Consider the following 56,986-nt stretch of genomic DNA (forward strand, 5'->3'; position numbering starts at 1 on the left):
AATGCGGTGGGGGCACCTCCCAGCGGTAGCTGGGGGATATTGGCGACCGACGACAACGCGGCAAGGCGCGGTGCCAGGCGGCCCGGGCCCGGCCAGGATCCGCCGGACACCCCCTAACGGTGGAGCGGAGGGTGCGGTGGCGGTGGCGGGATGGTGGCCGTGCCGGGTGCGGCCTCCGGCCAGACGAGCAGCACGGGGCAGGGGGCGTGGTCGACGATGAACCGGCTGGCGGGGCCGAGGCTGCGGGGGCCGAGGTGGGTGCGGTCGCCGTCACGGGCGAGGATGAGCAGGTCGGCTCCTTCTGCGGCGGCCACGACTTCGCGTTCGACGCGGCCCGAGCGTTCTCGCCGGGTGCACGGGCGCCCCAGCCGCTCGGCCGCGCCGGCCAGGAGCTGTTCGCCCGCCGCGGCGGCCAGGTGCTCCACCCGCGTGCCGGGGTCGCGGTCGGGGCGTGCGCGGCCCAGCAGCCCGGCGTAGGCGCCGTGCGCGGCGCCCGGCACCTCGGGCCCGGTGACGTGCAGCAGCACCAGTTCGGCGTCCGCAGGTGTGTGGGTGCGCGCGGCGTCGACGCAGGCGGGCCAGGTGCCCTCCACGATCCAGACGATGACGGTCACCGTGTTCAGCCTCCGATCGTTTGGAGTGACGCCCACAGTGCCACCACCGAGAGCAGGAGTGCGGTGGGCACGGCGAACAGACCGAGCCGGGTGAACTCGCCCAGCTTCACGTCGGTGTCGTGTTCGTGCACGATGCGCCGCCACAGCAGGGTGGCCAGGGAGCCGGCGTAGGTGAGGTTCGGGCCGATGTTCACACCGAGGAGCACGGCCAGGACGGCGCCGGGGCCGGTGGGGGCGGCCAGCGGCAGCAGCACCAGGACGGCGGGCAGGTTGTTGATGACGTTCGCCAGTACGGCCGCCAGTGCCGCGACGGCGAGGAGGGCCGCCAGACCGGTGCCGGCAGGAACCACGCGGTCCAGGGCGTCCGCGAGGCCGTTGTCGACCACCGCCCGGACCACGATGCCCAGCGCCAGCACGAAGGCGCAGAACGGCAGGGCCGCGGCCCGCACGATCGTCGTGGGGGTGGTGCGGCGCTGGGCCAGGGCGCGGGCCGCCAAGGCGGCCGCGCCCGCAGCCGCCGCCCAGGCCGGGTTGATGCCGAGCGCCGAGGTCAGCACGAAGCCCGCCAGGGTGCCGGCCACCGTGAGCAGTGCGAACAGCGGCAGTTCGCGCTGCTCGGAGGCGGGCGGGGCCTCGGCGCCCGCGTCCAGGTCGGTGGCGAAGAAGCGGCGGATCACCACGTACTCGGCCCCGATCGCGGCCAGCCAGGGCAGCGCCATCAACGCGGCGAAGCGGGTGAAGGTCAGGCCGCTGGCGGTGAACGCCAGCAGGTTGGTCAGGTTGGAGACCGGCAGCAGCAGCGAGGCGGTGTTCGACAGGTGGGTGCAGGCGTAGACGTGCGGCTTGGCGCGAGCGCCCAGCCGTGCGGCGGTGGCGAACACCACCGGCGTCAGCAGCACCACCGTGGCGTCCAGACTGAGCACCGCGGTGATCAGCGAGGCCGTCACGAAGACGAGGACCAGCAGGCGGCGGGGGCGGCCGGCCGCCCGGCCTGCCATCCAGGCGCCGCAGGCATGGAACAGGCCCTCGTCGTCGCACAGCTGGGCCAGGACCAGGACGGCCGCGAGGAAGCCGATCACCGGGCCCAGCCGGGCGGCCTCGGCCGCCGCGTGGTCGAGCGAGATCGCGCCGGTGGCGATGACCACCCCGGCGGCCGGAACGGCCACGACCGCCTCCGGCCAGCCCCACGGCCGGATCACCGCGCAGGCCAGCACCGCCAGGAGCAGGACGACGGACAGTACTTCTGCGAGTGAGGCGTTCAGGGTCGGAGCCTTTCCGGACGGAGTCCTGGCACGAGAGGAGTTCGTTGTACACCTTCGCGCACCCCTGCGCGCGTACGGTCGCGACGTCATCCACGGGGGTGCCTGTGGTGTTCGGGTGGGGCCGGAGCCCAGCCGTTGCCACAGGCCGATCTCTTCGGGCTGAGCGGGCCCTCGGGCCGGTGGATGCGGACGGGCTCGGGCCGGAGCAGCAGGTCGTCGTCCACGGCCGACTGCCCGGTCTCGCCGAGGGCCCGGCGTTTCGGGCGCGGCCTCCTTGGACTCGTGGGCCGGCGCGAGCCCCTTCCCCGGCTCGGGCCGGACCGCGATGCGCGTGCTCTCCGCTCACGGGTGATCTTGTGGCTCTCCGCCTGGAGGAGGGCGAGGCCTTGAGCCGGCTCGCCGGCTCCTGGCGGCCCCTCGACGTCCTGGCGTAACCGATTCTCACCGGCGGCTCGGTGCGCGGTGCGGGCACGACGGCGAGCGAGGAACTCCGCTTTCACGCGACCGGGTTTCCGACCGGCGGGCAGCGGCACTTCGGGTTCCTCGCGCAGCGCGGACACGAAGACGAGGCGGGGGTACGAGGACGCGGCGCGGCGTGTGGCGGCGTGTGGCACTACGCGGCGGTCCTCCCACCGCGCGTGCGGCAGGCGCTGCAGCCAGAGGTGAACGGATCGTGGAGATCGTATGAATACGGCCAACCTGACGTCCGTCGGCACGCGCGTAGACCTCACGTGAGCCGGGGCTTCCGGTGCGTCCGACCGCCAGGCGTAATGGCTGAAAGTTAAACTAATGAGCGGCGGGCGCACTACGTTTGCGGCGGTTGCTGTTCCACCGAGAGGAAACCCCTCATGACCGCCGCCGACAGCGCGCCCAGGACGGCCTGCATCCTCACCGGCTACCGCCCCGAGGACGGCTTCATGGCCGTTGAACTGAATCCGCCCCCCGCCGAGTACGTCTGGCACGACGAGGACGCCGAGCAGCAGGAGGAGCGGTACGGCCCGGGAGTGGGATACCACCAGTGGCTGGCGGTCGACGCAGGCAGCGGCGCGGTCTGGTTCGGCGACGTCGACTGGCGGGCTTCGCGCGAGCACCTCGACAGCCGGCTCCCCGGCATCCCGCGCAGGACGCTCGGCGACCGGACGCTCCCGGCCCCCGGAGTTCTGGTGCAGCTGCTGACCCACCTGGCCCACGACGAACAGAGCGGCTACTCCTGGCGCTTCTTCACCGCCAAAGAGTTGTATGCGCTCGCGCTGAACATACTGCCCGCCGTGCAGCGGCTCGTGGACTCGATGCACCGGACCGGGCCGGAGGGCGAACTGGAGTGGTCGGCCGAGGCCGCCACCGCCTGGGACGACATCGAGCAGGCCACCACCCCCGCCTTCGCCCCCTCCGGAGCGGTCGTCTGGCCCAGGCTTGGGATGACCCCGGCCCCCGCCTGGCGCGTCGAGGTCAGCGCGTTCCTCGCGGCGAACCCCGACCTGTGCGACCCGTCCTGGGGCGTGGCCACCAACGCGGAACTGGACGCTTACGCCGACTACCGGCCCGTCTCGGGCTACGGCGGTGTACCGGGGCGGTTGTGCCGCGCCGCCGACCGGCAGATCGAGGACGGTTACACCTTCTACGGCCACCGCGCCGCCCTCTACGCCTACCGCGCGCAGGCGTGCGGCGACCGTACTCCGACGGAGGCCCGCATCTGGCTGGAGACCACAGAGGCCGGCAGGAGCACGTGGGAGGCGGCCAAACCCCTCGGAGCCACTCTCGCCGATGCGCCGGACTGCGTGCTGGCGGCCGTGGCCGAAGGTTTCCAGAACGCCGCACACGAGGAGGCGCTGGTCCTGACGGGCCTGTCCGCCTACCTGCGGCAGTTGCGCGCCGATGAGCGGGCCGCCGTCGACCGACAACTCGTCCGCGAAGGCGAGGAGGTCGAACGGCTTGAAACCATGCTCAAGGACTTCCGCGCCGCGCGGAACCGCACGGTGACGCGGATCCTGGCCTGGGGCGACGGGCGCGACGACGTGGAGATCGCCCGCTTGGCCTCCATGCCCCACGACTACGTCAGCGGCTGGCGGGCCCGCCTGACCGACGAACAGACCACGGCGACGCCCGGACCGTGATGCCGCGTGCCGCGAGGCTGCCAGCAGGAGGAGGGCACGCAGCCACGTGACGATGTCGTGCAGGCGACGGCCTGCAGCGCACCCCGCCCCAACGCTTCGTCATACGCGGCCGGAGCCTGCTCGGCGGCCTCTCCCTCCCGCGTGAGTTCGTAGATGAAGCGCTTGCGGTAGAAGCCCTCGACGGCCGTGACCCGCCCGGTGTCCGGGTCGGCCGGGTTCCCCCACTCGACCAGTTCGGCCTGACGGGAAGTTGGGGGCATTGCTGTAACTCGTCCGAGCGGTCTCGGTGTTGGTGGTGGTCCTGCAGGTCTCCTGCAGTGTCCTTCGAGGATCTGCCGGTGACGCTGTCCTGCCACTTTGGCTCGCCGCGGGACTCTGTTGCTCAATTCGTGCGGGCCCGGGCCGACCGAGGCGCTTGAGACCCGTTGCCGCATTGCAGGCCGTTAGCCTGTCGGTATGTCAGAGCATGTCACTCCCGGTTGCACGGACGGCCTGATCACCCTGGTGGCCGCGGACGCTCTGTGGGCCGATTTGACGGCCGACAGCGCTGTGCCGACGGCTTCTGGGGCGTTCACCTGCTCTCCTGCCCGTGCCCAGGTGACGTACGTCCTGCTCGGCGGCCATGTGGTGGCGACGGTAAGGGCGAGCGGCGGTCAGTGGAGTGTTCCGGAGGTTGAGGTGCGCCGGGCGGCCGCGGAACTGAACGCGGTGGGGATGGATCGGCAGGACCTGGTCCGCATCGGTCCGTTTCGTGGGGCGCCGAGGCAGGAGTGCAACGAGGAAGCGCCGCTGCGTTGGCGCCAGCGCATCGCGGGGGAACTGCAGGAGCTGGGCGGCCCCGAGCGGGCAGCACGACGTGAAGTCGGCCGGCCGTACCATCTGGCGGGGATCGACTGGCAACAGATACTCGTGGAGCAGACCCGCGACGGGACGCAGCGGACGTGGTGGCTGCCGCGCGCTGTGGTCAGGCTGCTGGACGCGGCCGAGCACGCCGAAACGCAGTGGGTGCAAGCCGCGCGGACCCGCCAGGCAAGCGCAGCCGTCACCGAGCCGCCCTCCCACCCCCGGCAGGCCCGAGACGCCGGCGGCCGGCAGACGCCGAGCCCCGAGGGCCCCACCGCCTCACTGCGTCCGTACAACAAAGAGCTGGAAGGCCAGCTGTATTCGGTGCTCAGCAGGAAGCCCGGTACCTCCCGCAGGGTGGCTGGGTGGGCGTGCGCCGTCTGCCGCACTGCGCCCGCCACCGTGCTCGATCACTGCCACGAACACGGCTACGTCCGCGCGCCCGTCTGCCAGTCCTGCAACACACAGGAACGCCCCGACCACCTGTACAGCAACGACATCCGCGTGGCGAACCGCTACACACGCCTCTTCCACACCGACACCGACGACTGGCTCCGCCACTGGCACCGCTGCCCCGGCTGCCGCGCACGCACCACTCTGCCTCTGCCGCACCTCGCCGCATGGACCGCCCACATAGCCTGCCGATCGCTGCGCCCGACCCACCGCGCCCCTCGCGGACGCAAGCCCTGCGGTGTCCTGCGCGTGTCCTGGACGGGCAGTCAGAACGCGCCCCGTTCCTGCCTGCTCACTGTCGCCGTCGACTTCTGCCCCTCCGGCGAGCACCGTGTCCTGGCGCGAGTCCCCTACCGCGAAGCCGCCGATCGGTTTCGTGCCTGGTTGGCAGAGACGGCCCCTGCCGTGGCCGCCGCGGCCGGTCCTGACCGCCTGGACGGCCTCCCTGCCCAGTTCCGGCCGGTCATCGCGGACACCAGCGGCGAGGACCTAGAACTGTTTTGAGCGGGCACCGGGAGACCTGACACCCCACCGTCACCTCGCAGCTGCCAGCTCCCGACACGTTCACCCCCGCACGCCCGGCGAAATGCGCGGCAGAGCCCCGCGGCGCAGTCTGCGTCACAAGATCGGCGCGCTGGTGGTGCGCTGCTGGTTGCTGAATCTGCCGAGGACGCCTACCGGCTGGGCGCCCTTGATCGCTTCCTCAAGCCATGGGTCCGGGGCAGACTGCACTCACTGGCCGGTCTGCTCGACAGTTGCGACACCTGACATCAGCTGGCCGAGGACACAAGAGCCTTGGCTCAGACGGCCGCTGAGTACTCGGAGCTGCGGGACCAACTCTTTTCCCTTCACCACACGCGCCCGGAGCCACCATGGCGGATCGCGGGACAGAAGACGATGGCGATCCGGGCGCAGTCCGGAGTACTGCTGCGACAGCCGACGTTCGTCCTGCGGCGCCTGGATGCCGGCTCGGACGTCCCCGGCGCAGCAACCTGGGACTTTACGGTGATCGCTCATCCGTCCGACTCGGCAGACGAGGGCACGTCGTTCGTCGTCATGGTGTCGACCGGCGACCACACCGGTGGAGTACCCGTTCAGGTGTCCAAGGAGCTTGAGAGCGAACGAGCGTGGTACCAGCAACTGGAGTACGGCTTCCATGCCCTGGGAATCACGCCGTTTCTCACCGCGATCTACGACCCTGATCGTCACCGGAAGCGGGCGACCGATGACGGCTACGGCGGCTGACCTGTCAGGCGTCGCAAATGCGCGGAGTCTGCCATGTTGTCCGGCCCGAGACCACGGCATCCCCGTGGTCATCGGGCCGGACGTAGCGGCCCGCGGTCTTCTGACGCCGGGCCGCCAGGGCCGCGGCCGTGCGCGGGTCGGGGATGGTGGCGGTGTTCATGCGCCGTCCTGTTCGGGGTCGGCTGTACTCGCACTCCTCGTCAGTGCCCGCGTCAGCGAGGTCGGCGGCGCGGAAGGCGCTGGACCACACACGGTGGAAGCAGTCCCGAGGTTTGCGCAGGTCCCAGGGCGAGGGCGTCGTCGAGGAGGCCGAGGCCGGCCAGGGCGTGTCACTCGTCCTCCGTACCGATTCCAGAACATGACAGACGCGCCGGACATGGTCGGTAAACAAGCCTGGGACGTGCTGGTCACAGTCCCAGACGGACATCACGGGCCAGTGCTGTACTCGCTCACCCAGAACCTCCTGCCGAGCATCTCCTCCATGTGTGGCTCGACGAGGCTGTACCTCGGCCTCTGCACCGGCCAGCCACGGCATGACTTCGGTCACGCCGCCCTTCGTGCTGAACAGTGGGCAACAGCTCGGCCGGGGAGGGGGCTTTCTGTGCATGCCAGACCGTCAGGAAATGCGCCCGGGGTGCGTCAAACGTGCGTCACGTACGTCAGATTTGCGTCAAGATATCGCCCATAACGCACCTGCCGCACATAACGCACACCCGCCAAAACTGCAGGTCAGTGGCCCTTTTCGGCAGGCTCAAGGATCGCCACGCACTCCATGTGGTGCGTCCCTGGGAACAGGTGAAGGAATACAAAAGAAGTGCGCCCACCCCGCCAGGTCCGACGGATCCCCGGGCAACGGGTAGTAATACGCAGACCGCGCCTTCGCCCGCAGGATGACCGGCGGCTCGGACAACGGCGTACGCCGCGCACGGTCATCCGGCATCGCCCGCACATCCTCCGCGCCGAGCACGAACGCCAGCGTCACTGTTGCCTCGCCGCGGCGTCGGCGCGAACTCGGGTCGCCTGTAGCGGCCAGGCGGCGGGAGGCTCTGCTGACCTGGGGCCATTCCGGTTGCGTTTGATAGTTTGAGGTCGGCTCCTGGGGTCTCACGGCTTGCAGGTGCTGACCCCATGCATGTGCTTGGAGTGGCTGCATGCTCTATGTTGCACAGGCAAAACACGGGGGAGATGACGGACGACGGATGGCACGTGACTATGACAGTCAGCTGCTGGAGTCGGTGGCGGTACGCCGCCGCAGGATGAGGGATGCGCTGCTGTTCGGTGCGCAGCGGGCGCGGCGCACGGCGGACGAGCGGCTCGGGAAGATGTTCGCGGGCATCGCCATCGCGGCCGTTCTGTGTGCGGGTTGTGTCGGGTGGTCCTTCATCCACACGACGCTGGCGAAGCAGAAGGCTGATCAGCAGAAACAGCAACAACAGCAGGGCCAGGTGCAGCCCTACCCGCAGCCGCCGAAGCCGTCCGATCCGGCCAAGGCGCCGGGCCCGTCCGCGTCGGCGCAGTCCGAGAAGCCGTCGAAATCGACGTCGCAGCCCTCGCACGTGACGAAGTCGCCCAAGCCGACCAAGTCGTAGAAGCACGGCCCGAAACGTCATAACGCCGCGATGATAGGTTCCCGCAAGTGGTGAGCACAGCAACGACTTCCCGGGCGCAACTGAGCCGGGTGACTCTGGTCGGCGAGCGTCGCCGGGCCGACATGGTCCTCCCCTCGGACACGCCGATCGGGCAACTACTTCCGGACATCCTGCTGTTGCTCGACGACCGGGCCGCCTCGCGCCCGATGACGCGTCAGCTGATGACGTCCGACGGTTCCGCGCTGCCGCACGACAGCACGCTGGACTCGGCCGGGATAGCAGACGGAGCCGTCCTGCGGCTCGTCAGGACCCACGCGGCGCCGCCCGCACCCGTCGTCCACGACGTCACCGACCTGGTGGCCGACGACCTCGATCTCCAGACCTGGCGCTGGCGTCCCGCCGCCCGCAGGGGCAGCGCCGGCGTCGCGACCGTCTCCTTCGCCGTGACCGCCGCGCTGCTCGCCCGGCGCGAGTTCTCCCTCGAGGCCCTGGCCGGGGCCCTGCTGCCCGTCACGCTCGTACTGCTCGCTGTCGGTGCGCTCGTCGCCCGGATCGGACGGGGCAACCGGGGCCTGGCCACCGCGCTGCTGCTGGCCTCCGGCGGGCTGGGCATCCTCACCGCGTGGACAGCCGCCGACGCCCATCAGTGGTCGGGGATCGTGCGGCTCGCCGCCGTCGCGGGCTCCCTGGTCCTGACGCTGGTCATGCTCGGCTACTTCTCTCCCCTCGGCCGCGGCGGGCTCATCGGCGCCGTGGCCGTCGCCGCCGTCACCGCCGTGTGGGAGGCCGTCGCCGCGCTCCAGGGTGAACCGGCGCGGCTAGGCGCCGTCATGGCCCTGGTCTCCGTGGTGCTGCTCGGAGTGCTGCCGCGGCTGGCCCTGATGGCCTCGGGGCTCACCGCGCTCGACGACCGCCGCTCGGGCGGAGCCTCGGTCAGCCGTCACGAGGTCGCCAACGCCCTCGCCGCCACGCACCGTGGCCTCGCTCTCGCGACCATCGCGACCGCGATCTCAGCCGCCGCCGCGGGCTGGTTGCTCACCCTGACCGGGGAGCCCAGCGTGTGGACCGTTGCACTGCCATCGCTCGTCGCCGTCGTCATGCTGTCGCGTGCGCGGGCCTTCCCGCTGGTCGCCGAGGTCGTCGCGCTGCTCGCCGCGGCGGGCGTCCTCGTCGTACGTCTCGTCGTCCTGTGGATCCAGCACGACGGGGGCGCTGCCGCGCTGGCCGTGCTGTGCGGGGCCGCCCTGCTGCCGCTGCTCGCGCTCGCGGTGCAGCCGCCCGAGCACGTGCAGGTCCGGCTGCGGCGTACGGCGGACCTCGTCGAGTCTGTCGGCATGGTGGGGCTCTTCCCGCTGGCGGTCGGGGTGTTCGGCGTGTACGGGCAGCTGCTCAACAAGTTCTGAGTCAAGGCGCAGGCCGGGCGCTCCGGGCGGGGCAGCAGGTCGGAAGAAGAGGGGCAATGGCAGAGACGCCGAACGCGGACAACTGGCAGGGCGATGTCCTGCGGGACCTGAGGGCTACCGCCCACCCCCCGGCGCAGCCTGCCGAGGGGCCCGGCCAGGAGGAGGGCCTCGCCCGGGGCGCGTCGGCGCCCGGCGGCCGGGACACCGCCGCCCGGGCCTCCGGCCCCGGGAACCCGTACGCACCGCAACCCGGCCCAGGGGGACAGCAGGCCCCCGCTTCCGGCCCGCCCCCGGGGTACCCGCAGCCCGGCGTCGGCGGGGCCCATGCCGGTGCCGGTGCCGGTGCCGGTGGTCACGGCTACCCGTCCCCGGCGCAGCAGGGCCATGCCCCTGGCCAGAGCGGTCCGCATCCCGGTCCCGGGCAGCAGACGCAGGCTCCCGGCCAGGGTGACCCCGGCGCCGAGGCGTACGGCTACCCGTCCCCCGGTCAGCAGGCGGCGGCCCCGCAGCCCGGCCCCGGGCACCAGGCCCCCCAGGCCCCGCATCCCCGGGCCCAGAAGCCGCACCCCCAGACCCCGCACCTCGAGCCCCACTCCACCCGGACCCCCGATTCCCGTCCCGCGGTGGACCACAAGGTCGCCGCCGCCGCCCGCAAGGGCCTCCGCCGCGGCGAACCCTTCACGGCCCGTGCCGCCCGCACGCTCTGGCGAACCGTTTCCTCATCCGCGTCCCGCGAGGTCGCCGAGGCCACCCGCACCGCGGAACTGCTCCAGCAGCCCGTCACGACCGGCCGCCAGATAGCCGTCACCTCCATCCGTGGCGGCGCGGGCAAGTCCACCGTCGCGGCCCTGCTCGGCACCACGTACGCCCACTACCGCCAGGACCCCGTCCTCTTCGTGGAGGCCGACCCGGCCCTCGGCTCGCTGCCGATCCGGCTCGGTGCCGAGATGCTGCGCTGGACCACCGGCGACGTCGCCGACATCGTCGAGCCGCATATGTCGCTCCTCGACGTCACCGGCTACCTCGTCCAGCTCCGTGACAACGCCTGGCTGCTGCCCGGCAGTCAGGGCCAGATCGGCGCCATGCTCGACACCCGCTCCTACGAGCGGGCCATGGTCGCGTTGCGCCGCTACTTCGGCGTGACTGTCGTCGACTGCGAGACTCTGCCCGCTGAAGTCGCCCGCGTCGCGCTCTCCGCCTCCCAGGCCCGCGTCCTGGCCACCCCCGCCACCCTCGACGGCGTCGCCAGCACCCATGCGGTGCTCCAGTGGATGCAGGGCCTGCCCCCGCACCTGATCGCCGGCACGGTCGTCGTCCTCACCGAGCAGTCGCCCCACCCGGGCCTCGACCTCGAGGAGGCGGCCACCGCCCTGCGGTCCACCGGCACGAGCGTGCACGTGCTCCCGTATGACCGCCACCTGGCGGGCGGCGGCGTCATCCGCACCGACCTGCTCGCCCACTCCACGAGGACGACGGCCGCCCGGCTCGCCGCGGACGTCTTCCAGCTCTCCCAGAAGCGCCATTGACGATGAGTACCCGACTGATCCACCGTCCTGCCCGGACGGTCATGCCCCCGGCCGCCACCGAAGCACGGACCATCGAGGCCCCGCCCAACCTCCCCGAGGGGAAGGCGGGCAACATCGCCATGTCGCTGCTGCCCGTGGCCGGTGTCATGTCGTCCGTCGTGATGATGACCGTGGTCCGCAACAGCCAGTTCGCAGCCCTCGGCGCGCTCATCCTCGTCGTCACCGTCATCGGCTCCCTCACGCTCGTCTTCTCCCAGCGCGGCAAAGCCCAGCGCACCCGCCGCACCCAGCGCGAGGCCTACCTCGCCTACTTGGAGGATCTGCGCGAGGAACTCGCCGCCGAGGAACGCGAACGGGGCGAGCGCGCCGGTGTGCTCAACCCGCCGCCGTACGCCCTGTACGACATCGTGCGCGACCCGGCCCGGCTGTGGGAGCGGCGTCGGGCCGACGGCGACTTCCTGCGGGTGCGCGTCGGCACCGGCGAGATGCCCGTACGCGATCTGAAGATCGGTCAGCAGGGCTCCTCCGTGCTGACCCCGCCGGACCGCTTCATGCTCAACGAGGCGTCGGCGCTGACCGCCCGCTTCCGTACCGGCACCGAGCTCCCGCTGACCGTGCCGCTCGACCGTGTCGGCAACATCAGCGTCGTCGGCCCCCGCGAGGACTGCCTGCGCGTCGCCCGCGCCCTGCTCGTGCAGACCGCCGCCCTCCACGCCCCCGACGACGTGGCCATCGCGCTGGCCGTGCCCGGCGAGCGGCTCGCCGACTGGGACTGGGCCAAGTGGATGCCGCACCTGCTCGATACCGAGCAGCTCGACGGGCCCGTCGCCGCCCGCCGGATCGCCCCCTCCGCGGCCCAGCTCGCTCGCAGGCTCGGGCCCGAACTGCGCCGCCGCGCCTCCTACGCGGCCGAGGTGCGCCGCGGACTGTCCGGCAAGGACGCCCTGTCCATGACGTCCCGGCTGCTCGTCGTCTCCGACGGGCACGGCGAGGACGCCGTCGAACTGCCCCGCCCCGACGAGGCAGTGGGCCTGCGCGACATGGGCGTCACCGTCCTGCACCTGCTCGAACAGCGCGTCCAGGAGCCCGGCCACGTCGGCGTACGGATCACCGTCGACAGCGACCAGGTGCTCATCGAGGACCTGCGCGAGCCCGACCCGATCAGCGCCCACGGCACGGTCGACGAGGTCGGCATCCCCTTCGCCGAGGGCCTCGCCCGGATGCTCGCCCCGCTGCGGCTGTCCACCGAGTCCCTCATCGACGCCCCGCTGTCCGGGCCCGTCGACTTCGCCGACCTGCTGGGCATCGACGACGTGGCCCGCCTCGACCTGCCGAGCCTGTGGGCGCCACGGGGTGAACGTGCCTTCCTGCGCGTCCCAATCGGCATCAGCGACTCCCGCGAGCCGGTCCTGCTCGACCTGAAGGAGTCCTCCGAGCTCGGCATGGGCCCGCACGGCCTGTGCGTCGGCGCCACCGGTTCCGGTAAGTCCGAGCTGCTGCGCACCCTCGTGCTCGCTCTGGTGGCGACGCACCCGCCGGAGGACCTCTCGCTGGTCCTCGTCGACTACAAGGGCGGTGCGACCTTCGCTCCGTTCGCGGCCCTGCCGCACGTCGCCGGAGTCATCACCAACCTGGAGAATCAGGCCGGTCTCGTCGAGCGCGTCCACGCCTCCCTCGCGGGCGAGGTCAAGCGCCGCCAACAGGTCCTCAAGGACGCCGGCAACATCGCCGACATCGGCGACTACGCGGCGCTGCGCGCCGACCGGCGGCCCGACCTGGAGCCGCTGCCCCACCTGTTCGTCGTCATCGACGAGTTCGGCGAGCTCCTCACCGCCAAGCCCGACTTCATCGACCTGTTCCTGTCGATCGGGCGAATCGGCCGCTCCATCGGCGTGCACCTGCTGCTGTCCAGCCAGCGCATCGAGGGCGGCAAGCTGAAGGGCCTGGACACCTACCTCTCCTACCGGCTGGGCCTGCGCACCTTCTCCGCCGACGAGTCCCGCACCGTCCTCGACACCACGGACGCCTTCCACCTCCCGCCGCTGCCCGGCTTCGGCTACCTCAAGGTCGACACCAGCCACTACGAGCGCTTCAAGGCGAGTTACGTCTCCGGCGCGTACCGGGGCCCGGTCCAGCGCGCCGAGGACGAGGTCAGCGGACCGCTCGCCCTGGAGTACGAGGCCTTCAACACCCTGTCCAAGCCTGACGGTCAGACCCCTCAGGAGATGACCGCACGGCGCCGCGAGACCGGGCCGACCGAGCTGGGCGTCATCGTCGGGCAGCTGGAGCACGCCGCGGCGCCGGTTCGCCGGATCTGGCTGCCGCCGCTGCCCGATGCGATCCCACTCGACACCGTCGCCGGCCCGCTCGACGTCGGCCCGCGCGGAATGCAGCTGTCCGGGCGGCGCGGGCGGCTGATGGTGCCGCTGGGCCTGCTCGACGACCCGACGAAGCAGTGGCAGGGCGAGTGGTACCTCGACCTCACCGTGGCAGGCGGCCACGTCGCCGTCATCGGCGGACCACAGTCGGGCAAGACGACCCTGCTCCGCACCCTCGTTCTCTCGCTCGCGCTGACCCACACCCCGCAGGAAGTGGGCGTCTACGGTCTCGACCTGGTCGGCGGCGGCCTCCAGGCCCTGGCCGGGCTGCCGCACGTCGGCGGAATCGCCGGCCGTGCGGACCGCGAGCGCGCAGCCCGCACGGTGGAAGAAGTACGGAACACGCTCGCCGCCCGCGAAGCGCTCTTCCGCGACCACGGCATCGACTCCGTCGAGCAGCTGCGCACCCTGCACGCGGCGGGCAGGCTGCCCCAGCTCGCCTCCGCCGAGATCCTCCTCGTGATCGACGGCTTCGGCGCGCTGCGTGACGACTTCGAGGAACTCGACGACGCCATCGTCGACATCGTCAAGCGCGGCAGCGGATACGGCATCCACGTGGTCGCGGCCATGCTCCGCTGGAACGACGTCCGCATCGCCACCCAGTCGAACTTCGGCACCCGGGTGGAACTGCGCCTCAACGACCCCGGTGAGTCCAGCATCGAGCGCAAGCTCGCCGAGACCCTGTCGGCCGACGAGCCGGGGCGTGTCCTGACCGACGGCAAACTGTTCGCGCAGGTCGCCCTGCCCCGAACGGACGGGCTGGCCGACACCTCCGAGCTCGGCGCAGTTCTGAAACATACGGCCCGGACGGTGCGCGCCACGTGGAGCGGGGAGAGCGCCCAGCCGGTCCGCGTGCTGCCGCACGTCCTGGAGCCGCACCTGCTGGCCGGGCCGGCCACCGAGCCCAAGCGGGTGCCGATCGGCCTGGACCAGGCGGCGCTGGCGCCCGTACTGCTCGACCTGTTCGAACATGACCAGCACCTGCTGGTCATGGGCGACAGCGAGTGCGGAAAGACGAATCTGCTGAAGACGATCGCCGGCGGACTCATCGAGCGGTACGGCGAGGACGAGCTGGTCTTCGCCATCATGGACCCGCGGCGCAGCCTGCGCGGCGCGATCCCGGAGGAGTTCAACGGCGGCTACGCCTACAACGCCAGGATGTGCGCGGGACTGGCCGCGGGCATCGCCACCGAGCTGGAGCGGCGGCTGCCCGACGACAGCGCCGCCCTGGAGGACCTGGAGCCCGGAAGCTGGGGAGGCGGACCGCGGATCGTGGTCCTCGTCGACGACTACGACGTGCTCACCACCGCCGGGCAGTCGCCGCTCGCGCCGTTCGTCCCGTACATCCCGTCGGCGGTCGACATCGGCCTGCACTTCGTCCTGACCCGCCGCGTCGCCGGCGCCTCGCGCGGTATGTACGAGCCCCTGGTGCAGGGGTTGCGGGAGTCCGGGGCATCGGCCGTGCTGATGGCGGGCGACCGCAGCGAAGGACAGCTGTTCCCCGGCGTGTACGCCTCCCAACAGCCGGCCGGGCGTGGCGTGTTCATCCGAAGGGGCCAGCCGAACCGCCTGATCCAGACCGTCTACACCCCTGAGTAACGACACCGCGAAGGACCGTACGACCACATGACCAAGGACGTCATAGCCCTCACCCAGCGGATGCCCGACCCCTGGGCCGTGCTCGCGGGCCTCCTCTCGGGGGGCCCCGACAAGCTGGTGGACACGACGGGCGAGGGGGCGGTCGTACAGCTCTGCGACGAGCACGGCCGACCGCTGGTCTCCGTCGAGGCGCCCCTGCTGATGCAGGTCGAGGGAGAGGCCGAACGACTCCTCGGCGCGACGCCGCCGCGCGTCCCTTTCTGGTGGACCGAGGCCCGCGCCACCACCGGCGTCCCCGAGGCCGAACGGCTCGCGGGGACCTTCGCGGCCCGTCTCGCGGCCCTGTCGGGTGGGACCGCATGGCCGCCGGAAGCCACGCGCTCGCTGGGAGTGGTGCAGACCGACGGGATCAGCGTCGCGCCCACGCCTGCCGCGGCGCAGCCCGCCGTCGACGTGCTGACCGGCAGTGTCGCCGTCGTCATCATGGACCGTCCGGTCGTCGCCATGACGGCCTGGCTCTCCGATGCCTTCCGGGCCGCCGCCGCGGCCGAGCGTGGCCTGCAGATCGTCACCCCGCCCGGGACGAAGCTCTCCCCGGCGGTGCTGGCGAACATGCCGGGCTGGCCGTCGCGGTGGGTCGTGCAGGACGAGCGGGACGGCTACTACGACGGCATGTCGGGCGCGGTGCTGCGCTGGCAGGAGGGCATGTTCGCCACCGTGGTCCCCGCCGACGCGACCGCGGACGACCCGCGAACGCCGGTGGCGGCCTCATACCAGGAGGTCACGAGCACGGGCGAACGGCAGCTGACCGTCACCTTCCGCACGATCCACCCCGCGGACGAACGCCTCGTCCTCGGCGGGGCCCTGGAGGCCGTGTGGCGCGAACTGACCGGCGAGGCCCCGGCGGGATGGGGGACCGCCGAACCGGCCAATCTGCCCTGGTCGCCGGGCCGGTTGACCGATGTGGCCTTCGCGCGCGCCCCCGAGCCGACCTGGCTCGTGGTGGTCGGCAGCCCGGACCGGCCCGGGCTCGCCACCGTGCGGATCACCCGCACGAAGGCGGGCGTCGAGGAGACAGTGACGCTCGCGTTCGGCTACGGCGCGGACGAGGAAGTGCCGTTGGACGCCGTGCAGCGGACTGCCGAGGCACTCGTCACCCGACACCACCTCCAGTCGATGCTCGTACAACTCCGCAAAGCACGCCGCGACCTGCTGGTGCCGCCCCGGTTCGAAGGCCCTGGGGTGCCGCTGGCCTTCGCGCTCGGCGCGGAGGAGGTCCGGAAAATGCCGGACGACCGTGCGCTGCGCACGCCACTGTCCGAGCCACCTGTCAGGCTGGGGCCGAAGGCGCGACCCGCGTACTACTACCCGCTGCCCGGGAATCCTTCGGACCTGGCCGGATGGGCCGACTTCGAGCGGTTGATGCGGCACCTGAAGGGCGCATGACCTACCGATTGTCATGCATTTGTCACAGCTTGCGCTCCATACGCGGCCGCAGTGACGCAAGTTGATAGGAATGGGCATACTTTTGATCATTCGAGTGTGAGGGGGAGTGGGATGAAGTTCGACATGGGGACGCAGGTTCTGACGAGCCTGATGTCCAAGTCGCGGAACTCGAGCACGGACCTGGGGACGCTGATCCAGCAGCTGATCAATGCAGCGCACCCGCTCGAGGGCAAGTTCAACGGCCAGGGCAAGGTGGCGTTCGACTCGTTCAAGACGCGTGCGGACGGGATCACGAAGGAGCTGAACGCGTCGCTGGCGGCCATCCTGGGCGGCCAGTCGGGCATGGAGAAGGCCTTCGCGTCGGGCGACCAGGAACAGGGCGACAACGCGAAGCAGCAGATGTCGTCTGCGAACTTCGACGCCGCCCGTTTCCGCGGCCGCTGACGCCGAGGAACAAGTCCGGTTCAGAACTTACCTTTTCTCACGGGGAGCGTGATCGCGGTGGCTGGTGGCCAGGACCGTCGTTCGTACGACATCGGCGCGTCGACCGAGGCGCAGGGCAACATCCAGGCGGTGATCGACCAGCTGGAGTTGGTCATCACCGCGCGTGACGGGCAGGTGAAGGCCGCCATGGCGGACTTCAAGGCGGACGGCGTGGACGGCGAGTACCACGCCAAGGAGCAGCGCTGGAAGAACGCTTCGGAGGAAGTGAAGAACATCATCCGGCTGCTTCGGTCGACGCTGGACAAGAACGACGGCACGGCACGGCAGACGCTGGCGCGCGCGAAGGCCGCAGTGGACGGCATCGGCTGAACAAGCCATGAGCGATCAGTTAGGTACCGGGGGACGTAGATGACGGCGTGGGATATCAAGCCTCAGGGCGTGCAGGGGCAGTTGAAGACCGTCGGAGGTAACGCCGGCGAGCTGCAGAAGGCCTTGGACGCCCTGATCGCCGCGATGGCTCAGGCGGCTCAGGCGGCGGGGACGGCGGTGCCCGGCTCGGTGTCGGGGATGAGTCCGCAAGGCCCCTTGGCCCCCGGTGCGGCCCCGGCCCCCGGCCAGGCCTTCCTGTCGTCGAAGAAGGCCATGGGCCCCGTGGCAGCGGCTCTGGGGCAGTACCTGAACGAGCGCCAGCCGGAGTTCACGTCGATGTACGAGCGGATCGAGGCCTGCATCCTGGGCGCCGCCAAGGCGACGAACGAGTACCTCGAAGGAGACCTCGAGCACGCCAAGGCGGCGCAGGACGCGGCCAGGGCCGTCAACCTGCAGGCCCTGCGAGAACAGCCGGGAGGCGCGAAGTGAGCAGCAACGCGCCGGTCGACCCGGCCGAGGTGCCCGTCTTCACCGGCGACTTCGCGGAGCTGGACAAACAGATCAAGGCGATCTCGTCGGGCGGGGCCGCCGTCTCTACGAAGACGAGTGACGTCCACACGAGCTTCGGCGGACTCCAGGCCTTCTACCAGGCCCCCGAGGCCGACCAGCTGTTCGCCACGACCAAGCCCGTCGCAGACCTGGGACTGAAACTCAGCACGGACATGTGCACCATCGCCGGCGCGCTGGGCACCTACGCCCGCGACGCCGAGCCCTTGGCGAGGCGGCTGGACAGCCTGAAGAAGGAAGCAGAATCGTTTCGCTCCAAGGTCGCAGGCGACGAGAAGTGGAACGAAGACGGTGATCTGACCGACCAGAACCTCGAACGCCGCAACAAGATCGCCGAGGTCTGGGCCCAGTTCCAGGATGTGGAAACGGCCGCTCACGCCAAGATCGTCGCTCTCGTGGGCGGGCACGCGCTCATCAAGGACGACGGCTCCCACGCCGCCGGCATGTACGGCTACGACGCCGAAGCACTCAAGCAGTCCAAATCCCTGCCATGGGGCGACGCGGTGGAGGAATCCGTTCCCGCCTGGCAGGTATGGGAACACGCCTGGGACTTCGGCAAGGGCTTCGTCGTCGACGGCATAGGCGGCACCCTCGCAGGACTCGGTGGCCTGGTCGGCTATGACGGCTGGGACACGTTCAAGGCGTCGTGGACGGGACTGGCCAAACTCTCCACCGCTACGGCGATCACCTCGATCCCGGGTGTGGGCCCGCTCTTCTTCGCCGTACCGGACGACAAGCTGCCCTCGTGGCTGCGCGAATCGCGCACGGCGATGAAGGAGACCGGCAAGGCACTGCTGGCCTGGGACCAGTGGGGCTCGAACCCCTCCCGTGCTGCGGGCGCGGTCACCTTCAACGTGATCACCACCATCTGCACGGGCGGCACGGGCGCCGAGGTGTCCGGGGCGGGCAAGGCAGGCGCAGTCGCCAAGGCGCTGTCGGTCGCCGGCAAGACGGGCAAAATCGTCGACCCGATGACGTACGTCTTCAAGGGTGCGGGCGCCGGCATCTCCAAAATCAGCGACGTGATGGCCGGCCTGAAGAACATGGGCAAGTTCGAGACCCCGAACATCAACGTGGACGGCGCGATAGCCCTCCCGGACGGCGCAAAGATGCTCCCGGACGGCGCGATCCACCTCCCGTCCGGCACCGCGGTCCCCGACGGAGCGGTCAAGCTCCCGGACGGCAACATCAAACTCCCCGACGGCACCACGACGTTCCCGCCGGGCACGGTGAAGCTGCCCAAGAACGGCGCGGCGCAGTTCATGGACCCCGACGGCAACATCTACAACGCCGACGGCACGCTCAAGCAGGATGTCAAGAACGCACCGACGGGCAAGCCGAACGCGGGCGCGGACACCCCCCGGGTCGACGCCCCGGAAACGGACGCCCCGGCCACGGCGAAGGTTCCGGAGATGGCCGGCGCGGGCGCCCGCGGCGGCGACGGCGCGATCCGCCTGGGAAGCGACATCTCGGACCCCCTCCACCCCGCCGACCACACCCCCGGAACCCACCCGGACACCACCCCTGGCAGCCACGCCCCGGACAACATGCCCCGCAACAGCGCGGACAGCCACACCCCGAACACGGGCAGACACGCGGAAAACTCGACGGGCACGGGCCACTCGGACGGCCCCGGGGGCGACAACCCCCTGCACCCCAACGACCCCACCCTCACCGGCCGACACGCAGGCGACCTCTCGAGCGGCGGCCGGGCGGAGACCCCGTCCGGCGACGGCCTCACCGACACCCCGACGGGGGGCGGTCATGGAGACGGCCCCAATGGCAGTGGTGGGCTCCAGGTGCCCGATGGGCCGAACGGCCCCGGCAGCTGGCAGCAGCCGGTGCACGAGATCGGCCCGCTGGAGCGCGGTGGGGACCTGGAACAACAGATTCGGGATCAGCTGCGAGGCACCAAGGTCAAGCACTCAGACGTGGACGCGATCCTGAAAACCATGTCCGAATCTCCCGCTGGCAAGGAAATGGCCGATACGATAGCTTCGGGCCGATTTAGAGATGCCGAAGGCTTTTCGACCGTGGTCTCCAATCTTGTGCGGCCGAGCGAAATTCCGGGCAGCCTTGAGGCCATGCGTTTGGGGAATCGGCTCCACGAGAGCGGCGTCACGGATGTCTCCTTCGAGCTGAAGCAGGACGGACACGAGATCAAGCCTGGCGTCTTCACCGAGAAAGGCACTGACCTTGATGTGCTGGCACGAGACGCGAACGGCGATGTACACGGCTGGCAGTTCAAGGACATGACGGGAGAGGCATCGCCGAACGCTGCGGACAGGGCGGTCAAGCGGATCTTCAAGAGCATTCATCAGCTCACGGATTCCCACGCCGATGCACAGACCTTCGTGATCGACACCAAGATCGCGAAGGGTGAAATGCTGACCCAGTTCGAGCGGCTCCAGGAAAAGTACGACACCAGGGGTGTGCAGTTCGTGATCCGAACGCCGGACGGAATCATCTTCGTCCCCCGAGACGGTAAGTTCACGCCGGAGGTAACACCGTGATCGCTAGTACGCCAGTTGGGCGATGGACGTGGGGCGACTTCAGTGAGGGCGTGGCCCCGCTCGCTCGGTGCCTCCGCGATCTGTTGGCGGCGCGGGCCGTGCTGGCCTCACACCGGCTCGCGATCGGCGAGCCGGCCATCCGTCTCACCATTTCGGAGGCAGGCAAGCCGAACAGCTTGTTGTTCCAGGGCGAACTCACCCCGGCCGGATCCGCAGAAGAGCTGGCTCACACGGTCAGGGAGGCCCTGGGCCCCGGCCGGATCGGATCCGTGGAGGCCAGGAGTGCCTTGGCCGGCCTGCTGTTCGGCCCGGAGGGAGAGGCCCGGGCGGAAGGCCTGCTTGACCTCAGGACGTCCGCTGATGCGGACTTCGCCACCGTGGAACTGGTGACGTACTCCGATGCCTGGATGCCCTTCGACCTCAAGGGCCGAGCCCAGCCTGCCGTGTACGCGGCGAACGCGCCACGCCTGGCGGCCGTGCTCGAAGAGCTCACCGAAGTACTCGGCTCCGAGGTGGACCCTGAGGACCCGACCTACTTCGGTACACCGACCGAGACGGGTGTCGTCCCCCACATCGACCAGGACGGAACCCCATCCGATTCCTGGTCCCGGTACGAGATCCCGCGCCGGTACGACGTCTTCACCCACTCGCCCGGCTTCGGGCGCATCGGCTACCGGCGCTCGCCAATCGGTGCCGTGTGGTACACGACGGTGACGGACGATCATGGGGTGCTCGGATACCTTTGGGCCTCCGACACCGAGAACGCGGCGAGCCTCGAGCCCCTCGACCTCGACAACGACGAGAGGTATCTGGCCGCTCTCGCGTGGCTGGACCGCCTGCGCTCCGCGCACGACCGCGGGCTGTCCCCCTCCCAGGCCCTCGTCGAGCTGACGGGCTGCTCGCCGGAGGACATCGCGGGTCCCACTGACCTGGCCGCGCTGCGTGCACAGGCGCGCCCGGCTCGGCGTCGGGGATGACACCGCAGGGTCCCCTGGCCCCGGCGCGGCCCCAGCTGCCGGCCTGGCCTTCGCGTCGCGAGGGCCAGGCGACGAACGAGTATCTCGACGGGGACCTGGATCAGGCCAAGCAGGCGCAGGGCGCGGCCAGGGCCGTCAATGCGGCCGATCCCTCGAAGAGGCGGCGTGGCTGCCGGCACACCCGTCGTGCGTTGGCATGGGGGGAGGGTCTGCCGGAGCTCCAGTGTGCAGGAAATCTGAGGGCTGACCACGTTCCCGGGGCCCGTGCGGAAATGTCATCAAGTCGTAGGGAAGTGCGATGTCGATTTTGATGCGCGCGCCGAAGGAGTGCGGCTCGTGGTTCTGGGACCTGGACGACGTGGCGGAGCCCGGTCTGGAGCCCGCGCTCAGGACCGCGGCGCGCATGGGTGCGGTGCTTCAGAAGCACGCTTTGCTGGAGCCGGCCTCACTTGAGTGGAACTGGTTCCAGGTCGGCAAGGGTGGCCTCGGCATCCACAACCGCCTGGACCTCGGCGGGCGTTCGCTCGGTGATCCGGCACTGCCCGATGACATCCGCGCCTGCCGGCCGGGCGGCCATCCGCAAGCAGAGATGGGCGGAATCCTCGTGCTGGGATCCGGCGCCTGGTTCGACGCCAGCGGAACACGCCACAACGAGTACCGCCTGGTCGAACTCATGGTGTCACCCGACGAGATCGGCCCCTCGGCGGAACTGTCCGTGTACCACGACGTATGGGGTCAGTGTGATTTCCGGGGCGATCCGCACCCGGCCATCCATGCCAACAACGCGCCGCGGCTCGCATCAGCCCTGCAGGAGCTCGACCAGTTGCTCGGGGTCGAGGCGGAGCCCGGCGAGCCGACGTACTACGGTCGAGCCGAGGGTTACGGGCTCGAGGCTCCCGACATCATCGACGGGCGTGGGCCGGACCTCACCGATACCGAATTCGGGTAGGCGGGACATCTGTTTCAACGGCAACCTGGCGGTGCTGGATGAGCAGGTGAAGGAGTCGGGATCCCCGACCGGAACCGCTTCGGAAGCCCGCACGGGGGCGTGGAGCATGGTGGCGGCCCCGGCCAGCGGCGAGGGCGGCCCATCCTCGATGGACCAAGGGCGGGCCCGAGGGCATACCGCTTGCATGGTGCAGGCAGGTCGCAACCCGTGGTGGTCGCTGTCGTTACACGAGCGGAGTGTGGACGCTCACGTAATTCCCCAGCCAGAAGTTCACGTAATTCCCCAGGCTCCCCGTCGTGGCCCAGGTGTCTCGGCCGACGACGCTGCTCGTTAGAGTGCCTGCGTGTCGAAGACGAGCGTGAGTAACGAGACAGGCAGCCTGCTCTGCCTCTCGGTGGAACCCTGGGGAACTGATCACTGGATGCGTCCGGGTGAGTAGTTCACCGTCGTGACCGAGACGGAGCTCGAGGAGTCGCCGTTCAACGTCGTCGTTCATGATCAGGGCATCACGGTGTGGGTGAATTCGGGAAGTGACGCCGAGGCCTTCGACAAGATCGGCAATCCGGCGCCGTGCGGGCATCAGCGGCCTGCCAACGCCGGATTCTGACCGGTCGGGTCGTCAGGTGAGTCGCTTGACGGGCCTGTCGGTGGCGTTCTTGGGCCGCTTGTTCGGGCGGTAGCTGGGGCCGTTCATGATGACCTGGTGACTGGTGTTGATCAGCCGGTCCAGGAGTGACTCGGCCACGACTGGGTTGGGGAAGAGCGGATACCAGTCGCTGGGTGCCCGGTTGCTGGTGAGCCTGCCGCTCGGACCAGCCAAGGACGAAGCCGAGGCGTGGATCGCCTGGGCCGAGAACCACGTGCAACGCCTGAATCCGCTCAGCGGTTCACCGTTGATGCCGGAAATCCCCGAGCCCCGGGCCGAGGACCTCAAACCGTTCATGCATGGCTTGAGCCCCTACGGACCCAGCTACTGAGCACCCGCTCTGCCGGCTGCCAGCCGCGAAGCCGCACCTGGCAGCGCGCCCGCCGCCGCAACCAGCGACGGCGGAACAGACCGATTTTCTTCAAGTCTCCGCAAAGCCGGACCGCACAAACCGAGCTCAGCACCCAGCTCGACTCGCACGATCACAGCCCCTGACGCCGCGTCAGAACGAGCGTCATTTCAGCGTCAGGAGCGTCAATTCAGCGTCGAGATATCGCCCGTAACGCCCACAATGCACATAACGCACACCGGGAAATCCGCAGGTCAGGCGCCCTTCGTAATCGGCTCCAGGATCGCCACGCACTCCATGTGGTGCGTCATCGAAATCATGTGTATGGAAAACAGGTGGAAAGAAACCGCAAGTCAGAAGCCCGCAAGGGATAAATCGGGCCCATGCCCGTGTGCGTTACGTGCAGAGTGAGTGACCTCTGACAGGGGATCTTGCTCGTTTGCCAAGTGATCTTGACGACCAGTAGGTTTCTGCCACTTGATCTTGACCGATGGGTCTCGTCTGGTGGGGGGAGACCGTGGCTGGTGCCGCGCTGGCGTACGGCGATGCCGTCTTGTCGGCCTTTGAGCTGGGGTTTGTCGAGTCCGGGCAGTACTGCCGGCTGCCGTTGGGTCAGGGCTGGAACCGTCGGTTCGAGGCGGCCGATCCGGTCCGGGAGTTCCGGTGGGCCAAGGGCGGGGAGAGTTTCGCCGGTCTGTACTACTCGGTCACGGTGGGCGCCCACGTGGGCTACGAGTCGTGGTTGGAGCGGGATCAACTGATCCTGCTGGACCGCGATCCCGAGGTGGTCGGGATCGCGTCGCAGCCGTTCTGGCTGCACTGGCACGACGGGAAGCGGCGGCGCCGGCACGCGCCCGACTTCTTCGTGCGGCTGGGAGACGGCCGGGGCCGGGTCGTGGACGTGCGGGCTGGCGACCGGATCGACCGGGCGGCCGCCGAGTCGTTCGAGGAGACCGAGCGGGCCTGCCGGGCGGTGGGCTGGGAGTTCATCCGCGTCGGCGAGGTGGATCCGGTGCTGATGGCGAACGTGCGGTGGCTGTCGCGCTACCGCCGGCGCCGTTGCGCGCGGGCGGACGTTGCCGAGCGGCTGCTGGGGGTGTTCGCGGAGCCGGCCCCGCTGAGGCCCGGGGCGGAGGGGGTGGGCGATCCGCTGCTGGTGCTGCCGGTCCTGTTCCACCTGCTGTGGTCCGGCGTGCTGAGGGCCGATCTTGAGGGCGGGCTGCTGTCATCCGACAGCCTCGTCGTGACGAGGAGGGGAGAACGATGAGCGGGCTGCAGCGGCCGGTCGGAATCCGGGTCGGCGCATGGGTGCGCTTTGGCGGGCAGGTCCGTGCCGTCGTGGGCGTCACGGCCAGGACGGTGACGCTGACGGACACGGAGGCCGGCCAGCGCGTCGTGGCGGTGGAGGACCTGACGGGCGAGGCGGACTTCGCCGTCGTCGACATCCCGGTCCGGATGCCGCTTCCGGCCTCGTCACGGCTGGAGACGTTCCCGGCCAAGGCGGTCGAGAAGGCCCTGTGGTGGGAGGGGCACATCCTCGAAGTGCTGCACGGGCGGCCTCCGGAGGCCGGGCCGGACACCGCGCCGCGGCCGGAGTACGGTCCGGACTGCTCGCTGACGGCCCGCCAGCGGGCCAAGGCCGCTGAGCTGACTGCGGCCGGCACCAAGGTGTCGGCCAGCGCGGTCGCCAACCTGCGGCGCCGCTACCAGGCCGAGGGCGTGCTGGGCCTGGTCGACCACCGCCAGGCCGCGAAGCGGCCTGAGTTCGGCTCGGTGGACGAGCGGGTGGTGAGCGCGATGCGCACGGCCATCAGCGAAGCCGTTGACGCCTCCACCAGGACGGGGTCGTTCATCCTCTGGCGGACCGGGGAGATCCTGCGCGAGACCTCCGGGACCGAGGATCTCGAGGTGCCCTCGGAGCGCACCCTCTACCGGCTGCTGGCGAAGCTGACCGACGGCACCCACACCTTCAGCGCGGCGAGTACCCGCCGCTCCAAGGCCCACGGGGCGAAGGCTCCGTTCGGCGAGCTCCCGGCGTTCGCCCCGGGCGAGGTCATGCAGATCGACTCGACCCCGCTGGACGTGATGGTCCTGCTCGACGACGGCGTCCCGGGCCGGGTCGAGCTTACGGCCATGATCGACGTGGCCACGCGGACACTCACCGCGGCGGTGCTGCGGCCGACGACGAAGGCGGTCGACGCGAGCGTTCTGCTGGCCAGAACTGTCACCCCGGAGCTGATGCGGCCAGGCTGGGCGGACGTGCTGAGGATGTCCCGCTCGGTGCTGCCGCATCGCCGGCTGCTGAGTCTGGACGAGCGCCTGGAGCACGCCGCGGCCCGCCCGGTGATCGTTCCGGAGATGATCGTCTGTGACCATGGCAAGGCGTTTATCTCCCGGAACTTCAAGTCGTCCTGCCGGTTCCTGGAGATCGACTTCCAGCCCGCGCACAAGGGCTCCGGCTTCGAGAAGGGCCACATCGAGTCGATGCTGGGCTCGGTGGCGACGCTGTTCGTCCAGTTCCTGCCCGGTTACACCGGTCGCAGCGCGGACCATCGCAGCCGTCACCCGGAGCGCGAGCGGATCTGGTCGCTGCTGGAACTGCAGGAGTTCCTGGACGAGTGGATCGTCGCGCACTGGCAGAACCGGCCGCACGACGGCCTGCGCGACCCCGCCCACCCGGGCCGGCTGTTCACGCCGAACCAGAAGTACGCGGCGCTGGTCGAGGCCTGCGGCTACGTCCCCGTCGCGCTCACCGGCGACGACTACGTCGAGCTGCTGCCCTCGGACTGGCGGGCGGTCAACGACTACGGGATCCGGGTCAAGAACCGCATCTACGACAGCCCCGGCCTGACCCCTCTGCGGCGCCAGGACTCCGGAATCCGCGCCAAGCGCGGGCTCTGGGAGGTCCACCGCGACCCCTACGACATCTCCCAGATCTGGGTACGCGACCACCGCGCCGACGGGCGCCGGTGGATCCAAGCGACCTGGAAGCAGCTGCACCGGGCACCGGTGCCGTTCGGCGATCTGGCCTGGGACCACGTCAGCCACCAGATGCCCGGCGCCACCGAGGCGGAGATCGCCGACGCGGTCGCCTCCTTGCTCACCCGGGCCCACGCCGGACCGGCGGGCGAACCGAAGCCCAAGACGACCAGGCGCGACCGCCGGGTGGCCGCCCGGACCAAGGCGGCCGGGCCGGCTACCCCGCTGCCCGCGCAGACCTCTGACGAGCCCGCTCCCGCACCCGAGCCGGAGGCCGAGGAGAAGCTCGCCGACGTGATCCCGCTCGGCCTGTTCGACCCGCTCGAAGATCCCTGGAGACGACGATGACGCTGCCGGACACCGACGACGCCGGGCAGCACCTGACCACGAAGGACGGCTGGCGCCGGTTCGTGGCCGGCGACCCGAAGCCGCCCCACATACCGGCGCCGTCGCCGAAGTCATACGCCAAGCTGCCCAGGGAAACCCGCCTGAAGCTGGACGACCTGCGCATCGACCATCACGCCCGCCTGATGGTCGTGGCCACCTCCACCGTCCGCCACACCGTCACCACGGGCCGCCGCCTGGTCATGCTGAACCGGCACGCGATCAGCGCCCGCCGGGGCCTGATCGTCTCCGGCCCGGCCGGCACCGGGAAGACCATCGCGCTCACCCAGCTCGGCCTGGCGCACGAGCTCAACGACCGCCATGTCCACCCCGACGCCCACGGCCGCATCCCGGTTCTCTACATCACCGTCCCGCCCGCGGCGACCGCCCGGATGATCGCCGCGGAGTTCGCGCGCTTCCTGGGCCTGCCGGTGCACCGCCGGCTCAACACCACCGACATCATCGAGGCCGTCGTCGGCATCTGCACCACGGCCCGCACCGGCCTCGTGATCGTCGACGAGGTCCACAACATCTCCCTGACCACCCGCCAGGGCGCCGAAGTCTCCGACACCCTGAAGTACTTCTCCGAGCGCATCCCCGCCACGTTCATCTACGCCGGCATCGACATCGAGCACAGCTCGATCCTTTCGGGCACCCGCGGTGCACAGATCGCCGGACGTTTCACCCTCATCCCCACCCACCCCTTCCCCTACAACGACGAGTGGAAGGGCCTGGTCAAGACGATGGAGGACACCCTGCTGCTGCACCACCACAAGCCGGGCACCCTCGCCGGACTGGACCGCTACCTCCACGACCGCACCGGCGGCATGATCGGCGCCCTCTCCCACCAGATCCGCGGAGCCGCGATCGACGCCATCCTCACCGGCACCGAGAAGATCACCCAAGCTGGACTCGAAGCCATCCCCCTGGACGTCACCGCCAGCACCCAGGCTCCCCAGCCCAGAAGAGCCACCCGGTGAACCCACCGATGCACGGACTGGACCGCCCGGTCGTGGCACTGCCGATCCAGGTCTTCCCCCGCCCCTGCGAAGGCGTCGAGACGTTCATCGCACGCCTCTCGCAGGCGAACTACCTCAAGCCCTTCTACCTGCGCGCCTACCTCTGTGACCCTCCCATGACGGCCGGCGCCCTCAGCTGGTCCCGCCTCGCCGCCGCGACCGGACGAGACCCCGTCGAACTCCAGGACGTCCTCGAACGCACACCACCGCCGCCGCCCGACCTCCTGCTCTGCGAGTACTGCGGCCGCCCGCCCCGACCGAACGTCGAGGCCGGCCGCCGGCTCCCTGGTGGTGCTCGGCCCGATGCCGACGCAGAGACGATCTCCTGAAGAGCGCACCCTCCAGCAACGGCATCCTCCCGGACCAGAAGCAGGTCCTGCCCTGCCCCGGCTGCGGAGCCCAGTTCATCCAGCCCGCGGTCAGCCCACGTAGTGCCTGTTCACCCCGCTGTCACGGCAGGAACGTTCGTGCGCAACAAGCCGAGCTGGCTCTCTACGAGAACCCGGACACCATCGAAGGCGACGGCACGGAACCAGGTGAGCTGACCGGGTCTGCCCCTACGATTCAGCATCTGCCTGGCGAGCTGTCGTCCAGTGCTCCTCGAACTCGCTCCGGCTGATCTCTTCTCTCGAGAGCACAGGGTCGAAGACGTCCACGATCGGTGGGTTGAACGGCCAATCATCAGGGCCACTGCGCACGGCGGTTCCGTCCTCGGCCAGCTCGACTTGGCGAATCCGACGCCCGTCGGACCCCACCTCCATCAGATAGACGACCGGCTCATCGCCCTCCTCGTCCCAGCGACGCCGCAGGAATACAACGTCCCTCTCTGCAAGCGCACCGAAGCCTTCACACTCACGCTGGGCGTCACGCTGGGCGCGCAGACCATCCAGTCCAGGAGGCATTCGAGGACCGTCGATGTCGACTTCCTCCAGGCCCTCATCCCGAGACCGGGCCACAGCGTCCGGGTCGGTGACCACCTCAACCCAGGCGAACGTTTCGAGAACCTCCCGCTTGGAACGCGCTCGGACCCACCACCATGAACCGCCCATCCCGTAGTCGTGCAGAACGAGGAAGGGGCGCTTGGGCGCGTCAGCGTTGTCGGTCATGAAGGCTGAGCCTAGCCAGCCCCGCTGCGGAGCTGTTGGCCTGGTCAAACTCACATGGCAAACGGTCAAGATCACCTGTCAGAGGTCAGTGAGCGGTAAGTGCAACATGCCGACGCTTATCTGGTCGTCGGCGCAGATCCTGCCATCCCGGTAGAGAAACACCAGGTCAGGGGCCTGATTCCCATCGCGGGTCACACCCGTGAGTGGTTGCTCCACCTGCTCGGGAGCCACCCGTGAGGCAACTGGGAGGCGCGGCTCCAAGCGATCCCTCACAGAGATCCCCCCTCCAGAGGCGGCCCGGCGTAGTACCAGCCACTGGTCGTGGCCGGCGCCATCAAGATCGCTATCGAAGGATGCCCGCTGATGCTGGACAGTGCACCTGAGGCGACTCCGCGTCGGATCAGCTCCCGGAGATGTTAGCTGTGAGCACGCGGATGGCTTCGCGGGTGCTGTCCGCGGCGAAGCGAACCTCTCGCACCTCCTGCGTCGGCTTCCCGGGCTTGGGTGCCACGGAGTAGGGCTCGCGCAGTTTGATGCTGAGGGTGGTGGAGTCGCCGATCGGCATCGCCAACACCCCATCGCTGATGTTGACCGCCCTGCGGTAGCCGCTGTGTCGGGACGAGCGAACCGATTCGACGAGCTCTAGAGGAATGGTGATTTGAGTGAAATGTGCGAAGCGCAGGACGATTTTGCCGTCACCGACCGTGTGGGGGCGGATGGAGAGTGCCGCGATGAATCCGAGCACCCATACCGTCCCGTATACGGAGAGCACAAGCAGGGCGATGCGCGCCACCGTCCAAGGGATCAGCAGTTCGACGGCGAGGATCTCCAGTGGCACAAGGAAGACCATCACCCACATAATTGGCTTGATTTCGGAGCCATAGCTCAGGATCTGGTGTCCTTCTGGCGCGTCGGGCTTCCGACGGATCCAGCGCCAAAGTGCACGGAAGAGTCCGAACTCCATCCCTATCGCTTTGGCAACGGGCGCGGGTAACACTGCGGACAGCGCCTGGTTGAGGGCCTCTTGCCCGTCGGCTCCCTGGCTCTTAGAGGCGCGGAAGGCCCGCCTGGCCAGGGTGATTTCAGTGATGACGATGCTGGCTAGCAGGAGTTCGAGAAATAGTCCCACCGCAACGGCTTCGCCTAGGCTGAACACGCCGGTCCATACAAGACAGACCTGGGCGAGGACCACGGTGGGTGCTGCCCATCGGGCAGCGGTTGCCAAGAACTTCCTCAACGTTACTCACCTGTCCTTGCACGGGTGCTCGGTGTCTTGGCAATCATGGCAGGCACCTCTTCACGAGGAAGCGGGGGTAAGTATGTTGCTGGCCATATTCGTTCGCATGAATCAGAGTGCGGAGGGCGCACTGCAGAGAGTTGGCTGTGCCACGGCGGTAACCGTCACAGTTGCACCCAGTCCTGTTCCACGACAATCCAGTGTTCACCTGTCAGTTGCTGTTCGAGGAATGCATAGGGCAGGAGGCCGTAGCCTTTGTCGCCCCACTGGGTCCCCCAGCTGTTGCGAACCTGGAACGCGCCTGGACCGGTGCATCGGTCGTACGGAGCGGTATCGACGTGGTCGTCGTAGCCTGTCAGGAGGACGACATGGGGCCCCACGGACTGCTCGGTCGTCATCTGCACGGGGAAGACACCGCCGTTGACCAAGGACATGGAGATCGAGGGGCAGAGCCGGATCTCCACACTCACCGGGATCCCCCGGGCAATCGCGCGGCGGGCCAGATCCAGCGCATCCGCTCCGTCGGAGGTGGACAGTCGGCTGATTACGGGGTGTGTGCGCCGTGCGGTGACACGGCAGTGCTCGGGTGGGTCTCGATCCACCCTAGTCAGGCCTTGCTGATCGTAGGGCCAGGCTGCTTCCTCGCACAGCCCGGATTCCGCCCAGGCCCGGAAGCTGTGTTCCAGCCGCGAGCCCTTGCGGTCGGCGGATCCCGCGAGTACGCGGGAGAGGCGGTAGTTGAACAGGACCGAGCCGGTGAACTCCACGCGCTCGGCCCGGCGGGCGTAGTAGCCGGCTATGGCCGTGGTGACTGCGGCGGTGCACAACGGAACCTGACCCTGGTTGATCACAGGCGGCATCCAACTGGACAGGTCCATGTGTTCCGGTGTCCGGCCGCTGCTCCACCAGGGGGGCTGGATCCGGGAGAGATAGGCGGCGTCGGCGGTCACGGTGTTCGGTGGGGTGTCTTGCCGTGTCGTTTCGCCAGTCATGTCCGGTCCTGCTTCTGTGTGGTGCCACGGTTCAGAATCGTCTGGTCGATCCGCTTCTGGCGGCGGGCTGCGGCGGCGTAGAACTGCTGCAGTGCTGCGCCGTCGAAGTCCGATACGGGCCTGGCCTCGGAGAGGAAGGCGCCGGTGCTCTCACCGCGGATGAGGAGCGCGCTGTCCTCTCCCGCTGTGGGGACAACTTGCGGGGTGACGTAGTCGATCGCGAGGTTGAAGCGTCCGCTGCCCGTGCGGTTGGGACCTGAGCAATGGGGGCGGGCCGCGATCTCCACCGCACTCCCCCCGGCCACGTCGAACAGCCTCAGCCCCGACACCCCCCATAGCTCGTGCTCCGCAGGCCTCAACGGTGAGGGAGCCCGAATTGTTTCCGGCGGAGCCATCAGGGTTGTGCGGTCCCGTAAGAGCAGCGCGTGCCCAACCGTCGGACCCCTCCCCGGCCGCACTCATGATGCCTACCGAGAGTGACGGGGTGGGGGTGCCCTTTGTGGCCGATCCGAGTCACCTAGGCACCCGCTGCGCCAGCACAATCAAACGCCGGGGCGACCGTGCGACGCAGCCCCCCAGATGGGATCGATCGACGGCCTCAAGCGTCCGCCGAGGCCCTCGGACCAAGTGCTCCGAGGCTGGCAGAACTGCCCCTCAATCCACCTGACACCCCGTCAAAACGAGCGTCAAACGAGCGTCACGAGCGTCATTCCAGCGTCAAGATATCGCCCGTAACGCCCACAGTGCACATAATGCGCATCGACAAACCCGCAGGTCAGAGGCCCTTCGCGACCGGTTCAAGGATCGCCACGCACTCCACGTGGTGGGTCATCGGGAAGAGGTCGAAGACGCGGAGGGTGCGGACCTTGTAGCCGTTGTCCTTGAAGTAGCCGAGGTCGCGGGCCAGGGCCGCCGGGTCGCAGGCCACGTACGCGATGCGGCGTGCCGAGAGGCCCGCGATGTGGCGGACCGTCTGCTTGCCCGCGCCCGCGCGCGGCGGGTCCAGGACGACCAGGTCGCACTCCGTGATTCCGGTCTTCGGGAGGACCGTCTCGACCTTGCCCTGCTCGATGCGGACCCGGGGGAAGTCCGCCAGGTTGTGCCGGGCGTCCTCGACCGCGCGCTTCGTGGACTCGATGCCGAGTACCGCGCCCGTGTCGCCCAGGCGTTCCGCCAGTGCGCCCGCGAAGATGCCGACGCCGCAGTAGAGGTCGAGGGCCATCTCGCCCTTGCGCGGCATCAGGCCTTGCATGACGGCCTTGATCAGGGTGTCGGCGGCCTGCGGGTGGACCTGCCAGAAGCCGCCCATGCCGACCCGGTACGTACGGCCGTCCGCGCGCTCCCGGACGAAGGGGCGGCCGTGGACGCGGTGGACACCGCCGTCCTTCTCCTCGACGCGCAGGACCGAGACCGGCTTGTCGAGCTCGACCAGCGGAAGGCGGCCGCCCGGCCGGGGGGTGAGGACGACCTGGCGGTCGCCGGAGCCGGAGGCGGCGATCGCCTCGACCGTGGCCATCTGGGGCCAGTCCTGCTGCTCGATGCCGAGCTCGCTCACGCCCGGCGCCGCGATCATGCAGTGGTCGACCGGCTCGATGTCGTGCGAGCGGTGCTTGCGCAGGCCCGCGCGGCCGCTCTCGTCGATGGCGTACTGGACGCGGGTGCGCCACTGCGGCACCTGCCCGGCCGGGAGCTTGTCGCCCTCGGCCGGCATGACCGTGCCGTCCCAGCCGGCCTCCTCCGGGGTGAGCCCGGCGAGCCGCTTCAGCTGCTCGGCGACGACCTCGCCCTTGAGCCGGCGCTGGGCGCCCGGCTTGGCGTGCTGCCAGTCGCAGCCGCCGCACTTGCCGGGGCCGGCGTACGGGCACGGGGCCTCGACGCGGTCCTTGGACGCCTCGAGCACGGTGATCGCGTCGGCGCGCAGGAAGCGGGAGTCCACGTCGCCCTCGGTGACCTTCGCGACGATCTTCTCGCCGGGCAGCGTGTGGCGGACGAACAGGACCCGCCCGTCGGAGGTCCGGGCGATGCAGTGCCCGCCGTGTGCGACGGGGCCGACCTCGACCTCGTACTCCTCCCCGACCAGTGACTGCTTCTCGTTCTGCTCGGTCATGGTGGGGAGGCTCCAAGGGTCAAGGATTAAAGGCTTGAAAGGTGCACGCGCGAACGGCCGGACAGCCGACCCACCAGTTTACGTGGATCCTGTCCGGCCGTTTGCCACGCGTGCCCGGCGCTACTTCGCCGTGCGGTCCTTCGGGGGCGGGCTGTCCACCGGTCCGCGGCGTACCGCACCCGGGGCGTTCCAGTCCTGCCGCTTCTTCGCCCGCTGCTTCGCGAGCTCCGAGGACTGCAGCTGGTAGGGAACCGAGGTGACCATCACGCCGGGCGTGAAGAGCAGCCGGCCCTTGAGCCGCAGCGCGCTCTGGTTGTGCAGCAGGTGCTCGTACCAGCGGCCGACGACGTACTCGGGGATGTACACGCTGACGGCGTCGCGCGGGTTCTCGGTGCGCAGCCCCTTCACGTACTCCACCACGGGGCGGGTGATTTCCCGGTAGGGCGAGTCGAGGATCTTGAGCGGAACGTTGATCCCGCGCCGCTCCCACTCTTCCTTGAGGGCCTTGGTCTCGGCGTCGTCGACGTTGACGCTGAGCGCATCCAGGCGGTTGGCGTGCAGCAGCTTGGCGTAGGCGAGGGCGCGCAGGGTGGGCTTGTGGAGCTTGGACACCAGGACGACGGAGTGCACCCGCGAGGGCCGCACGTACTCGTCGGGGCGCTCCTCCGCGGCGGCGATCTCGGTGGCGACCCGGTCGTAGTGCCTGCGGATGGCCGTCATCGTGCCGTAGAAGATCACCATGCCGAGCAGGGCGACCCAGGCGCCGTGGGTGAACTTGGTGGCGAGTACGACGACCAGCACCAGGCCGGTGAAGAAGGCGCCGAAGGTGTTGATCGCCCGGGAGCGGAACATGTGGCGCCGCTTGGCCGGGTCCGTCTCGGCCTTCAGGTGGCGGTTCCAATGACGGACCATGCCGGTCTGGCTGAGCGTGAAGGAGACGAAGACGCCGACGATGTAGAGCTGGATCAGCCGCGTCGAGTCGGCCCCGTAGACCCAGGTGAGCAGAGCGGCCGCGCCGGCGAGCAGCACGATGCCGTTGGAGAAGGCGAGCCGGTCGCCGCGGGTGTGCAGCTGGCGCGGCAGGTAGCGGTCCTGGGCGAGGATCGAGCCGAGCAGCGGGAAGCCGTTGTACGCGGTGTTGGCCGCGAGGAACAGCACGAGTGCGGTGGCCGCGGCCAGTAGGACGAAGAAGAACGAGCCGCTGCCGAAGACCGCCTCGGCCACCTGGGAGATGACCGGGTTCTGGACGTACTCGGGGCCGACCGGGGTGCCGTTGACCAGCAGGTCCGTGGCGGGCTTCTCGGCCATCCTGACGTCGGTGGCCATGGCCAGGCCGATGATGCCGCAGAACATGGTCACGGCCAGGGCGCCCATGAGGGCCAGGGTGGTCGCCGCGTTCTTGCTCTTGGGCTTGCGGAAGGCGGGTACGCCGTTGCTGATCGCCTCGACGCCGGTCAGGGCGGCGCAGCCGGAGGAGAAGGCCCGCAGCAGCAGGAAGACCAGGGCGAACCCCGCCAGGCCCTCGTGTTCCGCCTTGATCTCGAAATCGGCGGTGGGGGCCTTCATGGTGTCGCCGAGGACGATGCCGCGCCAGGCGCCCCACGCGATCATGATGAATACGCCCACGACAAAGACATAGGTCGGAATCGCGAAGAGCTTGCCGGATTCCTTCATGCCCCGCAGATTCATCAGCGTGAGCAGCAGGATCATCCCGATCGCGCAGAGCACTTTGTTCTCGACGACGAAGGGGATGGCCGAGCCGAGGTTCTCGACGCCCGAGGAGATCGACACGGCGACGGTCAGCACGTAGTCGACGAGCAGGGCGCTCGCGACGGTGAGGCCGGCCTTGGGGCCGAGGTTGGTATTGGCGACCTCGTAGTCGCCGCCGCCGCTGGGGTACGCGTGAACGTTCTGCCGGTAGGAGGCGACCACGGTGAACATCAGCACGACGACCGCGACGGCGATCCAGGGGCTGAAGCGGTACGCCGACACGCCCGCGATCGAGAGGACCAGCAGGACCTCACCCGGTGCATATGCCACCGAGGAGAGCGGGTCGGACGCGAAGACGGGGAGGGCGATCCGCTTGGGAAGGAGTGTTTCTCCGAGGCGGTCGCTGCGCAACGCCCGGCCGATCAGGATCCGTTTGGGCACCTCGGTCAGTTTGGACACGCAGAGGATCGTAAGCGTTCGATATCGGCCTGACGAACCCCCCACCCCACAAGCCGGTCGGCGAAGAGCCCGAGTGCACCGCAAGAGACCCCAAGGGTGACCGCCCGTGTGTAGCTTGGGCCATGGTCTGAGACCCTGTTAAGCCAGAGCATGCAATGAGGCTGGGAACCAGCGAGCGCTGACAGCCGGAAGGACGGCCGTGCACATCGTCATTATGGGCTGCGGAAGAGTGGGCTCCGCCCTCGCGCAGACCTTGGAACAGCAGGGGCATACGGTCGCGGTCATCGACCAGGACCCCACCGCATTCCGCCGGCTGGGAGCCGGATTCGGCGGCCGCCGCGTCACCGGGGTCGGCTTCGACCAGGACACGCTGCGCGAGGCCGGAATCGAGGAGGCGGGCGCTTTCGCCGCCGTCAGCAGTGGTGACAATTCCAACATCATCGCAGCCCGCGTGGCGCGCGAGATGTTCGGTGTCGAGAACGTCGCCGCCCGCATCTACGACCCCAAGCGCGCGGAGGTCTACCAGCGCCTGGGCATCCCCACCGTGGCCACCGTGCGGTGGACCGCCGACCAGATGCTGCGCCGGCTGCTGCCGTCCGGGGCCGAGCCGCTGTGGCGCGACCCGAGCGGCGGGGTCCAGCTCGCCGAGGTGCACACCTCCGCCACCTGGATCGGGCACAAGGTCAGCAAGCTGCAGGACGAGACCGGCGTCCGCGTGGCCTTTCTCACCCGACTGGGCGAAGCCATGCTGCCGACGTCCCAGACGGTCCTGCAGGAGGGCGACCTCGTCCACGTGATGATGCGCACGGACGAGATCGACAAGGTCGAGGCGGCCTTCACCGAGGGCCCCGAGGAGGCACACGCATGAGGGTCGCGATCGCCGGAGCCGGCGCGGTGGGCCGTTCCATCGCGGGCGAGCTGCTGGAGAACGGGCACGAGGTGCTGCTCGTCGACAAGGCGCCGACCGCCATCTCCGTGGAGCGGGTGCCGCAGGCCGAGTGGCTGCTGGCCGACGCCTGCGAGATCACCTCGCTCGACGAGGCCGCGCTGCAGCGCTGCAACGTCGTCATCGCCGCCACGGGCGACGACAAGGTCAACCTGGTCGTCTCCCTGCTGGCCAAGACCGAGTACGGGGTCCCCCGGGTCGTGGCGCGGGTCAACAACCCGAAGAACGAGTGGCTCTTCAACGAGTCCTGGGGCGTCGACGTCGCGGTCTCCACACCGCGTCTGATGTCGGCCCTGGTCGAGGAGGCCGTCAGCGTCGGCGACCTGGTCCGGCTGCTCCGCTTCAGCCACGGCGACGCCAACCTCGTCGAGCTGACCCTGCCCGCCGACTCCTCGGTCGCCGGGACCCAGATCAGCGAGATCACCTGGCCCGAGGACACCTCGCTGGTCACGATCATCCGCGGCAACCGGGTCCTCACCCCGCACGCGGAGGAGACCCTCGAGCCGGGCGACGAACTGCTCTTCGTGGCCGCCCAGGCCCGCGAGGAACAGCTGGAGGACCTCCTCCAGGCCCGTCACTGACGGCGCACGGCGCACGGCACGACACGCGGCACGACGAAGGGGCGGGCCGACCACCAGATGGTCGGCCCGCCCCTTTCGCGTCACGGCCCTTGCGCGTCACGGCCCTTGCGCGTCACGGCCGGGCGCCCCGGGCACGCCCGGGGCCCGGAGGCCCGGGGCGGCGAAGCCCCGGCAACGCCGCCGTACCTGCCGTGCCTGCCGTACGCGGTGGAGCCTCAGGCCCCGGGTTCGCGAGCGGCAGCGGCCTTGGCCTTCTCCGCGGCCTCCTCGGCCTCCCACTCCGCGATCACGTCGATCGGCGGCGGCGCCTTCGCCAGGAACACCCACGTGAAGTACACCGCGAGCACCATCGGCGGCAGCTTCAGCGCGATCAGCACCCAGCCCAGCTGCGTCGCGTCCCCCCACCAGTACAGCGGGAAGAGGATCGCGTACTTCGCCAGGAAGACGATCCCCCAGGCCAGACTGGCCTTGGTGTACGCCTTCTTCCGCCCGGGGTTGCGGGTCCGCCAGGACAGGTTCTCCTTGAACACCGGCCCCAGGATCACGCCCAGCAGCGGGAACCCCACCAGCGCGGACAGCGTGAAGGCCACGCCCAGCCCGGCGCCGTAGATCATGCCGGGCAGGTAGAAGCCCTTGGCGGTACCGGTGAACAGGGCGAAGGCCACGCCGACCCCCACGCCGAAGACCCCGCTGAAGGCGTGCTTCACGGTGTCCTTGCGCAGCAGCCGCACGATCACGAGCAGGACGGCGACCGCGCCCGCCGCGATCGCGGACATCTTCACGTCCTTGTTGACCGTGTAGATCATCACGAAGAGCAGCCCGGGGAGCATCGTCTCCACGGTGCCCCGGATGCCGCCGAAGGCATCGAAGAGCGCCGCCTGGGTCACGGCCTTCTGGTCCGCGGACGGCTCCCCTGCGGGGTCCGGGGTGGTCGGTTTGTCGAATGACGTCACCGGTTAGTGCTCCTGTCCGAGCGGTCGGAGTTCGTACTTCGGATTGAAGAGGACCCGGCGGCCGTGGCTCGACGAGATCCGCCCGGAAGCGATCATGCGCCGGCCCGGTTCGATTCCCACGATCGAGCGACGCCCGAGCCAGACCACGTCCAGCGCGGCCGAGCCGTCGAAGAGTTCCGCCTCCAGGGCGGGCACCCCCGCGCGCGGCCGAAGGGTGACGGTACGCAGGGTTCCCGTCACCTTGACTATCTGGCGGTCGTGGCAGTCGCAGATCCGCGTGCACCCCGCGGCCTCTGCGTCCTCCTGCAGTTCCGCCGAATGCAGCTCCTCCTGCGAGGTGGACAGCCGCTCTATCATCCGCCGGAACCGGCCCGCCGGCCTGACCGGCTTGGCGGACTTCTCGGGACGCGGTTCAGCACTCATACCAGAAGCGTACCGGCGTCCCCGCTACCTCTCGAAGCGGTATCCCATGCCCGGTTCCGTGATGAAGTGCCGCGGGTGCGAGGGGTCCGCCTCGAGCTTGCGCCGCAGCTGCGCCATGTAGACCCGCAGGTAGTTCGTCTCCGTGCCGTACGAGGGCCCCCAGACCTCCTGCAGCAGCTGCTTCTGGCTGACCAGCTTGCCGCCGTTGCGGACCAGCACCTCCAGCAGGTGCCACTCGGTGGGCGTGAGCCGTACGTCGCGCCCCTCGCGCACGGCCTTCTTGGCGGCCAGGTCCACCGTGAAGCCAGCGGTCTCCACGATCACCTCGTCCTCGCCGGCGCCCGCGGACGGCTCGGCCCGGCGGACGGCGGCGCGCAGCCGCGCCAGCAGCTCGTCCATGCCGAAGGGCTTGGTGACGTAGTCGTCGGCTCCGGCGTCCAGGGCCTCGACCTTCTCGTCGGAGCTGTGCCGGGCCGAGAGCACCAGGATCGGCACCCGGGTCCAGCCGCGCAGGCCCTTGATCACCTCGACGCCGTCCATGTCGGGCAGGCCCAGGTCGAGTACGACCACGTCGGGGTGGCGGGCGGCCGCGAGCTCCAGGGCACCGGCCCCGTCCGCGGCGGCGTCGACCTCGTACTTGCGTGCCTTCAGATTGATCACGAGGGCTCGGACGATCTGCGGCTCGTCGTCCACCACGAGCACCCGGGTCATTGAGGTCCTGCTTTCTGTCGTATCGGGTCGAGATCCATGAGGTCGCCGGCGACGGCGGTGCCGTTGCCCGGACCGGTGCCGGTGCCGGTGTCCGCAGGGCCGGCGCGTCCTGCGCCGTCCACCGTGACAGGTGCCGGTCCACTGTCGCGCGTCACGGCCCGCAGCGTCAGCACCATGGTCAGGCCGCCGCCCGGGGTGTCCTCGGCCGTCAGGGTGCCGTCCATGGCCTCGGCGAAGCCCCGGGCCACCGCGAGCCCGAGGCCCACCCCGGCGCCGCGCGGGGCGTCCCCGTGCCGCTGGAAGGGGGCGAAGATCCGGTCCTTCGCCTCGTCGGGCACCCCGGGCCCGCGGTCCACGACGCGCACCTCGACCCGGTCGCCGAGAAAGCTGGCCGCGACCAGCACCGGCTCCCCGGCCGGGCTGTACTTGACGGCGTTCTCCACCACGTTGGCGACGGTCCGCTCCAGCAGCCCCGGGTCCACCGCCACCATCGGCAGCGTCTCCGGGACGTCCAGCTCCACGCTGTCCTGCGCTACACCGCCCAGCGCCATCGGGACCACCTCGTCGACGTCGATCTCCCGGATCAGCGGGGTCACGGTGCCGGTCTGGAGCCGGGACATGTCGAGCAGGTTGCCCACCAGGTGGTCGAGCCGGTCGGCGCCGTCCTCTATGCCCTCGAGGAGCTCGGCCCGGTCCTCCTCGGACCAGTCCACGTCGTCGGAGCGCAAGGACGACACCGACGCCTTGATGGAGGCCAGCGGCGTACGGAGGTCATGGCTCACGGCGGCCAGCAGCGCGGTCCGGATCCGGTTGCCCTCCGCCAGGCGCCGGGCCTCCTCGGCCTCCCCGACCAGCCGCTGCCGGTCCAGGACCACGGCGGCCTGGGCGGCGAAGGCGCCGAGCACCCGGCGGTCCTCGGCGGGCAGCACCCGCCCGGACAGGGCCAGCGCCATGTGGTCCCCGATGGGCATGTCCACATCGGCCTCCTCGGGGCGGCCGACCGGGCTCGGGCCGACGCTGCCGGCCGGCCTCCAGGGCTCGACGTCGCTCCCGCGCTCCAGCAGGGCCACGGACTCCATGGCGAAGGTCTCGCGCACCCGCTCCAGCAGCGCGTCCAGCGTGGTCTCGCCGCGCAGCACGCTGCCGGCCAGGAAGGAGAGGATCTCGGACTCGGCACGCAGCCGGGCGGCCTGGTGGGTGCGCCGGGCGGCCAGGTCCACCACCGAGGCCACGGAGACCGCCACCCCGAAGAAGACGGCGATGGCGACGATGTTCTTCGGGTCGGAGATGGTGAACCGGTGCACGGGCGGGGCGAAGTAGTAGTTCAGCAGCAGCGAGCCGAAGGCCGCCGAGGCCAGCGCCGGGTAGAGCCCGCCCAGCAGCGCGGCGGCCACGGTCAGCGAGAGGAACAGCAGCATCTCGTTGGCCAGGCCCGGGTCGGCGTGCACATGCGTGAGCAGCACGGCCAGCAGGGCGGGGAACACCATCCCGACCACCCAGCCCGCGATGATCCGGGGCCGCCCGAGCCGGGCCGCCGAGCGGACCACGGGCAGGCTGCGGCCCCGGGCGACCTCCTCGTGCGTGACGATGTGCACGTCGAGGTCGGGCCCCGAGTCGCGGGCCACGGTGGCGCCGACGCCGGGGCCGAAGACGTACTGCCAGGCCTTGCGGCGGCTGGAGCCGAGCACGATCTGGGTGGCGTTGACCCCGCGGGCGAAGGCGAGCAGCGCGTCGGGGATGTTGTCGCCGATCACATGATGAAACGTTCCACCAAGATCCTCGACCAGCGTCCGCTGGACCGCGAGCTCCTTCGGCGAGGCCGCGGTCAGCCCGTCGCTGCGGGCTATGTAGACGGCGAGGATCTCGCTGCCGGAGCCCTTGGCGGCCATCCGGGAGGCGCGGCGGATGAGCGTACGGCCCTCGGGCCCGCCCGTGAGCCCGACGACGATCCGCTCGCGGGCCTGCCAGGTGGAGCGGATGTCGTGCTCGCCCCGGTACTGCTGGAGGTACTCGTCGGCCCGGTCGGCGACCCACAGCAGCGCCAGCTCGCGCAGGGCGGTGAGGTTGCCGGGCCGGAAGTAGTTGGACAGGGCCGCGTCGACCTTGTCGGACTGGTAGATGTTCCCGTGGGCCATCCGCCGGCGCAGCGCCTGCGGGGACATGTCGACGAGCTCGATCTGGTCGGCCCGCCGCACCACCTCGTCCGGCACGGTCTCCCGCTGCCGCACCCCGGTGATGGACTCCACCACGTCGCCGAGCGACTCCAGGTGCTGGATGTTCACGGTGGACACGACGTCGACGCCCGCCCGCAGCAGCTCCTCGACGTCCTGCCAGCGCTTGGCGTTGCGCGAGCCGGGCACGTTGGTGTGCGCGAGCTCGTCCACGAGCGCGATGGCGGGCCGGCGCGCCAGTACGGCGTCCACGTCCATCTCGGTGAAGGCGGCGCCCCGGTACGAGAGCGCGTTGCGCGGCACCTGCTCGAGCCCGTGCAGCATCACCTCGGTGCGCGGCCGCCCGTGGTGCTCGACGAAGCCGACGACGCAGTCGGCGCCCCGCTCCACCCGGCGGTGGCCCTCGGAGAGCATCGCGTACGTCTTGCCCACACCGGGTGCCGCGCCGAGGTAGATCCGTAGCTTGCCGCGTCCCATGCGCTCATTCTCCGGGACGTTTCCGCCGATCACGCACCTTTTGCGGGCCGTCCGCCCATCCCTGACGGATCTCTGACACCCCGCGGGTACGACAACGGGCCGTACCCGGAAGGAGTACGGCCCGCGGCCTGAAACAGTCGTCGCCGGGATCCGCCGGGTCAGCGGACCTCGGTGATCGTCGGACCCTGCTCCAGCTGGCCCATGCCGCCGGAGAAGCGGGAGCCCTCCTGGTCCTCGGTCTGCACGCCGTCCGGCACCATCTGGGCGTCGTTCGGCAGCTTCAGCACGATCGGGTCGCGCGGGGCCATAGGGCCGTCACCGCGCACGATGACGGTCTCCCGGAAGATCTGCTCCAGCACGCCCGCCGACTCGGGGCGCACCGCGCCCTGGCCGGAGATGACGCCGCGCAGGAACCAGCGCGGGCCGTCGACGCCGACGAAGCGGACCAGCTGGGCGCCGGTCTGGCCGTCGGGCATGGGTACGGGCACCTGCGCGCGCAGCTCCCAGCCCAGCGGACCCTCGACCTCGTCGATGATGCCGCCCTGCTGGGTGATGCCCGTGGCGATCTCCTCGCGGACCTCGCCCCAGATGCCTTCCTTCTTGGGCGCCGCGAAGGCCTGCAGCTGTACGGCGCTGTCGCCGAGGACGACCGTCGCGGCGACGATCGCGTCACCGGCGACCTCGACGCGCAGCTCCATGCCCTCGACACCCGGTACGAGAATGCCGCCCAGGTCGACGCGGCCGTCCTCGGGCGCACCAGGCACCTCGGAGACGTCCCAGGGGCCGTCGGGCCGCGGGGCCGGCGGCAGATTCACCCTGCGGGGCGCGGAGTCGTGCTCCTCGCCGCCGTTCTGCTCATCGGCAGCCACGCCGTCCACGACCTGCTCGGCCGCGCCGCCGTCCTTGGCGGAGTCGTTCTTCTTGCGACGTCCGAACACGTCACTGTCCTTCCCGGTCGGATACGACCGAAGCGTAGCCATTCCCACCCTGCTGACCAGCGCCGGATCCGGCCACGGCCGCATGACCGCCGGTGGAGCCGAAACCCCCCTCGGCCCGGGCCGAGCCGGGAAGCTGCGCCACCTCGTGGAAGCGCACCTTCTCGACCCTCTGGACAACCAGCTGGGCAATGCGGTCGAAGCGCTCGAACCGGACGCTCTCGCGCGGGTCGAGATTGACCACGATCACCTTGATCTCCCCACGGTACCCGGCATCCACCGTCCCCGGGGCATTCACGAGCGCGAGCCCGCAGCGGGCGGCCAGGCCCGAGCGCGGGTGCACGAAGGCCGCGTACCCGTCGGGCAGGGCGATGGACACGCCCGTGGGCAGTACGGCGCGCTCACCGGGCTCCAGCTCGACCGCCTCGGTGGTCACCAGGTCGCAGCCGGCGTCGCCGGGGTGGCCGTACGCGGGGACGGGCACCTCGGGGTCGAGGCGCTTGATCAGCACGTCGATCTCGTGACGGGGGGCGTGGTTGTTCGTAGCCATCAGGGGTTCACCTCGAAGGCGCGTGCGCGCCTGACCTGGTCCGGGTCGGACATCGCCGCCCGGATCTCCTCGGGCCGACCGTTGTCGATGAAGTGGTCGACCTTCACCTCGATGAAGAGCGCGTCTGCGCGCACGGCGACCGGGCCCTCGGGCCCGCCTATCCGGCCGACCGCGGTGGAGTAGATCTTGCGCCCGGCGACGGCGGTCACCTCGGCCTCCAGGTACAGCACGGTGTCCACGGGCACCGGCCGCACGAAGTCGGTCTCCAGCCGTCCCGTCACCGCGATGACGCGCAGCAGCCAGTTCAGGGAGCCCAGCGTCTCGTCGAGCGCGGTGGCGAGTACGCCGCCGTGGGCGAGGCCGGGAGCGCCCTGATGGGCGGGCTTGACGGTGAACTCGGCGGTGACGCCCACGCCCTCACCCGCACGGGCCTCCAGGTGGAGTCCGTGGGACTGGCCCCCGCCACAGCCGAAGCAGTGCTCGTAGTGCGCACCGAGCAGCTCGCCGGGTGCCGGGGCATCGGCGTGCCGGACCGGCGCGGCGGCATCGGCCGGGGGCGTCAACGCTGTGTTTCGTCCACTCACAGGCGCTGACCTTACCCGCGCCGCTACCCGCCGGTCGCCTCGTGGGAGGCTTGGCGGTATGCAGCTCTCCCCCGCGCACCACGACGAACGTCTGACCGCCCCCCGCTCCTGGTGGGGCATCGCCGTACTCATCGGCCTCGCGTGCGCGCTGATGCTGCTGCCGCTGGGCACGCTGCCGCTGCTGGCCGGGCTGGTCGGGGGCACCGCGCTGGCGGGGATGCTGGTGAGCTCGTACGGCTCCGCGCGCGTGCGCGTGGTGAACGGTGCGCTGGCCGCCGGTGACGCCCGGATCCCGGTGGCGGCGCTGGGCGAGCCCGAGGCGCTGGACCCGGAGGAGACCCGCGCCTGGCGGACGTACAAGGCGGACACCCGCGCCTTCATGCTGCTGCGCAGCTACGTCCCGACGGCGGTGCGCATCCCGGTCACCGATCCCGAGGACCCGACGCCGTACGTCTACGTCTCCACCCGCGAGCCGCAGGCCCTGGTCTCGGCGATCCGGTCGGCCAAAGGCTGATCGGCCGGGGGCCGGAGCGGGGTCAGGCCGGGGTCAGGCCCGGGGCCATCCGAAGGGCCGTTCGTCGGCCGACGCCTCGAGGGCGGCCCTGGCGGCCTCGGGAAGGGGCTCGGAGGGCTGCTCAAGGGGCGGAAGCTGCGGCAGCGAGTCCCACGCCACGGCCCGGCTCCGCAGGTCGGCACGGACCTTCTCGGCGACTTTCCGGGTGTCCCGGTGGTTCATGACCGCGCCGACGGCCGCGCCCACCATGAACGGCAGCAGGATCGGCAGGTTGCGGACGGTCCGCTTCATGATCTGTTGGCGCAGTTCGCGCTTCATCTGACCGCCGAGCGCGATGTTCAGCGTCGTCGGCTTCGTCAGGTCCACCCCGCGCTCCTCCGTCCACGCGGTCAGGTAGGCGAGGCTGCGGTCCTTGAGGTTCCCGGGCGGCCGCAGGCCGTACACCTCGTGGAGCTCCGCGATGAGCTTCAGCTCGATCGCCGCGACCCCGGTGACCTCTGCGGCCAGCTCGGCCGCCATCGCGGGCGGCACCGGCAGCATGGCTGCGGCTCCGATGCCCGCACCCACGGTGGAGGTGCCGTACGAGGCGCCCGCGATCAGCTTGTCGGCAAGCTGATCGGGACCGAGGCCCGGGAACTGCGCGCGCAGGGTCGCGAGGTCCCGAACCGGAACGCGCGGTGCGTTCTCGATGACGCGGTCGGCGATGAGCAGGACGGCGGCCCTGGCATGTTCGCCGCCCTTGCGCACACCGCTCTTGACGGCTTGCAGCCGACGAGCCCCGGACCTGCGCCGGGCCGCCTCGTCGGACGCTGTGGCCGACGGCACCGCCGCGGCGGTGTCTGAGGACACGGCGGGCACGCCGGGGGCTCCTGGGCCCGTTTCCGGGCCCGTGGCTCCCGCCTGCGTCTCCACCGGATCACCAGCTTTCCGGAAGCGCCGCTTCCGAAACGGTGTCGAGCCGGTCACGGCCGACACCTCTCAGTCGCAGTCGCGGCAGATCGGCTGACCGTTCTTCTCTCGTGCCAGCTGGCTGCGGTGGTGCACCAGGAAGCAGCTCATGCAGGTGAACTCATCGGCCTGCTTGGGCAGCACCCGGACGGCCAGTTCCTCGTTGGAGAGGTCCGCGCCGGGGAGCTCCATGCCCTCCGCCGCGTCGAAGTCGTCGACGTCGACGTTCGAGGACGACTTCTCGTTGCGCCGGGCCTTCAGCTCTTCAATGCTGTCGTTGTCGACGTCGTCGTCGGTCTTGCGTGGGGTGTCGTAGTCCGTTGCCATTGTTCGCTCTCCCCCTCTGGGATTTAGCGGTGTCTCAGCGCACGTAACGCGCGAGAGGCCGGACTTGTGCCCGACCTGAGGCGGAGATTTTGCCTCACATCAAGGTCTGTTACTCAATCGACACCCAGCCGCACGCCTGAAGGAGCGATTGGCTGGGATGACGACCGGGACCGTACACGGTCCGGGGGCCGTCTTGCACAAACGCCACCCCGTGTATTTCCCGCCGTTCGAGGGGCGGGAAACCCGGACTTCCCGGGCTTTCCGGCCTCCTCTGGGGTCACCGAACGCACATGACCCAACACTCGACAATGTGATCGATCACACAGCCGACACGCTCCCCACCTCCCAACTATTCAGCCAACAGCGAACAAGCGGCACGGGGACTCACAGGGGCAAAGTGACACGCATCACGAGGCCACCGCCCTCGCGCGGTGTCGCCGAGATCCGCCCGCCGTGTGCGCGCGCCACAGAGCGCGCGATCGACAGGCCGAGCCCCACACCCTTGTCGCTGCCCGTGCGCTCCGTACGCAGCCGCCTGAAGGGCTCGAAGAGGTTGTCCACCTCGTACGCGGGAACGACGGGACCCGTGTTCGACACCAGGAGGACCGCCTGGCCGTGCTGGGACTCCGTTGCGACCTCGACCCAGCCGTCCGCCGGCACGTTGTACCGGACGGCGTTCTGCACCAGGTTGAGCGCGATCCGCTCCAGCAGGACGCCGTTGCCCTGGACCACGGCCGGCGCCCGCTCGCCGCGGATCGCCACGCCCTTCGCCGCCGCCTCCCCGCGCGCCTGGTCGATGGCGCGCGAGGCGACCTCCGCCAGGTCCACGGGCTTGCGCTCGACTATCTGGTTGTCGCTGCGCGCCAGCAGCAACAGGCCCTCGACCAGCTGCTCGCTGCGCTCGTTGGTGGCCAGCAGCGTCTTGCCCAGCTGCTGGAGCTCCACCGGCGCACCCGGATCCGACAGGTGCACCTCCAGCAGCGTCCGGTTGATCGCCAGCGGGGTGCGCAGCTCGTGCGAGGCGTTCGCGACGAACCGCTGCTGGGCCGTGAAGGCCCGCTCCAGCCGGTCGAGCATCTCGTCGAAGGTGTCGGCGAGCTCCTTGAGCTCGTCGTCCGGCCCGTCCAGCTCGATCCGCCGGGTCAGGTCGGAACCGACCACCCGGCGGGCGGTCCGGGTGATCTTGCCGAGCGGCGAGAGCACCCGTCCGGCCATCGCGTAACCGAACGCGAAGGCGATGATGCTGAGGCCGAGCAGCGCCATCAGCGACCGGCTGAGCAGGTCGTCCAGCGCGTGCCGGCGCTGCTCCAGGATGCAGGTGTTGATCGCCGCGTTGAACTGGTCGTGCGTCTGGCCCGTACCGACCACGCCGGGGCAGGTGCTGGTGACCTGGATGTCCGTACCGCCGACGATCTTGAACGGCAGTCCGTTGCCCTCGCGCAGTGCCTGCGCAGCCAGCAGGTAGATGATCGACAGCAGCAGGATGCCGGCGATCAGGAACATCCCGCCGTACAGCAGCGTGAGGCGTATGCGGATGGTCGGCCGCAGCCAAGGGAAAGGACCCTCGGGCTGGCCGGGGTCCCACGTCGGTCTCGGCGGCACCGTTGGTGGTGCCGGGGTCGCCGCCACCCGCGTCAGATCCGGTAGCCGGAACCAGGCACGGTCACGATGACCGGCGGCTCCCCGAGCTTGCGCCGCAGGGTCATGACCGTCACCCGCACCACGTTCGTAAAGGGGTCGGTGTTCTCGTCCCATGCCTTCTCCAGCAGCTGCTCGGCGGAGACGACGGTCCCCTCGCTCCGCATGAGAACCTCCAGCACCGCGAACTCCTTGGGCGCCAGCTGCACCTCTCTGCCCTCACGGAACACCTCGCGCCGGTTCGGGTCCAGCTTGATGCCGGCCCGCTCCAGTACGGGGGGCAGCGCCACGGTGGTGCGCCGCCCCAGGGCGCGCACGCGGGCGGTCAGCTCGCTGAACGCGAAGGGCTTGGGCAGGTAGTCGTCCGCGCCGATTTCAAGGCCCTCGACCCGGTCGCTCACATCACCGGACGCCGTCAGCATCAGCACGCGGGTGGGCATGCCGAGCTCGACGATCTTCCGGCAGACGTCGTCGCCGTGCACGAGCGGGAGGTCCCGGTCGAGCACGACCACGTCGTAGTCGTTCACCCCGACGCGCTCCAGGGCCGCGGCACCGTCGTACACGACGTCCACGGCCATGGCCTCCCGGCGCAGCCCGGTGGCCACCGCATCGGCGAGCAGCTGCTCGTCCTCGACGACGAGTACGCGCACGTCGTTTCCTTCCATCGAGCCCTGAGGGCACACGTGTCTTGCGTCGTCCATCCTGCCGGTTTCAGCCGTAAACCGGCTGTAAGGCGCCGCTCAGGGGCTTGCGAGGGACGGAAGTGAGGATTCCCTCGCCTCTCGAGGTTTCTGGGCCCAGGGTGCCGGGGAGGACGTCAGCACACCCCATCCACTCCCTGACGGCGGACAGCCACGTGCCGCCGCCTACCCACGAAGAGGGGGCGAACCCACCATGGACGCATTCACCGCGGGTCTCCTGCAGCGCATCCGGGCCACGCAGTCGGACCTCAAGCAGGCCCGTGAGACGGGCGACGACTTCCTCGTGGAAGTGGAGCAGGCGGAACTGGAAGATCTCCAGCGCCTCGCCGCCGAACACGGAGTCGCCGTCTCCGCCTGATGGCCTTCCCAGTCCAGCCCGAACCCCGGCGGCCGCACGCGGCAGCCGGGGTTCCCTCATGCCGGGCCCCGGCCGTACGGGCCCCGGCCGGGCCCGGCCTGCCGCCGCCCGGCCCTCAGTCGTGCCAGGCCCCGGCCTCTTCCAGCAGCGGCTGCAGCGACGCGAACACCGCCGGTGTGGCGGCGAGCGCCAGCTCCCCGGAGGCCGGCCGGCCGGGCCGCCCGCCCGTGACCGCCCCGGCCTCCCGGGCGATCAGCTCGCCCGCGGCCAGGTCCCAGGGGTTGAGGCCCCGCTCGTAGTACGCGTCCAGCCGCCCGGCGGCCACGTCGCTGAGGTCCAGCGCGGCCGACCCGCCCCGCCGGATGTCCCGCACCTTCGGAATCACCCGCTGCGCGACGTCCGCCTGCTGCTCCTTGCGCGCCTGGAGGTACGCGAACCCGGTGGCGACCAGTGCCTGGTCCAGCGGCGCGGCCGCCCGGCACGCCAGCCGGGCCTCCCCCAGCCACGCCCCGCCCCCGAGCACCGCGTGGTACGTCTCGCCCCGCATCGGCGCCGCCACGACCCCGACCACGGTCTCGCCCTCGTACTCGGCGGCGATCGACACGCTCCAGCTCGGCAGCCCGTACAGGTAGTTGACGGTGCCGTCCAGCGGGTCCACGACCCACCGCACCCCGCTCGTCCCGGGACTGTCCGCGCCCTCCTCGCCCAGCAGCCCGTCCGCGGGCCGCCGGCGCGCGAGGATGCCGGTGATCAGCTTCTCCGCGGCGATGTCCATCTCGGTCACCACGTCGATCGGGCTGCTCTTCGTCGCCGCCACCGCGAGATCGGCCGGCCGGCCGTCCCGCAGCAGCTCCCCGGCCTGCCGGGCGGCGTCCAGGCCCACGTCCAGCAGTTCGGCCTTCAGTTCTTCGGAGATCACGGTCCGGCCTTCCTAGGCGTACGGGCTGTCGGCGCCCGCGGCCGCCGGCCGGGGCCCGCGCGCCGGGCAGCAGCCCACCGCGCACAGATCGTGGCTGGGACCGAGCAGCCCCAGCGCGCACCGCTCCACCGGCTCGCCCCGCTCCGCCGCGGCGCGCTCCAGCACCAGTTCCCGCACCGCCGCCGCGAACCGCGGATCGGCCCCGACCGTCGCCGACCGGGCGATCGGAAGCCCCAGCTCCGCGGCCTTCGCCGTCGCTTCCGTGTCGAGGTCGTACAGGACCTCCATGTGGTCCGAGACGAACCCGATCGGCACCATCACCACGGCCGGCGCCCCGGCCCCGTGCAGCGCCTCCAGGTGGTCGCAGATGTCCGGCTCCAGCCACGGGATGTGCGGGGCGCCGCTGCGCGACTGGTAGACGAGCTCCCAGGGCAGCTCCGCGCCCGTCTCGGCCCGCACCGCGTCCGCGATCACCTGCGCGACGTCCAGGTGCTGCCTGACGTACGCCCCGCCCTCTCCGTCGGCGGTGTGCTCCTCGACCGGGCCGGACGTGTCGGCGGCGGCGGTCGGGATCGAATGCGTGGTGAAGGCCAGGTGCGCGCCGGCGCGCACCTCCTGCGGCAGCGACGCGAGCGCGGCGAGCACCCCGTCGATCATCGGCTGCACGAAGCCGGGGTGGTTGAAGTAGTGCCGCAGTTTGTCGACCTCCGGCAGCTCGGCGACGCCCTCCCCGGCCAGCGCCGCGAGCGCGTCCGCGAGGTTCTCGCGGTACTGGCGGCAGCCCGAGTACGAGGCGTACGCGCTGGTGGCGAGCACCGCGATCCGGCGGCGCCCGTCGGCGGCCATCTCCCGCATCGTGTCGGTGAGGTACGGAGCCCAGTTCCGGTTGCCCCAGTACACGGGCAGGTCCAGCCCGTGCTCGGCGAAGTCCTTGCGCAGCGCGTCCAGCAGCTCGCGGTTCTGCCCGTTGATCGGGCTGACCCCGCCGAAGCCGAAGTAGTGCTGCCCGACCTCCTTGAGCCGCTCGCGCGGGATGCCGCGCCCGCGCGTGACGTTCTCCAGGAACGGCACGACGTCGTCGGGTCCCTCGGGGCCGCCGAAGGAGAGCAGCAGGAGGGCGTCGTAGGGGGCCGCGAGGCCTTCGGCCGCGGGCGCGTCGGGGACACGGAGCTGGTCTGCCATGCGTCGAATCCTGCCACCCGGCGTGTGCGCGGGAGAACCGTCCGGTCCGGATGCCGGGACGCGCGACAGGTAAGGTGACCCTAAGTTCCACTGCTCGAAAGATGCCGGTGCCGAATCTTCCCCGTGCGGGTGCCGTATCGGCGGTCGTAACCTGTACGGGCCAATGACGTCCCTTACGGAGAGACCTTGCCCAGTCCCTACCGCGCGATCTTCGCGGCGCCCGGCACCAAGGCCTTCAGCGCCGCCGGCCTCATAGGCCGGCTGCCGATATCCATGGTGGGCGTCGGTATCCTCACGATGATCTCCGAGATCACCGGGCGCTACGCGATGGCCAGCGCCCTCACCGGCACTCTGGCCCTGGCCGCCGCTTTCGTCGGCCCCCAGGTGTCCCGGCTGGTGGACCAGTACGGGCAGCGGCGGGTGCTGCGCCCCGCGACCCTGATCTCCGTAGCCTCCGTCACCGGCCTGGTGCTGGCCGCGGCGAACGGACTCCCCGACTGGACCCTCTTCGTCTTCGCGGCCGTCGCGGGCTGCGTGCCGAGCGTCGGCTCGATGGTCCGCGCCCGCTGGACCGTGCTCTACCGCGACGCGCCGCGCGAGCTGCACACCGCGTACTCCTTCGAGTCCGTGGTGGACGAGGTCTGCTTCATCTTCGGCCCGATCCTCGCCATCGGGCTGTCCACCACCTGGTTCCCCGAAGCCGGACCGGTGATCGCGGCCGGCTGCCTGCTCGTCGGCGTCTGGCTGCTCACCGCGCAGCGCGCCACCGAGCCGGCCCCGCACCCGCGCAGCCAGGACGGCGGCCGGACCTCCGCCCTGCGCTCCCCCGGCCTCCAGGTGCTGACGGCCACCTTCGTGGCGACCGGCGCGATCTTCGGGTCCATCGACGTGTCCACCCTGGCCTTCGCCGAGGAGCAGGGCGACAAGTCCTCCGCCAGCTTCATCCTGGCCATCTGGGCGGCCGGATCCTGCCTGGCCGGCATCGTCTTCGGCCTCCTCCACCTCAAGGGCCGGACCGAACGCAGGTGGGTACTGGGCATCTGTGCGATGGCCGTGAGTATGATCCCCCTCCTACTGGCCGGGAACCTTCCGTTTCTGGCCGTGGCGCTCTTCGTCTCGGGCCTCGCCATCGCTCCCACGATGATCACCACGATGGCCCTGATCGAGGCACACGTACCACGCGCGCAGCTCACCGAGGGCATGACCTGGATCACCACCGGCCTCGCGGTCGGTGTCGCGGTCGGCTCCTCCGTGACCGGTCTGGTCATCGACGCGGCCGGGGCCCAGCGCGGGTTCGTCGTCTCGGTCTCGTCGGGGGTGGCCGCGGCGGCGGTGGCGTTCGCGGGTTACCGTCGGCTGACGAGGCCGGCGCAAGGGGAGGAGCCAGCCAGCGATGGGGACGGCGACAGCAGCAGGGAAGAACGGGCCGGGGACACCGGCCGCGTGGCATAACTGGGCGGGCAACGTCACGGCCGCACCCGCCCGCGTCGTGACCCCGGCCTCGGTCGGGGAGCTTCAGGAGGCGGTGCGCCGGGCCGCCGAGGACAGGCTGAAGGTGAAGGCGGTCGGCACCGGCCACTCCTTCACCGCGGCCGCCGCCACCGACGGGGTGCTCGTACGCCCTCAGGCGCTGGCCGGGATACGGGAGATCGACCGGGCCGCCGGCACCGTGACGGTGGCCGCGGGCACGGTGCTCAAGGACCTGAACCAGGCCCTGGCCCGGGAGGGCCTGTCGCTCACGAACATGGGCGACATCATGGAGCAGACGGTCTCCGGCGCCACCAGCACCGGCACCCACGGCACGGGCCGCGACTCCGCCTCCATCGCCGCCCAGATCCGCGGCCTGGAGCTGGTCACGGCGGACGGCCGGGTGCTCACGTGCTCCGAGAAGGAGAATCCGGAGGTCTTCGCGGCGGCCCGGATCGGCATCGGAGCCCTCGGCATCGTCACCGCGATCACCTTCGCCGTGGAGCCGGTCTTCTTCCTGACCGCCCGTGAGGAGCCCATGGGCTTCGACCGGGTGACCTCCGAGTTCGAGCAGCACTTCGCGGAGAACGAGCACTTCGAGTTCTACTGGTTCCCGCACACCGGCAACTGCAACACCAAGCGCAACAACCGCAGCCAGGGCCCCGCCGCCCCGCCCGGAGCGGTGAGCGCCTGGGTCGAGGACGAGCTGCTGTCCAACGGCATCTTCCAGGCCGTCAACTCGCTGGGCCGCGCGGTCCCGGCGGCCATCCCCTCCATCGCCCGGATCGCGAGCCGCGCCCTGTCCGCGCGTACCTACACGGACATCCCGTACAAGGTGTTCACCAGCCCGCGCCGGGTGCGCTTCGTGGAGATGGAGTACGCCCTCCCGCGCGAGCAGGTGGTCGAGGCGCTGCGGGAGCTCAAGCGGACGGTCGACCGCTCCGGGCTGCGGATCAGCTTCCCGGTGGAGGTGCGGACGGCTCCGGCGGACGACATCGCGCTGTCGACGGCCTCGGGGCGGGAGACCGCGTACATCGCGGTGCACATGTACAAGGGCACGCCGTACCAGGCCTACTTCACGGCCGCCGAGCGGATCTTCACCGCGCACGGCGGGCGGCCGCACTGGGGCAAGGTGCACACGCGGGACGCGGAGTACTTCGCCCGGGTCTACCCGCGCTTCGGCGAGTTCACCGCGCTGCGGGACCGGCTGGACCCGGAGCGGCTGTTCGGCAACGACTACCTGCGGCGGGTCCTGGGAGAGTAGCCCCGGCTCAGGGAGCGTCCTGCTGCCCCTTTCCACTCGGGGTCGGCGTCGGGGTGGGGGTGGGGGTGGGCTTCGGGCTCTGCGTCGGCGGGCCCGGACTCGGTGCCGGGCCCCCGGAGTCCGAGGAGTCCGACGAGTCCGAGGACGACGGCTCGGGGCTCGGGCCCCGGCCGCCGTGCGGACGCGAAGGGCTCGGGGAGGCCCCGGACTCCGGGGTCGCCCCGCCCTTCCCGCCGGTGCCGGGCTCCTTCCCGCGGCGGGCCGGCTGCTCGTCGTCCACCTTGCGCGTGCCGCCGGACCAGATGGTTCCGCCGCCCTGGCTGATCGCCGTGCCGGAGAAGGCCTCGTAGGCGCCGAGGCCGCCGAGCGCGATGGCGAAGGCCGCGCCCGAGGCCACCGCGGTGCGCTTCCAGCCCCGTACGCGGGTGCCGTGCACGGTGGCCCGGCCGAACTCCTCGGAGGGCGGAACCGTGCGGAGCAGCAGGGTGCCGTCGGCCGCCTTCTCCTCGCGGGGCAGCGGGACCTGACGGGCCCCGGGGCGGGCGCTCTCGCGCAGCTGGTCGCCGGTGCGCTTGAAGAGGTACTGGATGACGGGGCCCCCGGCGGTGGCGAGCACACTCACCACGCCGGCGCCGAGGATGGTCCCGTAGACGCCCAGCTTCGAGGCGAGCAGGGCCGCCGCGACGGTGGCGAGGGAGGAGCCCGCGATCTGGGCCACGCTCAGATCGAGCTTCTCCTCCTCTGTCGCTTCGACTTCCGGCGCCGCCTTCTGACCCATCCTCATCCCCTGTGTCTGCTGCCTCTCGCGACCTCTCGCGCTTCACCGCTCTCAGCAGTTACTGACCGCCGAGCGAAATAGATGGTTCCGTTTCTGGGGATTCTGTGAAGCAAGACACCCGAAAACGGGTGCGGTCGCAGGTCCGGCCCAATTCGGGGCAGCCCAACTCCCGCCGCCCGCGACAAGTTCGGCGGCGCGGCGGTCCACCCAGGTGGCCCGAATGGAGTACTGTGGCGAGCCCTGGGGCCGTCCTTCCTTACGGATGTCCGGACTCGGGAGAGGGGGCCGACTGGTGAAGAAACGGCACTCGAGACCGGTGATGCCGCGGCATTGCACGGGTTCCTGATGCGCACAGTAATCTTTCAGTCACTGTGCGTGCCCAACAGGTAACCGTGCCATAACGGCGATCAAGGGCGTATGCCCGACACGCCGGTTGAACTCGGCAAGGTTGTGGCAGGCTGCACCCGGGCAGGCCACACTCGACTAGCGGAAGCAGCGACGCACGTGACGTCGGCAGGCACCACCCGGGAGGTCCCCATGCCCGAACTGCGTGTCGTGGCCGTCTCAAATGACGGCACACGACTGGTGCTCAAGGCTGCGGACAGCACGGAGTACACGCTTCCGATCGACGAGCGGCTGCGGGCTGCCGTGCGCAACGACCGCGCGCGCCTGAACCAGATCGAGATCGAGGTGGAGAGCCACCTCCGCCCCCGCGACATCCAGGCCCGCATACGGGCCGGCGCCTCCGCTGAGGAGGTCGCTCAACTCGCCGGCATCCCCGTCGACCGCGTACGCCGTTTCGAGGGCCCGGTGCTGGCCGAGCGCGCGTTCATGGCGGAGCGGGCTCGCAAGACCCCCGTGCGCCGTCCCGGCGAGAACACCGGACCCCAGCTCGGCGAGGCCGTGCAGGAGCGGTTGCAGCTGCGCGGGGCCGAGAAGGAGTCCGTCCAGTGGGACTCCTGGCGCCGCGACGACGGCACCTGGGAAGTCCTGCTGGTCTACCGGGTCGCGAGCGAACCGCATTCGGCCAGCTGGACGTACGACCCGCCGCGCCGGCTGGTCGTGGCCGTGGACGACGAGGCCCGCTCCCTGATCGGCGAGGCGGACGACCTGCCGGCGACGCCGGAGCCGAGCTTTCCGTTCGTGCCGAGGATCGCGCGGCTGCCGCGGGACCGGCCGCTGGACCGCGCCCTGGACCGCCAGCTGGAACGAACCCCCAACCACGCAGCGCCGGCGCCGGAGCCGGAGGAGGAACGGGACACGCTGACGAGCCTGCTCGAAGCGGTACCGAGCTTCCGCGGCGACCTGGTGGTCCCGGAACGCACCGAGCCCCCGGCGGAGGAGCCGGAGGCGGAGGAACCGCCGGCGGCCTCGGCGAGCGCCGGTGCCGGTGCCGCGTACGCGGACGTCCTGATGCCGCGCACGGTGGCGGGCCACCGCGACCGCCTGACGGGCACCACGGACCGCCAGGCGGAAGCCGACGGCGTCCGCCCGGGCCGCCGCGCGGCGGTCCCGAGCTGGGACGAAATCGTCTTCGGCACCCGCCGCAAGAAACAGGAATAGCCCCGCCGGCGTTTGCGGCGCGGGGTCGGGAGCGGAGGCCCGGAAAGCCGGGCGCACCCCGCAGCCGCCGGCCCCGCGGCGCCACCCCCACCGCGGCCCGGTACAGCCGGCCCCGGCGGCGTTTGCGGCGCGGGGCCCGGGGCGGAAACCGGACGCGGCCCGGGGGCGCTCGCGCCTCGGCCACCCCCACCGCGGGCCCGGCACACCGAGCCCGTCGGCGTTTGCAGCGCGGGGTCGGCCCCAGAAACCGGGCGCGGCCCGGGGGCGCTCGCGCCTCGGCCACCCCCACCGCGGCCCGGTACACAGGCCCCCCGGCGTTTGCAGCGCGGGGCCTGGGGCGGAGCCGCGGAAACCGGGCGCGGCCCGCGCCGCGCCCACCCCCACCGCGCTCCTGTAGACCCGGGCCGGGGCTCGACCGGCTACTGCGGGTCCGGACCCGTGGCCACCGGACGCTCCGGGTCCGAGGACCACTCCGACCAGCTGCCCGCGTACAGGGCAGCCGGAACCCCCGCCACCTCGAGCGCGAGCACCTCGTGCGCCCCCGAGACCCCCGACCCGCAGTACACCCCCACCGGTGCCTCACCCGAGGCACCCAGCCCGGCGAACCTCGCCCGCAGTACGTCCGCCGCGAGGAACCGGCCGTCCGCACCCACGTTCTCCGCCGTCGGCGCCGACACCGCCCCCGGAATGTGCCCGCCGACCCGGTCGATCGGCTCGACCTCGCCGCGGTACCGCTCCCCCGCCCGCGCGTCCAGCAGGATCCCGCTCCGCGCGAGCGCCGCCGCGGCGTCCGCGTCCAGCAGCCCCATCGCTCCCGGGTTTGGCTTGAAATCGCCCTCCGTAACGGTCACCGTGTCGGCCGTCATCGCTCCGCCCGCCGCCGTCCACGCGGCCAGTCCCCCGTTCAGCACCCGCACGTCCGTGTGACCCGTCCAGCGCAACAGCCACCACGCCCGGGCGGCGGCCCATCCCAGACCCCCGTCGTACACGACCACCGGCGCGTCCGCCGAGACCCCGGCCCTGCGCATCACCGCCCCGAACTCCTCCGGCTGCGGCAGCGGGTGCCGCCCGCCCGCCCCCGGCGGACCTGCCAGTTCGCGGTCGAGGTCCACGTACACCGCACCCGGCAGGTGGCCGGTCTCGTACTCGGACCGCAGGTCGGGGCCGCCCAGCTGCCAGCGGATGTCCAGCAGTACCGGCGGCCGGGATCCAGCCAGCTCGTCCATCAGTTCGGACGCGGAGAGGATCGCAGCGTTCACGGGGTTCGCGGAGTTCGCAGTCATGCGGCCCATTTTCCTCCCCGCTCCGCAGCCCCGGTAACAAGCCCGACATCGACAGGCCGCACCGATCCGGTCATCTCGCCCCGCTCCGTCGAAACCCGGCCGGTCGGGGCGCGCCGGACCCGCCGGAGTGGAAGCATCTGGTCCGGGATGAGCGACGACGGAGGAGACGGCTGACATGACCGAGGCACCGGAAGCAACGCGGCGCCCGCCCGGCACACCGTGCTGGTCGAGTCTGATGGTGCACGGCCTCGGGACCACCGAGGCCTTCTACACCGATCTTTTCGGCTGGGAGTACGAGCCCGGTCCCCAGGCCTTCGGCCCGTACGTCCGTGCCCTGCTCGACGGCCAGGAGGTGGCCGGCATCGGCGAGATGCCGCTGGACCGGCATCTTCCGGTGGCCTGGACCACGTACTTCGCCACCGACGACGCGGACT

The 56,986-nt window shown here is 70.5% G+C and carries 52 protein-coding genes and 3 pseudogenes (1 of these 55 cut by a window edge); 28 read left to right on the top strand and 27 right to left on the bottom strand.

The window, feature by feature from the left end; all coding sequences use genetic code 11:
* Window positions 1-113: 113 nt before the first annotated feature.
* Complete coding sequence (locus AB0I68_RS30560; protein WP_363180598.1) at window positions 114-614, bottom strand: universal stress protein; 501 nt, start codon at window positions 612-614, stop codon at window positions 114-116.
* Between the two features lie 5 nt (window positions 615-619).
* Complete coding sequence (locus tag AB0I68_RS30565) at window positions 620-1,876, bottom strand: SLC13 family permease (protein ID WP_363180664.1); 1,257 nt, start codon at window positions 1,874-1,876, stop codon at window positions 620-622.
* Between the two features lie 848 nt (window positions 1,877-2,724).
* Between AB0I68_RS30565 and AB0I68_RS30570 the strand changes: the two genes are divergently transcribed.
* A complete protein-coding gene (locus tag AB0I68_RS30570) occupies window positions 2,725-3,990 on the top strand; it encodes a hypothetical protein (RefSeq protein WP_363180599.1) in 1,266 nt (421 codons plus the stop codon).
* Here the strand turns inward: AB0I68_RS30570 and AB0I68_RS30575 are convergent.
* Window positions 3,927-4,424 carry a DUF2397 family protein gene (locus AB0I68_RS30575; RefSeq protein WP_363180600.1) on the bottom strand — a complete coding sequence of 166 codons (498 nt, stop codon included), beginning with the start codon at window positions 4,422-4,424 and terminating at the stop codon, window positions 3,927-3,929. The two genes, AB0I68_RS30570 and AB0I68_RS30575, sit on opposite strands and share 64 nt — an antisense overlap.
* Before the next feature lie 22 nt (window positions 4,425-4,446).
* Between AB0I68_RS30575 and AB0I68_RS30580 the strand changes: the two genes are divergently transcribed.
* Both AB0I68_RS30580 and AB0I68_RS30585 read left to right on the top strand, forming a co-directional pair.
* On the top strand, window positions 4,447-5,790 hold the full coding sequence (locus tag AB0I68_RS30580) for an endonuclease domain-containing protein (RefSeq protein WP_363180601.1): 1,344 nt from the start codon (window positions 4,447-4,449) through the stop codon (window positions 5,788-5,790).
* Between the two features lie 291 nt (window positions 5,791-6,081).
* Entirely contained in the window at window positions 6,082-6,531 is a 450-nt protein-coding gene (locus AB0I68_RS30585) for a hypothetical protein (protein ID WP_363180602.1), read from the top strand.
* A 4-nt stretch (window positions 6,532-6,535) separates the two neighbouring features.
* Here the strand turns inward: AB0I68_RS30585 and AB0I68_RS30590 are convergent, their stop codons facing one another.
* Both AB0I68_RS30590 and AB0I68_RS30595 read right to left on the bottom strand, forming a co-directional pair.
* Window positions 6,536-6,691, bottom strand: a complete 156-nt coding sequence (locus AB0I68_RS30590; RefSeq protein WP_363180604.1) for a hypothetical protein — start codon at window positions 6,689-6,691, stop codon at window positions 6,536-6,538.
* A gap of 591 nt (window positions 6,692-7,282) precedes the next feature.
* Window positions 7,283-7,513: pseudogene (locus tag AB0I68_RS30595) on the bottom strand (DUF6177 family protein); the annotation flags it as partial.
* Between the two features lie 217 nt (window positions 7,514-7,730).
* Between AB0I68_RS30595 and AB0I68_RS30600 the strand changes: the two are divergent.
* From AB0I68_RS30600 to AB0I68_RS30655, 12 genes and pseudogenes are all read left to right on the top strand, one after another.
* A pseudogene (locus AB0I68_RS30600) lies at window positions 7,731-7,967 on the top strand (hypothetical protein); the annotation flags it as partial.
* A 200-nt stretch (window positions 7,968-8,167) separates the two neighbouring features.
* Window positions 8,168-9,523 (top strand): type VII secretion integral membrane protein EccD, encoded by a 1,356-nt coding sequence (eccD, locus tag AB0I68_RS30605; protein WP_363180605.1) that lies wholly within the window; start codon window positions 8,168-8,170, stop codon window positions 9,521-9,523.
* A gap of 56 nt (window positions 9,524-9,579) precedes the next feature.
* Window positions 9,580-11,049: a hypothetical protein gene (locus AB0I68_RS30610; RefSeq protein ID WP_363180606.1), complete on the top strand. Its 1,470-nt coding sequence runs from the start codon at window positions 9,580-9,582 to the stop codon at window positions 11,047-11,049.
* A gap of 2 nt (window positions 11,050-11,051) precedes the next feature.
* On the top strand, window positions 11,052-15,026 hold the full coding sequence (gene eccCa / locus AB0I68_RS30615; RefSeq protein WP_363180607.1) for a type VII secretion protein EccCa: 3,975 nt from the start codon (window positions 11,052-11,054) through the stop codon (window positions 15,024-15,026).
* 27 nt (window positions 15,027-15,053) lie between these two features.
* The gene (locus AB0I68_RS30620; RefSeq protein WP_363180608.1) at window positions 15,054-16,472 is read left to right on the top strand and encodes a DUF6177 family protein; all 1,419 of its coding nucleotides are present in this window, start codon (window positions 15,054-15,056) and stop codon (window positions 16,470-16,472) included.
* Between the two features lie 111 nt (window positions 16,473-16,583).
* Window positions 16,584-16,916, top strand: a complete 333-nt coding sequence (locus AB0I68_RS30625) for a hypothetical protein (RefSeq protein WP_363180609.1) — start codon at window positions 16,584-16,586, stop codon at window positions 16,914-16,916.
* 57 nt (window positions 16,917-16,973) lie between these two features.
* On the top strand, window positions 16,974-17,285 hold the full coding sequence (locus AB0I68_RS30630; protein WP_363180610.1) for a pore-forming ESAT-6 family protein: 312 nt from the start codon (window positions 16,974-16,976) through the stop codon (window positions 17,283-17,285).
* A 39-nt stretch (window positions 17,286-17,324) separates the two neighbouring features.
* A complete protein-coding gene (locus AB0I68_RS30635; protein WP_363180611.1) occupies window positions 17,325-17,774 on the top strand; it encodes a DUF6507 family protein in 450 nt (149 codons plus the stop codon).
* A 233-nt stretch (window positions 17,775-18,007) separates the two neighbouring features.
* Window positions 18,008-20,365, top strand: a complete 2,358-nt coding sequence (locus tag AB0I68_RS30640; RefSeq protein ID WP_363180612.1) for a hypothetical protein — start codon at window positions 18,008-18,010, stop codon at window positions 20,363-20,365.
* A gap of 50 nt (window positions 20,366-20,415) precedes the next feature.
* Window positions 20,416-21,342, top strand: coding sequence for a hypothetical protein (locus tag AB0I68_RS30645; RefSeq protein WP_363180613.1), 927 nt, complete (start codon window positions 20,416-20,418; stop codon window positions 21,340-21,342).
* 298 nt (window positions 21,343-21,640) lie between these two features.
* Window positions 21,641-22,291 (top strand): hypothetical protein, encoded by a 651-nt coding sequence (locus AB0I68_RS30650; RefSeq protein ID WP_363180614.1) that lies wholly within the window; start codon window positions 21,641-21,643, stop codon window positions 22,289-22,291.
* A 448-nt stretch (window positions 22,292-22,739) separates the two neighbouring features.
* Window positions 22,740-22,898: a hypothetical protein gene (locus tag AB0I68_RS30655; RefSeq protein WP_363180615.1), complete on the top strand. Its 159-nt coding sequence runs from the start codon at window positions 22,740-22,742 to the stop codon at window positions 22,896-22,898.
* Window positions 22,899-22,910: 12 nt separating this feature from the next.
* Here the strand turns inward: AB0I68_RS30655 and AB0I68_RS30660 are convergent.
* A pseudogene (locus AB0I68_RS30660) lies at window positions 22,911-23,090 on the bottom strand (ATP-binding protein); the annotation flags it as partial.
* Between AB0I68_RS30660 and AB0I68_RS30665 the strand changes: the two are divergent.
* The 5 genes from AB0I68_RS30665 (at window position 23,086) to AB0I68_RS30685 (ending at window position 27,997) form a co-directional block, all read left to right on the top strand.
* Complete coding sequence (locus AB0I68_RS30665) at window positions 23,086-23,268, top strand: hypothetical protein (RefSeq protein WP_363180616.1); 183 nt, start codon at window positions 23,086-23,088, stop codon at window positions 23,266-23,268. The pseudogene AB0I68_RS30660 and the gene AB0I68_RS30665 sit on opposite strands and share 5 nt — an antisense overlap.
* Before the next feature lie 508 nt (window positions 23,269-23,776).
* Window positions 23,777-24,553, top strand: a complete 777-nt coding sequence (locus AB0I68_RS30670) for a TnsA-like heteromeric transposase endonuclease subunit (RefSeq protein ID WP_363180617.1) — start codon at window positions 23,777-23,779, stop codon at window positions 24,551-24,553.
* Window positions 24,550-26,613, top strand: a complete 2,064-nt coding sequence (locus AB0I68_RS30675) for a Mu transposase C-terminal domain-containing protein (protein ID WP_363180618.1) — start codon at window positions 24,550-24,552, stop codon at window positions 26,611-26,613. The genes AB0I68_RS30670 and AB0I68_RS30675 overlap by 4 nt, the downstream gene beginning before the upstream one ends.
* On the top strand, window positions 26,610-27,629 hold the full coding sequence (locus AB0I68_RS30680; protein ID WP_363180619.1) for an ATP-binding protein: 1,020 nt from the start codon (window positions 26,610-26,612) through the stop codon (window positions 27,627-27,629). The genes AB0I68_RS30675 and AB0I68_RS30680 overlap by 4 nt, the downstream gene beginning before the upstream one ends.
* On the top strand, window positions 27,626-27,997 hold the full coding sequence (locus AB0I68_RS30685; protein ID WP_363180620.1) for a hypothetical protein: 372 nt from the start codon (window positions 27,626-27,628) through the stop codon (window positions 27,995-27,997). The genes AB0I68_RS30680 and AB0I68_RS30685 overlap by 4 nt, the downstream gene beginning before the upstream one ends.
* A 228-nt stretch (window positions 27,998-28,225) precedes the next feature.
* Here AB0I68_RS30685 and AB0I68_RS30690 read toward each other — a convergent pair whose 3' ends face one another.
* The 6 genes from AB0I68_RS30690 to AB0I68_RS30715 form a co-directional block, all read right to left on the bottom strand.
* Window positions 28,226-28,774 (bottom strand): hypothetical protein, encoded by a 549-nt coding sequence (locus AB0I68_RS30690; RefSeq protein WP_363180621.1) that lies wholly within the window; start codon window positions 28,772-28,774, stop codon window positions 28,226-28,228.
* A gap of 400 nt (window positions 28,775-29,174) precedes the next feature.
* The gene (locus AB0I68_RS30695; RefSeq protein WP_363180622.1) at window positions 29,175-29,966 is read right to left on the bottom strand and encodes a hypothetical protein; all 792 of its coding nucleotides are present in this window, start codon (window positions 29,964-29,966) and stop codon (window positions 29,175-29,177) included.
* Between the two features lie 209 nt (window positions 29,967-30,175).
* Entirely contained in the window at window positions 30,176-31,003 is an 828-nt protein-coding gene (locus AB0I68_RS30700; protein WP_363180623.1) for a C1 family peptidase, read from the bottom strand.
* Window positions 31,000-31,290 (bottom strand): hypothetical protein, encoded by a 291-nt coding sequence (locus tag AB0I68_RS30705; protein ID WP_363180624.1) that lies wholly within the window; start codon window positions 31,288-31,290, stop codon window positions 31,000-31,002. The genes AB0I68_RS30700 and AB0I68_RS30705 overlap by 4 nt, the downstream gene beginning before the upstream one ends.
* Before the next feature lie 488 nt (window positions 31,291-31,778).
* Window positions 31,779-33,110: a class I SAM-dependent RNA methyltransferase gene (locus AB0I68_RS30710; RefSeq protein WP_363180625.1), complete on the bottom strand. Its 1,332-nt coding sequence runs from the start codon at window positions 33,108-33,110 to the stop codon at window positions 31,779-31,781.
* A gap of 120 nt (window positions 33,111-33,230) precedes the next feature.
* On the bottom strand, window positions 33,231-35,279 hold the full coding sequence (locus tag AB0I68_RS30715; RefSeq protein WP_363180626.1) for an APC family permease: 2,049 nt from the start codon (window positions 35,277-35,279) through the stop codon (window positions 33,231-33,233).
* 199 nt (window positions 35,280-35,478) lie between these two features.
* Between AB0I68_RS30715 and AB0I68_RS30720 the strand changes: the two genes are divergently transcribed.
* Window positions 35,479-36,147: a TrkA family potassium uptake protein gene (locus AB0I68_RS30720; protein ID WP_363180628.1), complete on the top strand. Its 669-nt coding sequence runs from the start codon at window positions 35,479-35,481 to the stop codon at window positions 36,145-36,147.
* Window positions 36,144-36,806 (top strand): TrkA family potassium uptake protein, encoded by a 663-nt coding sequence (locus AB0I68_RS30725; RefSeq protein ID WP_053691455.1) that lies wholly within the window; start codon window positions 36,144-36,146, stop codon window positions 36,804-36,806. The genes AB0I68_RS30720 and AB0I68_RS30725 overlap by 4 nt, the downstream gene beginning before the upstream one ends.
* A gap of 215 nt (window positions 36,807-37,021) precedes the next feature.
* On the opposite strand, the gene AB0I68_RS30730 is transcribed toward AB0I68_RS30725, so the two are convergent.
* The 7 genes from AB0I68_RS30730 to AB0I68_RS30760 form a co-directional block, all read right to left on the bottom strand.
* Window positions 37,022-37,759 (bottom strand): DUF3159 domain-containing protein, encoded by a 738-nt coding sequence (locus AB0I68_RS30730; RefSeq protein ID WP_363180629.1) that lies wholly within the window; start codon window positions 37,757-37,759, stop codon window positions 37,022-37,024.
* Between the two features lie 3 nt (window positions 37,760-37,762).
* On the bottom strand, window positions 37,763-38,182 hold the full coding sequence (locus tag AB0I68_RS30735) for an OB-fold nucleic acid binding domain-containing protein (protein WP_363180630.1): 420 nt from the start codon (window positions 38,180-38,182) through the stop codon (window positions 37,763-37,765).
* Window positions 38,183-38,206: 24 nt separating this feature from the next.
* Window positions 38,207-38,893 carry a response regulator gene (locus AB0I68_RS30740; protein ID WP_363180631.1) on the bottom strand — a complete coding sequence of 229 codons (687 nt, stop codon included), beginning with the start codon at window positions 38,891-38,893 and terminating at the stop codon, window positions 38,207-38,209.
* Window positions 38,890-41,541: a sensor histidine kinase KdpD gene (locus tag AB0I68_RS30745; protein WP_363180632.1), complete on the bottom strand. Its 2,652-nt coding sequence runs from the start codon at window positions 41,539-41,541 to the stop codon at window positions 38,890-38,892. Before AB0I68_RS30745 ends, AB0I68_RS30740 begins: the two co-directional genes overlap by 4 nt.
* Window positions 41,542-41,699: 158 nt before the next feature.
* Window positions 41,700-42,479: a DUF3710 domain-containing protein gene (locus AB0I68_RS30750; RefSeq protein ID WP_363180633.1), complete on the bottom strand. Its 780-nt coding sequence runs from the start codon at window positions 42,477-42,479 to the stop codon at window positions 41,700-41,702.
* A gap of 1 nt (window position 42,480) precedes the next feature.
* Window positions 42,481-43,026, bottom strand: a complete 546-nt coding sequence (dut, locus tag AB0I68_RS30755) for a dUTP diphosphatase (RefSeq protein ID WP_363180634.1) — start codon at window positions 43,024-43,026, stop codon at window positions 42,481-42,483.
* The gene (locus AB0I68_RS30760) at window positions 43,026-43,610 is read right to left on the bottom strand and encodes a PaaI family thioesterase (RefSeq protein WP_363180635.1); all 585 of its coding nucleotides are present in this window, start codon (window positions 43,608-43,610) and stop codon (window positions 43,026-43,028) included. Before AB0I68_RS30760 ends, dut begins: the two co-directional genes overlap by 1 nt.
* Window positions 43,611-43,668: 58 nt before the next feature.
* Between AB0I68_RS30760 and AB0I68_RS30765 the strand changes: the two genes are divergently transcribed.
* Window positions 43,669-44,124, top strand: coding sequence for a DUF3093 domain-containing protein (locus AB0I68_RS30765; protein WP_363180636.1), 456 nt, complete (start codon window positions 43,669-43,671; stop codon window positions 44,122-44,124).
* Between the two features lie 33 nt (window positions 44,125-44,157).
* Here the strand turns inward: AB0I68_RS30765 and AB0I68_RS30770 are convergent, their stop codons facing one another.
* The 4 genes from AB0I68_RS30770 to AB0I68_RS30785 form a co-directional block, all read right to left on the bottom strand.
* On the bottom strand, window positions 44,158-45,090 hold the full coding sequence (locus AB0I68_RS30770) for a hypothetical protein (RefSeq protein WP_363180637.1): 933 nt from the start codon (window positions 45,088-45,090) through the stop codon (window positions 44,158-44,160).
* Window positions 45,091-45,102: 12 nt separating this feature from the next.
* Window positions 45,103-45,399, bottom strand: coding sequence for a DUF4193 domain-containing protein (locus AB0I68_RS30775; RefSeq protein WP_053676268.1), 297 nt, complete (start codon window positions 45,397-45,399; stop codon window positions 45,103-45,105).
* Between the two features lie 384 nt (window positions 45,400-45,783).
* Complete coding sequence (locus tag AB0I68_RS30780) at window positions 45,784-47,028, bottom strand: HAMP domain-containing sensor histidine kinase (protein ID WP_363180638.1); 1,245 nt, start codon at window positions 47,026-47,028, stop codon at window positions 45,784-45,786.
* Window positions 47,029-47,033: 5 nt separating this feature from the next.
* The gene (locus tag AB0I68_RS30785) at window positions 47,034-47,687 is read right to left on the bottom strand and encodes a response regulator transcription factor (RefSeq protein ID WP_363180639.1); all 654 of its coding nucleotides are present in this window, start codon (window positions 47,685-47,687) and stop codon (window positions 47,034-47,036) included.
* A gap of 244 nt (window positions 47,688-47,931) precedes the next feature.
* Here AB0I68_RS30785 and AB0I68_RS30790 point away from each other — a divergent pair, with 244 nt between their 5' ends.
* The gene (locus AB0I68_RS30790) at window positions 47,932-48,096 is read left to right on the top strand and encodes a hypothetical protein (protein ID WP_352214225.1); all 165 of its coding nucleotides are present in this window, start codon (window positions 47,932-47,934) and stop codon (window positions 48,094-48,096) included.
* A 115-nt stretch (window positions 48,097-48,211) separates the two neighbouring features.
* Here AB0I68_RS30790 and AB0I68_RS30795 read toward each other — a convergent pair whose 3' ends face one another.
* Together AB0I68_RS30795 and AB0I68_RS30800 are read right to left on the bottom strand one after the other, a co-directional pair.
* Window positions 48,212-49,012, bottom strand: coding sequence for an inositol monophosphatase family protein (locus AB0I68_RS30795; RefSeq protein ID WP_363180665.1), 801 nt, complete (start codon window positions 49,010-49,012; stop codon window positions 48,212-48,214).
* A gap of 15 nt (window positions 49,013-49,027) precedes the next feature.
* Window positions 49,028-50,197, bottom strand: coding sequence for a ferrochelatase (locus AB0I68_RS30800; protein WP_363180640.1), 1,170 nt, complete (start codon window positions 50,195-50,197; stop codon window positions 49,028-49,030).
* 186 nt (window positions 50,198-50,383) lie between these two features.
* Between AB0I68_RS30800 and AB0I68_RS30805 the strand changes: the two genes are divergently transcribed.
* Window positions 50,384-51,649 carry an MFS transporter gene (locus AB0I68_RS30805; RefSeq protein ID WP_363180641.1) on the top strand — a complete coding sequence of 422 codons (1,266 nt, stop codon included), beginning with the start codon at window positions 50,384-50,386 and terminating at the stop codon, window positions 51,647-51,649.
* Window positions 51,591-52,928, top strand: coding sequence for a D-arabinono-1,4-lactone oxidase (locus AB0I68_RS30810; RefSeq protein ID WP_363180642.1), 1,338 nt, complete (start codon window positions 51,591-51,593; stop codon window positions 52,926-52,928). Before AB0I68_RS30805 ends, AB0I68_RS30810 begins: the two co-directional genes overlap by 59 nt.
* A 7-nt stretch (window positions 52,929-52,935) precedes the next feature.
* Here AB0I68_RS30810 and AB0I68_RS30815 read toward each other — a convergent pair whose 3' ends face one another.
* On the bottom strand, window positions 52,936-53,706 hold the full coding sequence (locus AB0I68_RS30815; RefSeq protein WP_363180643.1) for a hypothetical protein: 771 nt from the start codon (window positions 53,704-53,706) through the stop codon (window positions 52,936-52,938).
* A 537-nt stretch (window positions 53,707-54,243) separates the two neighbouring features.
* Here AB0I68_RS30815 and sepH point away from each other — a divergent pair.
* Window positions 54,244-55,269: a septation protein SepH gene (sepH, locus tag AB0I68_RS30820; RefSeq protein WP_363180645.1), complete on the top strand. Its 1,026-nt coding sequence runs from the start codon at window positions 54,244-54,246 to the stop codon at window positions 55,267-55,269.
* Between the two features lie 419 nt (window positions 55,270-55,688).
* Here sepH and AB0I68_RS30825 read toward each other — a convergent pair whose 3' ends face one another.
* Entirely contained in the window at window positions 55,689-56,552 is an 864-nt protein-coding gene (locus AB0I68_RS30825; protein WP_363180646.1) for a sulfurtransferase, read from the bottom strand.
* Window positions 56,553-56,727: 175 nt separating this feature from the next.
* On the opposite strand from AB0I68_RS30825, the gene AB0I68_RS30830 reads away from it, so the two are divergent.
* A protein-coding gene (locus tag AB0I68_RS30830) for a VOC family protein (RefSeq protein ID WP_363180647.1) crosses the window boundary here: on the top strand, window positions 56,728-56,986 show its 5' end (the start). It continues 539 nt past the right edge of the window; the window shows 259 of its 798 coding nt (coding positions 1-259); the start codon lies at window positions 56,728-56,730; its stop codon lies off the right edge, out of view.

This window comes from Streptomyces sp. NPDC050448 (genome assembly GCF_040655295.1).
Lineage (GTDB): Bacteria > Actinomycetota > Actinomycetes > Streptomycetales > Streptomycetaceae > Streptomyces.

Coding starts and splice junctions, on each gene's coding strand:
- AB0I68_RS30570 (WP_363180599.1), top strand. CDS start 2,725: ATGACCGCCGCCGACAGCGCGCCCAGGACGGCCTGCATCCTCACCGGC.
- AB0I68_RS30575 (WP_363180600.1), bottom strand. CDS start 4,424: ATGCGGCAACGGGTCTCAAGCGCCTCGGTCGGCCCGGGCCCGCACGAA.
- AB0I68_RS30580 (WP_363180601.1), top strand. CDS start 4,447: ATGTCAGAGCATGTCACTCCCGGTTGCACGGACGGCCTGATCACCCTG.
- AB0I68_RS30590 (WP_363180604.1), bottom strand. CDS start 6,691: ATGAACACCGCCACCATCCCCGACCCGCGCACGGCCGCGGCCCTGGCG.
- AB0I68_RS30610 (WP_363180606.1), top strand. CDS start 9,580: ATGGCAGAGACGCCGAACGCGGACAACTGGCAGGGCGATGTCCTGCGG.
- eccCa (WP_363180607.1), top strand. CDS start 11,052: ATGAGTACCCGACTGATCCACCGTCCTGCCCGGACGGTCATGCCCCCG.
- AB0I68_RS30620 (WP_363180608.1), top strand. CDS start 15,054: ATGACCAAGGACGTCATAGCCCTCACCCAGCGGATGCCCGACCCCTGG.
- AB0I68_RS30625 (WP_363180609.1), top strand. CDS start 16,584: ATGAAGTTCGACATGGGGACGCAGGTTCTGACGAGCCTGATGTCCAAG.
- AB0I68_RS30635 (WP_363180611.1), top strand. CDS start 17,325: ATGACGGCGTGGGATATCAAGCCTCAGGGCGTGCAGGGGCAGTTGAAG.
- AB0I68_RS30640 (WP_363180612.1), top strand. CDS start 18,008: ATGTGCACCATCGCCGGCGCGCTGGGCACCTACGCCCGCGACGCCGAG.
- AB0I68_RS30650 (WP_363180614.1), top strand. CDS start 21,641: ATGTCGATTTTGATGCGCGCGCCGAAGGAGTGCGGCTCGTGGTTCTGG.
- AB0I68_RS30670 (WP_363180617.1), top strand. CDS start 23,777: ATGGGTCTCGTCTGGTGGGGGGAGACCGTGGCTGGTGCCGCGCTGGCG.
- AB0I68_RS30675 (WP_363180618.1), top strand. CDS start 24,550: ATGAGCGGGCTGCAGCGGCCGGTCGGAATCCGGGTCGGCGCATGGGTG.
- AB0I68_RS30680 (WP_363180619.1), top strand. CDS start 26,610: ATGACGCTGCCGGACACCGACGACGCCGGGCAGCACCTGACCACGAAG.
- AB0I68_RS30690 (WP_363180621.1), bottom strand. CDS start 28,774: ATGACCGACAACGCTGACGCGCCCAAGCGCCCCTTCCTCGTTCTGCAC.
- AB0I68_RS30700 (WP_363180623.1), bottom strand. CDS start 31,003: ATGACTGGCGAAACGACACGGCAAGACACCCCACCGAACACCGTGACC.
- AB0I68_RS30710 (WP_363180625.1), bottom strand. CDS start 33,110: ATGACCGAGCAGAACGAGAAGCAGTCACTGGTCGGGGAGGAGTACGAG.
- AB0I68_RS30725 (WP_053691455.1), top strand. CDS start 36,144: ATGAGGGTCGCGATCGCCGGAGCCGGCGCGGTGGGCCGTTCCATCGCG.
- AB0I68_RS30735 (WP_363180630.1), bottom strand. CDS start 38,182: ATGAGTGCTGAACCGCGTCCCGAGAAGTCCGCCAAGCCGGTCAGGCCG.
- AB0I68_RS30740 (WP_363180631.1), bottom strand. CDS start 38,893: ATGACCCGGGTGCTCGTGGTGGACGACGAGCCGCAGATCGTCCGAGCC.
- AB0I68_RS30745 (WP_363180632.1), bottom strand. CDS start 41,541: ATGGGACGCGGCAAGCTACGGATCTACCTCGGCGCGGCACCCGGTGTG.
- dut (WP_363180634.1), bottom strand. CDS start 43,026: ATGGCTACGAACAACCACGCCCCCCGTCACGAGATCGACGTGCTGATC.
- AB0I68_RS30765 (WP_363180636.1), top strand. CDS start 43,669: ATGCAGCTCTCCCCCGCGCACCACGACGAACGTCTGACCGCCCCCCGC.
- AB0I68_RS30775 (WP_053676268.1), bottom strand. CDS start 45,399: ATGGCAACGGACTACGACACCCCACGCAAGACCGACGACGACGTCGAC.
- AB0I68_RS30790 (WP_352214225.1), top strand. CDS start 47,932: ATGGACGCATTCACCGCGGGTCTCCTGCAGCGCATCCGGGCCACGCAG.
- AB0I68_RS30800 (WP_363180640.1), bottom strand. CDS start 50,197: ATGGCAGACCAGCTCCGTGTCCCCGACGCGCCCGCGGCCGAAGGCCTC.
- AB0I68_RS30810 (WP_363180642.1), top strand. CDS start 51,591: ATGGGGACGGCGACAGCAGCAGGGAAGAACGGGCCGGGGACACCGGCC.
- AB0I68_RS30815 (WP_363180643.1), bottom strand. CDS start 53,706: ATGGGTCAGAAGGCGGCGCCGGAAGTCGAAGCGACAGAGGAGGAGAAG.
- sepH (WP_363180645.1), top strand. CDS start 54,244: ATGCCCGAACTGCGTGTCGTGGCCGTCTCAAATGACGGCACACGACTG.
- AB0I68_RS30825 (WP_363180646.1), bottom strand. CDS start 56,552: ATGACTGCGAACTCCGCGAACCCCGTGAACGCTGCGATCCTCTCCGCG.